The 57,671-nt window shown below is 41.0% G+C and carries 45 protein-coding genes and 4 tRNA genes (1 of these 49 running past the window's edge); 23 read left to right on the top strand and 26 right to left on the bottom strand.

All coding sequences use genetic code 11. The annotated features are described in order from the left end of the window. Window positions 1–526 carry the 3' portion of a ribosome biogenesis GTPase YlqF gene (ylqF, locus tag QL984_RS06275; protein WP_008465001.1) on the top strand. The gene continues 419 nt to the left of window position 1, outside the view, so only the last 526 of its 945 coding nucleotides appear in the window; its start codon lies beyond the left edge, outside the window; its stop codon occupies window positions 524–526. Between the two features lie 425 nt (window positions 527–951). Continuing rightward, window positions 952–4,407 carry a PAS domain-containing hybrid sensor histidine kinase/response regulator gene (locus QL984_RS06270; protein ID WP_096038853.1) on the top strand — a complete coding sequence of 1,152 codons (3,456 nt, stop codon included), beginning with the start codon at window positions 952–954 and terminating at the stop codon, window positions 4,405–4,407. A gap of 104 nt (window positions 4,408–4,511) precedes the next feature. On the opposite strand, the gene QL984_RS06265 is transcribed toward QL984_RS06270, so the two are convergent. From QL984_RS06265 to QL984_RS06250, 4 genes are all read right to left on the bottom strand, one after another. Next, on the bottom strand, window positions 4,512–6,056 hold the full coding sequence (locus QL984_RS06265; RefSeq protein WP_290172099.1) for a tetratricopeptide repeat-containing sulfotransferase family protein: 1,545 nt from the start codon (window positions 6,054–6,056) through the stop codon (window positions 4,512–4,514). Between the two features lie 71 nt (window positions 6,057–6,127). Then, on the bottom strand, window positions 6,128–8,524 hold the full coding sequence (locus tag QL984_RS06260) for a TonB-dependent receptor (protein WP_036957030.1): 2,397 nt from the start codon (window positions 8,522–8,524) through the stop codon (window positions 6,128–6,130). A 370-nt stretch (window positions 8,525–8,894) separates the two neighbouring features. Further along, on the bottom strand, window positions 8,895–9,557 hold the full coding sequence (locus QL984_RS06255; RefSeq protein ID WP_010392247.1) for a response regulator transcription factor: 663 nt from the start codon (window positions 9,555–9,557) through the stop codon (window positions 8,895–8,897). 102 nt (window positions 9,558–9,659) lie between these two features. Beyond that, window positions 9,660–11,948, bottom strand: a complete 2,289-nt coding sequence (locus tag QL984_RS06250; RefSeq protein WP_290172097.1) for a TonB-dependent receptor — start codon at window positions 11,946–11,948, stop codon at window positions 9,660–9,662. 256 nt (window positions 11,949–12,204) lie between these two features. On the opposite strand from QL984_RS06250, the gene QL984_RS06245 reads away from it, so the two are divergent. The 6 genes from QL984_RS06245 to fusA all read left to right on the top strand — a co-directional run bounded on the left by QL984_RS06245 (window position 12,205) and on the right by fusA (window position 19,213). Next, window positions 12,205–13,506 carry a GntP family permease gene (locus QL984_RS06245; RefSeq protein ID WP_013466216.1) on the top strand — a complete coding sequence of 434 codons (1,302 nt, stop codon included), beginning with the start codon at window positions 12,205–12,207 and terminating at the stop codon, window positions 13,504–13,506. 9 nt (window positions 13,507–13,515) lie between these two features. Next, on the top strand, window positions 13,516–14,697 hold the full coding sequence (locus tag QL984_RS06240) for a homoserine O-acetyltransferase (protein WP_138764456.1): 1,182 nt from the start codon (window positions 13,516–13,518) through the stop codon (window positions 14,695–14,697). A gap of 4 nt (window positions 14,698–14,701) precedes the next feature. Next, window positions 14,702–15,463 carry a 3-hydroxybutyrate dehydrogenase gene (locus tag QL984_RS06235; RefSeq protein WP_013466214.1) on the top strand — a complete coding sequence of 254 codons (762 nt, stop codon included), beginning with the start codon at window positions 14,702–14,704 and terminating at the stop codon, window positions 15,461–15,463. 9 nt (window positions 15,464–15,472) lie between these two features. Next, entirely contained in the window at window positions 15,473–16,180 is a 708-nt protein-coding gene (locus QL984_RS06230; RefSeq protein WP_013466213.1) for a CoA transferase subunit A, read from the top strand. 10 nt (window positions 16,181–16,190) lie between these two features. Continuing rightward, on the top strand, window positions 16,191–16,850 hold the full coding sequence (locus QL984_RS06225; RefSeq protein ID WP_013466212.1) for a 3-oxoacid CoA-transferase subunit B: 660 nt from the start codon (window positions 16,191–16,193) through the stop codon (window positions 16,848–16,850). Window positions 16,851–17,128: 278 nt separating this feature from the next. Then, window positions 17,129–19,213: an elongation factor G gene (fusA, locus tag QL984_RS06220; RefSeq protein ID WP_013466210.1), complete on the top strand. Its 2,085-nt coding sequence runs from the start codon at window positions 17,129–17,131 to the stop codon at window positions 19,211–19,213. A 183-nt stretch (window positions 19,214–19,396) separates the two neighbouring features. On the opposite strand, the gene mdoH is transcribed toward fusA, so the two are convergent. From mdoH to QL984_RS06150, 14 genes are all read right to left on the bottom strand, one after another. Beyond that, complete coding sequence (gene mdoH, locus QL984_RS06215; protein WP_036957039.1) at window positions 19,397–21,361, bottom strand: glucans biosynthesis glucosyltransferase MdoH; 1,965 nt, start codon at window positions 21,359–21,361, stop codon at window positions 19,397–19,399. Beyond that, entirely contained in the window at window positions 21,333–22,952 is a 1,620-nt protein-coding gene (locus tag QL984_RS06210; protein ID WP_028834694.1) for a glucan biosynthesis protein G, read from the bottom strand. The genes mdoH and QL984_RS06210 overlap by 29 nt, the downstream gene beginning before the upstream one ends. A 323-nt stretch (window positions 22,953–23,275) precedes the next feature. Beyond that, complete coding sequence (locus tag QL984_RS06205) at window positions 23,276–25,933, bottom strand: ExeM/NucH family extracellular endonuclease (protein ID WP_138764458.1); 2,658 nt, start codon at window positions 25,931–25,933, stop codon at window positions 23,276–23,278. A 274-nt stretch (window positions 25,934–26,207) separates the two neighbouring features. Continuing rightward, window positions 26,208–27,215 carry a porphobilinogen synthase gene (gene hemB, locus QL984_RS06200; RefSeq protein ID WP_008108557.1) on the bottom strand — a complete coding sequence of 336 codons (1,008 nt, stop codon included), beginning with the start codon at window positions 27,213–27,215 and terminating at the stop codon, window positions 26,208–26,210. A 13-nt stretch (window positions 27,216–27,228) separates the two neighbouring features. Then, a complete protein-coding gene (locus QL984_RS06195) occupies window positions 27,229–29,088 on the bottom strand; it encodes a diguanylate cyclase (RefSeq protein WP_128583422.1) in 1,860 nt (619 codons plus the stop codon). Continuing rightward, window positions 29,088–29,873: a TatD family hydrolase gene (locus tag QL984_RS06190; protein WP_128583421.1), complete on the bottom strand. Its 786-nt coding sequence runs from the start codon at window positions 29,871–29,873 to the stop codon at window positions 29,088–29,090. The genes QL984_RS06195 and QL984_RS06190 overlap by 1 nt, the downstream gene beginning before the upstream one ends. Next, complete coding sequence (locus QL984_RS06185) at window positions 29,873–30,382, bottom strand: hypothetical protein (RefSeq protein WP_090495089.1); 510 nt, start codon at window positions 30,380–30,382, stop codon at window positions 29,873–29,875. Before QL984_RS06185 ends, QL984_RS06190 begins: the two co-directional genes overlap by 1 nt. Window position 30,383: 1 nt before the next feature. After that, complete coding sequence (gene tatC / locus QL984_RS06180) at window positions 30,384–31,124, bottom strand: twin-arginine translocase subunit TatC (protein ID WP_013466202.1); 741 nt, start codon at window positions 31,122–31,124, stop codon at window positions 30,384–30,386. 49 nt (window positions 31,125–31,173) lie between these two features. Next, window positions 31,174–31,506 carry a Sec-independent protein translocase protein TatB gene (tatB, locus tag QL984_RS06175; RefSeq protein WP_013466201.1) on the bottom strand — a complete coding sequence of 111 codons (333 nt, stop codon included), beginning with the start codon at window positions 31,504–31,506 and terminating at the stop codon, window positions 31,174–31,176. A 5-nt stretch (window positions 31,507–31,511) separates the two neighbouring features. After that, on the bottom strand, window positions 31,512–31,772 hold the full coding sequence (gene tatA / locus QL984_RS06170; protein WP_013466200.1) for a Sec-independent protein translocase subunit TatA: 261 nt from the start codon (window positions 31,770–31,772) through the stop codon (window positions 31,512–31,514). 79 nt (window positions 31,773–31,851) lie between these two features. Then, complete coding sequence (ubiB, locus tag QL984_RS06165) at window positions 31,852–33,453, bottom strand: ubiquinone biosynthesis regulatory protein kinase UbiB (protein WP_013466199.1); 1,602 nt, start codon at window positions 33,451–33,453, stop codon at window positions 31,852–31,854. 17 nt (window positions 33,454–33,470) lie between these two features. After that, window positions 33,471–34,130 carry an SCP2 sterol-binding domain-containing protein gene (locus QL984_RS06160; protein ID WP_013466198.1) on the bottom strand — a complete coding sequence of 220 codons (660 nt, stop codon included), beginning with the start codon at window positions 34,128–34,130 and terminating at the stop codon, window positions 33,471–33,473. A 12-nt stretch (window positions 34,131–34,142) separates the two neighbouring features. Next, window positions 34,143–34,898, bottom strand: coding sequence for a bifunctional demethylmenaquinone methyltransferase/2-methoxy-6-polyprenyl-1,4-benzoquinol methylase UbiE (gene ubiE / locus QL984_RS06155; RefSeq protein WP_008108541.1), 756 nt, complete (start codon window positions 34,896–34,898; stop codon window positions 34,143–34,145). 108 nt (window positions 34,899–35,006) lie between these two features. Next, window positions 35,007–35,966 (bottom strand): diguanylate cyclase, encoded by a 960-nt coding sequence (locus QL984_RS06150; RefSeq protein ID WP_290172163.1) that lies wholly within the window; start codon window positions 35,964–35,966, stop codon window positions 35,007–35,009. Between the two features lie 342 nt (window positions 35,967–36,308). Here QL984_RS06150 and QL984_RS06145 point away from each other — a divergent pair, with 342 nt between their 5' ends. Next, the gene (locus QL984_RS06145; RefSeq protein WP_013466196.1) at window positions 36,309–38,087 is read left to right on the top strand and encodes a DUF885 domain-containing protein; all 1,779 of its coding nucleotides are present in this window, start codon (window positions 36,309–36,311) and stop codon (window positions 38,085–38,087) included. A gap of 77 nt (window positions 38,088–38,164) precedes the next feature. Next, complete coding sequence (locus QL984_RS06140; RefSeq protein ID WP_016899068.1) at window positions 38,165–39,646, top strand: FMN-binding glutamate synthase family protein; 1,482 nt, start codon at window positions 38,165–38,167, stop codon at window positions 39,644–39,646. Window positions 39,647–39,716: 70 nt separating this feature from the next. Here QL984_RS06140 and mtnK read toward each other — a convergent pair whose 3' ends face one another. Further along, complete coding sequence (gene mtnK / locus QL984_RS06135; protein WP_249365139.1) at window positions 39,717–40,934, bottom strand: S-methyl-5-thioribose kinase; 1,218 nt, start codon at window positions 40,932–40,934, stop codon at window positions 39,717–39,719. A 130-nt stretch (window positions 40,935–41,064) separates the two neighbouring features. Between mtnK and mtnA the strand changes: the two genes are divergently transcribed. Then, a complete protein-coding gene (gene mtnA, locus QL984_RS06130; protein WP_016899069.1) occupies window positions 41,065–42,090 on the top strand; it encodes an S-methyl-5-thioribose-1-phosphate isomerase in 1,026 nt (341 codons plus the stop codon). Window positions 42,091–42,153: 63 nt separating this feature from the next. Here the strand turns inward: mtnA and QL984_RS06125 are convergent, their stop codons facing one another. The 3 genes from QL984_RS06125 to QL984_RS06115 are packed head-to-tail and all read right to left on the bottom strand — an operon-like array spanning window position 42,154 to window position 43,993. Beyond that, window positions 42,154–42,696, bottom strand: a complete 543-nt coding sequence (locus tag QL984_RS06125) for an acireductone dioxygenase (protein WP_128583419.1) — start codon at window positions 42,694–42,696, stop codon at window positions 42,154–42,156. After that, window positions 42,693–43,379, bottom strand: coding sequence for an acireductone synthase (mtnC, locus tag QL984_RS06120; RefSeq protein WP_016899071.1), 687 nt, complete (start codon window positions 43,377–43,379; stop codon window positions 42,693–42,695). Before mtnC ends, QL984_RS06125 begins: the two co-directional genes overlap by 4 nt. Then, entirely contained in the window at window positions 43,376–43,993 is a 618-nt protein-coding gene (locus QL984_RS06115; RefSeq protein ID WP_013466190.1) for a methylthioribulose 1-phosphate dehydratase, read from the bottom strand. Before QL984_RS06115 ends, mtnC begins: the two co-directional genes overlap by 4 nt. Window positions 43,994–44,099: 106 nt before the next feature. Between QL984_RS06115 and QL984_RS06110 the strand changes: the two genes are divergently transcribed. Genes QL984_RS06110 through QL984_RS06100 form a run of 3 tightly spaced genes read left to right on the top strand, consistent with a single transcriptional unit; the run spans window position 44,100 to window position 47,486 of the window. Then, complete coding sequence (locus QL984_RS06110) at window positions 44,100–45,242, top strand: methionine aminotransferase (RefSeq protein WP_013466189.1); 1,143 nt, start codon at window positions 44,100–44,102, stop codon at window positions 45,240–45,242. Then, window positions 45,230–46,003 (top strand): amidohydrolase, encoded by a 774-nt coding sequence (locus QL984_RS06105; protein WP_016899072.1) that lies wholly within the window; start codon window positions 45,230–45,232, stop codon window positions 46,001–46,003. The genes QL984_RS06110 and QL984_RS06105 overlap by 13 nt, the downstream gene beginning before the upstream one ends. A gap of 58 nt (window positions 46,004–46,061) precedes the next feature. Beyond that, window positions 46,062–47,486, top strand: a complete 1,425-nt coding sequence (locus QL984_RS06100) for a mannose-1-phosphate guanylyltransferase/mannose-6-phosphate isomerase (protein WP_016899073.1) — start codon at window positions 46,062–46,064, stop codon at window positions 47,484–47,486. Between the two features lie 131 nt (window positions 47,487–47,617). Here QL984_RS06100 and QL984_RS06095 read toward each other — a convergent pair whose 3' ends face one another. From QL984_RS06095 to QL984_RS06085, 3 genes are all read right to left on the bottom strand, one after another. Then, window positions 47,618–49,774: a response regulator gene (locus tag QL984_RS06095; protein WP_013466186.1), complete on the bottom strand. Its 2,157-nt coding sequence runs from the start codon at window positions 49,772–49,774 to the stop codon at window positions 47,618–47,620. 80 nt (window positions 49,775–49,854) lie between these two features. Beyond that, window positions 49,855–50,511 carry a response regulator transcription factor gene (locus QL984_RS06090; RefSeq protein ID WP_008108518.1) on the bottom strand — a complete coding sequence of 219 codons (657 nt, stop codon included), beginning with the start codon at window positions 50,509–50,511 and terminating at the stop codon, window positions 49,855–49,857. Window positions 50,512–50,724: 213 nt separating this feature from the next. After that, entirely contained in the window at window positions 50,725–51,096 is a 372-nt protein-coding gene (locus QL984_RS06085; protein WP_013466185.1) for a histidine triad nucleotide-binding protein, read from the bottom strand. A gap of 92 nt (window positions 51,097–51,188) precedes the next feature. On the opposite strand from QL984_RS06085, the gene QL984_RS06080 reads away from it, so the two are divergent. Further along, window positions 51,189–51,791, top strand: coding sequence for a DUF2057 domain-containing protein (locus QL984_RS06080; RefSeq protein WP_013466184.1), 603 nt, complete (start codon window positions 51,189–51,191; stop codon window positions 51,789–51,791). Between the two features lie 57 nt (window positions 51,792–51,848). On the opposite strand, the gene QL984_RS06075 is transcribed toward QL984_RS06080, so the two are convergent. Next, window positions 51,849–53,690 (bottom strand): M1 family metallopeptidase, encoded by a 1,842-nt coding sequence (locus QL984_RS06075; protein ID WP_096038836.1) that lies wholly within the window; start codon window positions 53,688–53,690, stop codon window positions 51,849–51,851. A gap of 142 nt (window positions 53,691–53,832) precedes the next feature. Here QL984_RS06075 and murB point away from each other — a divergent pair, with 142 nt between their 5' ends. The 8 genes from murB to QL984_RS06035 all read left to right on the top strand — a co-directional run. Next, window positions 53,833–54,843 carry a UDP-N-acetylmuramate dehydrogenase gene (murB, locus tag QL984_RS06070; protein ID WP_096038835.1) on the top strand — a complete coding sequence of 337 codons (1,011 nt, stop codon included), beginning with the start codon at window positions 53,833–53,835 and terminating at the stop codon, window positions 54,841–54,843. Further along, complete coding sequence (birA, locus tag QL984_RS06065) at window positions 54,840–55,832, top strand: bifunctional biotin--[acetyl-CoA-carboxylase] ligase/biotin operon repressor BirA (protein ID WP_024602235.1); 993 nt, start codon at window positions 54,840–54,842, stop codon at window positions 55,830–55,832. Before murB ends, birA begins: the two co-directional genes overlap by 4 nt. After that, window positions 55,829–56,527 (top strand): type III pantothenate kinase, encoded by a 699-nt coding sequence (locus QL984_RS06060; RefSeq protein WP_024602234.1) that lies wholly within the window; start codon window positions 55,829–55,831, stop codon window positions 56,525–56,527. The genes birA and QL984_RS06060 overlap by 4 nt, the downstream gene beginning before the upstream one ends. 126 nt (window positions 56,528–56,653) lie before the next feature. Next, window positions 56,654–56,729, top strand: a tRNA-Thr gene (locus QL984_RS06055). A 39-nt stretch (window positions 56,730–56,768) separates the two neighbouring features. Beyond that, window positions 56,769–56,853: transfer RNA gene (locus QL984_RS06050), tRNA-Tyr, on the top strand. 46 nt (window positions 56,854–56,899) lie between these two features. Beyond that, window positions 56,900–56,974 (top strand) — tRNA-Gly (locus QL984_RS06045). Window positions 56,975–56,984: 10 nt separating this feature from the next. After that, window positions 56,985–57,060: transfer RNA gene (locus tag QL984_RS06040), tRNA-Thr, on the top strand. A gap of 135 nt (window positions 57,061–57,195) precedes the next feature. Further along, window positions 57,196–57,671: GTP-binding protein (locus QL984_RS06035; RefSeq protein WP_273588146.1), on the top strand; the 476-nt coding region annotated here is incomplete at its 3' end.

Below are 57,671 nucleotides of genomic sequence, written 5' to 3'. Positions count from 1 at the left end.
TAAAACGGGTAACGAGCCTGCAGTTACTAAGGCGCAGCAACGTATTAAACTTGATGATGGCATTATGCTTTACGATACGCCAGGGATGCTGTGGCCAAAAGTAGAGAACGAAAACTCAGGTTATCGTTTAGGCGCAACCGGTGCGATACGTGATACCGCTATTGAGTACGAAGAAGTGGCAAGTTACACCGCTGAGTATTTATTGCATGCTTATCCTGAGCTTTTAAAAGCGCGCTATAAATTAGATGAACTGCCAGAAAGCGATTGGGAGTTTGTTGAAATGGCGGGTAAAAAGCGCGGCTGTATTCGCGGTGGTAACCAAATCGATACGTATAAAATGTCGGAAATTCTAATTAATGAATTACGAGATGGCATTATCGGTCGTATTACCATGGAAACACCTGCCATGCGTGAAGAAGAAGAAATAATGGTGGCTGGATTGCGCGCGGCAGCAGAGGCGAAAAAGCAAGCCAAAGAAGAAGAGAAAAAACAACGCCGAGCACGTGCACGAAAAAACCGTCGTTAATTTATAAAAGCGCAGGTTAAGGCCTTACGCACTAAATTACAGACATAAAAAAAGCCCGTAAGGGCTTTTTTAGTTTCATATCTACCGTCACCGATATGAGCAATGTAGCAAGTAAATGAGTAGGGCGGAAACAGGTCATAAACAGCAAGGGGCGTTGTGGTTTATAACAGGTTTCCATAGCTGTTAACGTGCGCCACACGTTGTTTCAGGGTCGAGAAACAAATGAACTTTTCCGTCACAAGAAGTATGCTTCGTCTTGTTGATAGTGATTATCAATTAGATTTAAATAACTGTCAACACCTAAATGCAAATAATTCTTATTTTACCTTTTTGTTCATTTATAGCACTAAAGTAAGGGCTGCTTTTTGCTACACACCCCCTTATGCTAAGTTAAGTATTATAAAAATAATAACAAGAACAAAAATATGTTTTCAATTTGGTTTATTAGCCTTATTGCTGTGGTGTATCTAGGGATATTATTTGCAGTTGCGGGCTGGGCGGATAGGCGTAAGGTACTTCCTTTCAAAGGTTTAACCTACGGGCTGTCATTGGGTGTTTATTGTACCTCATGGGCTTTTTACGGCACCACAGCACAAGCGGCTAGTAATGGCTGGTGGTTGGCGCCTACCTATGCGGGCACGATTATATTATTTATTTTTGGCTGGCAGCTGTATTGTCGTATTGCGCATATTTGTCGACAGCAAAAGCTTACCTCTATGGCTGACTTTATTGCTACTCGCTATGGGCAGTCGTCGAGTTTGTCAGGGCTTATTTCACTTATTTCAGTGATAGCAATTGTACCGTATATTTCTTTACAACTTAGTGCGACCGCACAAAGTATTAATTTACTCACCGACCGAGCCCCCACTCAAAGTAACCAAGTATGGGCAGATAGTACGTTTTATATTACGTTATTGCTGGCTTTATTTGCTATTTTATTTGGCGCTCGCAGGCTTAAGCCCAGTGAGCATAACCCCGGGTTAATTGCCAGTATTGCCTTTGAATCAATTGTTAAGTTACTTGCCTTTATTGCGGTGGGCTTGTATGTGTGTTTTTCTATATTTGATAGCCCTATTGCTTTGTATGAACAGGCGCAAGCGCTAAACATACCAACACACGTTGCCGCGACTCAAAGCCCCGTTTATGTCTATGTTGCACATACCTTGTTGGGGATACTGGCAACGTTATGTTTGCCGCGTCAGTTTCATATGAGCTTTATTGAAAACAATAACAATAATGAGCTGGCAACCGCTCGCTGGTTATTTCCGTTGTATTTATTACTGATCAACTTATTTATTTTACCTATAGCTTACGCTGGGCTGGTTTATTTTAGTGATAGTAGCGTTGGTCAAGATACCTTCGTATTAGCGTTGCCAATGGCGACAGATAATAGCGGGGTAACCTTACTGGCCTTTTTAGGTGGCTTTTCAGCGGCCACAAGTATGGTGATTGTGTCGGCAATTGTGCTGTCGGTGATGATCACTAATGATTTTATTAATCAGTTTATTTTGCGTCGCTCACAGTTAACGTCAAGCAGCCGAGGATTGGATAAAAACAACTTATTGCATGCGCGTAAAATTGTAATTGTACTTATTTTATTACTCAGCTATTTCACTCATAGAGTGCTGGCAGAAACCACCACACTTGCAACCGTTGGGCTTATGTCGTTTACCTTAGTTGCGCAATTTGCTCCTGCGATGATTATTGGTTTATGGTGGCGCCACGCATCGTGTCGTGGTGCACAGCTCGGTATTTTAAGTGGCTTTGTAATTTGGGGTTACACTTTACTGCTACCTAATTTAGCCAGTGGTTTTGGTAGTCAAAGTAGTTGGTTAATAGAAGGGCCATGGCAAGTTGCTTGGTTAGCGCCCACTAATTTACTTTCATTGAATTTAGAAAGTATTAGCCAATCATTACTGTTGTCGTTAGGGGTTAATACGTTAGTGTATTTGCTTGTACCACTATTTAGTCGTGCAACGCTTGCTGAGCGCCTGCAAAGCAATAAGTTCATATCTCAATTAAACGACTCGCGATTAAACACCACATTGCAGCCACTCAATTATGAAGATTTAGGGGCATTATTACAGCGTTTTGCTGAAAAAGACGCGAGCCATTCTTTAGTGCAGCAGTATTTTCCGCATGACAAAAGCCAATGGAAACGGATTGCTAATGTTGAGCTTGAGTTATTAGTTGAGCGTGAAATGTCAGCGGTTATTGGTGGTGCATCAGCACGGCTAATTTTAGATGTAGCGAAAAATGAGCAGCGTCAGCCTTTAGAGCAAGTTGCTGAGTTTGTCGATGAAGCTAGCCAAGTGCTTAAATTTAATCGTGATTTACTGCAATCTACCATTGAAAATATTCAACAAGGGATTAGCGTAGTAGATAGTGAGTTGCGTTTGGTCGCTTGGAATCAGGGCTATAAGCACATGTTTAATTACCCCGATAGTGCTTTATATATAGGCCGACCCGTTGCCGATATTATTCGCTTTAACGCTGAGCGAGGCTTATTTCGTGGTGAGGATATTAATACAGAAGTCGATAAGCGTTTAGCTTATTTAAAACAAGGCAGTGCGTATAAATATCAACGCGCACATAGTGATGGCCGAGTATTTGAAATGCAAGGAAATCCCTTGCCTGGTGGCGGGTTTGTAACGACTTACACCGACATAAGTGAGTTTGTAAAACAACAAAAAGCACTCACCGAAGCGAATGTTAGTCTTGAAGAAAAAGTGGCTACGCGCACTGCAGCATTAACACAGGCTAACCAAGCGCTTTCTAAAGCTAAGCAAGTAGCAGAGCAGGCAACAGTAAGTAAAACGCGTTTTTTTGCCGCGGCGAGTCACGATTTATTGCAGCCATTTAATGCCGCAAGTTTATTTTGTTCGCTAATGAACGAAAAAGCCCAAGATACTGAGCTTAAAGATCTAGCTATGAATATTAAAAATTCCTTAGCAAGTGCAGAAGAGCTACTTTCGAGTATTTTAGAGTTAACTAAACTCGATTCAGGTTCGTTTAAAGTGCAGTTAACGGAATTTAATGTGAGTAGTTTAATAGAGCCACTGCGTAATGATTATTTAGCACTAGCTCAAGAAAAAGGCCTCGGTTTTATCGTTGAGTCGTGCGATGCGCGAATTTATACCGACAAAGCATTACTTAAGCGTGTACTAAGAAACTTACTTAGTAATGCTATACGCTACACAGAGTATGGTGAAGTACGTTTAAAAGTTTTACTTGATGAACATCATGTATCGTTTGTGATTGAAGATACAGGCATAGGCATTGCTACCAGTGATCAGCAGAGTATTTATCAAGAATTTAAGCAGCTGGGCGATAAACCTAACGCCGAGGGATTAGGATTGGGGCTTTCTATCACCAAACGTATTTGTGATTTATTAAATATTCCTTTGGTAATGGGCTCTCAGCTTAATAAAGGCACTCAATTTACTTTAACCATGCCATGCAAACCTAGTTTAAAAACACCAGCCACTGCGCATGTACCTGCCAATTCAGAAACTGAATTGGGTCGTTTATGTATTTGGCTTGTGGATAACGATCGTAATGTACTTGAAGCGCTAAAACAGTTGCTAGAAAACTGGGGCTGTGAAATTGCCACCGCCACTAACTTAATTGAACTTGAGCAACTCAAAGCAGAAAATACACTACCACAACTACTTATTGTTGATTATCAATTGGATGATGGTGTAACGGGGCTTGAGGTGATTGAACAAGCAGGATTAATGACGTTGCCTGCCATTGTTAATACTGCAAACCATGATGAGCAAATACGCGAGCGCGTACTCGATGCAGGTTATCCTTTATTGTACAAACCACTTAAAGCACCGGCATTAAAAAGAATGATAAAACGACTGACTTTACTTTAAGGCAAGTGGGTTAATAACACACCAGAGCCTTGTTTTTCATGATTTTTAGCTATGTTTAAATCACTAATTGCGGGTGAAAGGCATGACTTGCTAATTATTATCGATTAATTAAACTTATTCGATAACATATCACAGGCTTGCTGATAATGTTGCCAGTAGCCAATACTCTTACTATTGAGTGGTTGGCGAATTTGCACTTTGCTAGCAGTAGCCGAGGCGCTGTTGCTTTTATAAAACGCTAAGCAGCTGGGCTGCCATTGTAAATTACAAAAATTAAATAATGTTTGAGTTTGCAAGGTGGCATCTGTTACTAGCTCTTCATAGTGTTGAATCATTACATTATTAGGATACTTTTTCTGAAAGTGGTTGATAAGTAACTTATAATCTTGATAAAAATGAGCAATATCTTGTAAGTCATAGCTGTAATGATGAAATGCACTGTGCGGGCTATATAGCTGCCTGTAATTTGCAATACAGCTATCCACAGGGTCGCGCAGCATACAGACTATTTTTGCCTCTGGAAACGCAGCTAAAATAAAATCAATAAAGTAAAAATTAAAGGGTTGCTTGTCACAGCTCCTAGGTGAAGTCATCATGCTTTCGCAGCGCGATTGGTAGCCATTTAAGGGGTTATCAAGCTTAAACTTTTGAAATGCCTGCTCAATCATACGGATATCTAAAACATGTTTTGACGCTGCAGTGCTTTGTAGTAACTGTGCAATGTCATTTAGCTCCCCAAGGCCGGTCACCTCGGTACTTTGATTAATAATTTTTTCTACTAATGTGGTGCCTGAGCGAGGCATACCCATGACAAATATGGGTGAGAAGTCAGCGTTTTTTGCTGTTAATTGAATCTTTTCACTTAATGCTATTAATTGTTGGCAAAATATTTGGTGTTTGCTGGCTTCATAGTTTACTTGATGTTTTATAGCCAATTTACTATCACGAAAGTAACTAAAAGCTTGTTCATAATCACCAATATGTTCGTGATTTAGTGCCAAACTGTGATAAATCATTTGCTGTTCTGTTGCAGTTAAGCTACTACTAAGTCGTTTTTTTAGCTCGGTAATATGTGTTTTTGCTTCAGTTGAGGTATTTAGTTCTGCAAGAGAGTAATGTGCTTGTAAGTAACTTGGCTCGCGTTTTATAAGCGCTAATAATAGCGTTTTTGCGTGATCTAATTGGCCATTTATTTTATAGGCAATGGCTAAGTTGTAATTAATTTTGGGGTGTGTAGGTGCGGCTTCATAAGCTATTTTTTGCCATGCTAAAGCATGTTTATAGTCACCAAGTCGAGTCGCTATATTAGCTAAGGTATCCCACTCTAGAGGCCCATAACCTTGATACTTGATAGCTTCCTGATAGTAACTGGTCGCCAATGTTACGTCACCCTTTAGTATCATTAGCTTAGATAAATGCAGCACATATAAGGGATGGTTATTGATTGTTAAGGCTTTTTCTATCAGTTGTATGGCTTTGTAGTTGTCGCCTGCAGCAATATTCACTTCGGCTAGTAGGTAATAGCAAAAATGGTCTGTCGCATCGTACTGTAATTGCTTAACTAGCAGTTGGTGAGCGGCGGATAACTGGTTATTGTTTATTGCTGTAAATACCTGTTTTTTTAACTGATGTTGATGTGCTGTTAGCATAAATAACCTTAACGAGAGGTAATAATAAAGCCTTGCTGATTATCAACAAGGCTTTTAACTATCGCTCAGTTTTATAGTTCAAAGTTATAAGTAAACTTCATACCAATAGTGCGAGGCGTTGTTGTATAGTGAGCGTATACGCGTTGTAATTCAGGTAACGCTTTATTAGCGCCAGAGGTCGACATACCAGCCCATGACTTATCACGGCGTACCGAAGTAAAAGCATACTTATCGAACAGGTTGTCGATATATAATGTAGCTGACCACATATCACCTGTTAACTTAGCTGATAAGTTGCTTAATGAATAGCCAGCTAATGTCTCACCATCGTCTCTTAAGCCCACTTTGGTAATCATATCGCTTTGTGCAGTCATACCGTAGTTAACGCTCAGTAGTTTATCGTCGAGCACATCTTGCTCATAACGAAGGCCGAATGAAAACTGATGCTCAGGGGCGCCGGGTAATCGATCCCCATTCATAGCGCCAATGCCAATACCAAATAAATCTGGTGCATCTTCAGTTAGTTCTGCTTTTGCATAAGCGTAAGTCGCGTAAGCTGTCCAGTGATCGCCAATGATTGCACGAGATGAAATTTCTACGCCTTTTGAGTTTGCTGAGCCTGCATTTGATGTAATAAGCTCTTGGCCATTAACAGTAGAGCTACCCACTTGGGCGTCATTCCAGTCAACATTAAAGAGTGCAGCATTAAAGTGCAATCGATTTCTGAGCCAGGTTGATTTAAAGCCAAGTTCATAGTTTACCGTGGTATCAGCCTTATAGTCTTCTTCACTTGGAAGAGCACAAACAATTTGCTGTTCTGGTAACACATCTGGACACGGCGCAATACCATTACCGCCACCAATTCGAAACCCTTCACTGACAGTAAAGTAAGCGAGTACACCAGAATCAAACGTATAGTTTGCATTAAACTTAAATAGATTACCGTTATCATTGGCGCTAACATTTTCCATCTCAATTTGGTCAAGAGACGAGAAATCGCCAGAATAAAGTGGTGTAGCTGACCCTGCATTGGTGGATATATCATATTCATATAAACGCGCGCCCAAAGTGATATCAAACTGATCAGTAAAGCTATAGCCAGCCTCACCAAATAATGCTTTTTCTGTTATTTCTGAATTACTAAGGGCGATATATTCTAGATCTTTTTGTACGTTCGCAATACCACCGCCCCAAAAGTCAGTTAAGCCTGGGGTATATTCGCGGTCATCTGATAAGTTTTCTTGCTTATTATAGTAGCCGCCTACAATCCAACTTAATGGGCCCTCTGAAGCCGATACTAAACGCAATTCTTGAGTGAAGTTATCTTGATCTGAAGTATCTAAAGTTTGACCAACAAATGCAGGAAAATCAGCGTAACCAGTCCAAATATCATAAAGTAAGTCGGTTTGATCTCGCTGCCCAGACTGCTCATAGCTTGACCAACCAGAGGCTGATACAAGTTCAGCAAAGCCTAAATCAGCTTTGATTTCTAAGCTAAGTAAATCGTTTTCTTGCTCGCCCGGTTCAAGCACGCGAGCTGCGTTTTCATATTTACCTACAGTACCTTGAAGTGCGCTGCTATTTGCTAATGCGCCATATTGTGACGTTGAGTTGCCGCCATTTTCTTGTTTTTGATAAAAGTAATTGAGTGTTGCATCAATTGATGAGTTTGGCTGCCAACGAACAGAAAAGCGTCCCGTAGTGATTTGCTCATCGTTAACGTCATTAACGCGTTGTAAGTTTTCATCAATATCATCTTGGTTTGTAAAATCTGGATTAGGGTTTGAGACCCCTGGGTTTCGTACTACGTATTTATAATCAATATAACCAGGTCTGTCATAATGATTAACGCTGGCACGAACGGCTAACACGTCATCGATAAGCGGGGTATTAAATACCAGGCCAAACTCACCCCCAGTATCATCGCTTTCATTAATTGCGAATAAATCGCCACTCACGCTACCTTCAGTAATGTCTAATTGTGGTTGCTTTAATAAATAGCGTATAGCACCACCTAAAGTACCAGCACCATATAAGGTACCTTGCGGGCCAATTAATACTTCGACTCGATCAATATCAGTCAAGCGAAGATTAATATTAAGCGGTATTTCACCAACATAAGTAGCTACAGTGCCCCCATCAGAGCCGCGATCTGACGAGTTAGTATTTAAACCTCGAACAATAATTGGAGAACCTTCACGACCACCTTGATCTGAAACTGTTAGGCCTGGGACCCAACGAGCTACATCTTCTAAATCACCAATGTTTTGATCCTTTATGACATCACTATTAAGCGCTGTAATATTTAAAGGAGCCTCTTGAATTGAACCTGAGCGACGTGTAGCAGTAACCTCAATCTGTTCAATTTCTTTATCAACTTTAGGCTTTTCTTCTGCTGAGGCATGATAAGAGGTGATTAATTGAGTTGTAATTGCGCAAGCAAGAATTTTTCTTTTAAACTTTTTCATTTTGACCCTGTGAATGTTTGTTTGATTATTGTTTTATATCAAGAAAGCATGTTAATGAGGTGTAATCAAGTGCGGTGGGTGTGGCTTTAAAATCAATATTCATTAATCTAGGGAGGTTATTCATTGAAAAGGTTTTTTTCGGTGTTTTTTAGTTTTTTATTGCATAAAAATATCAACATGAAATTTTTTAAATTTGGTTTGTTTTTTGCAATTTTACATCATTTGTTAACTTTTTGGTTGGCGCGTTTGGTGGGCAGTACAGTCCGCGTATGAGCCAGCTAGTTGTAGGTGCTAATGTATGTATTAACAATTTCAGCTAGACAGCCTTAAAAAAGATTATAAAGAAATACTTAAATTGTATTAATTCATATTAGCTCGCCTCTAACTTACCAACTTGAGATAGCTGATTAAACAAAATGCCTGCTTGGGTACGGTTATACACATTCAGCTTTCGCAAAATGGCCGATACATGTTGTTTTATGGTGGTTTCTTGAATCGACATTTCAAAGGCAATTTGTTTGTTCAAGAGCCCGTCGGCTATCATCGCGAGTACACGGTATTGCTGTGGAGTGAGTTTTTCTAGGTTGCGGGCAAAATTGCTCTGTTCGTCATTAACAACCACATCAGTTAAGTCAATATCTGTTGGCAACCAAGAGTCTCCATTGAGTACATGTTCAATGGCTTCACTGATCACATCAAGGGATGATGACTTTGGAATATAGCCTGCAGCACCTAAGCTCATGGCTTGTTTTATGATAGTGGGGGTTTCGTTAGCCGATACCATAATAATTAATATATCAGGGTATTGATTTCTTAGTTGCGAGAGCGCTTGTAAACCATTGGCGCCAGGAATTGTTAAATCTAAAAATATCAGCTCTATCTCGGGGTGTGATTTTAATAAGCTAAACAAACCGTCGATATCGCTGGTTTCTTTTATATATTGTTCTGGTACTGAAGTCGCTGCTGCTTGACGTAGCGCACTTCTGAATAAAGGGTGGTCATCAGCAATTATGGTATTCACAGCACAAGCCATTTCAAATAGTCTCCAATGCATTAAGTTATATGTGATTTTGCGATGTGAAACAAGGTTTGTCTGTGGGGATATACAGACAAACCTTAACGCTTAAATTAAATTTTAAAAACGATAGCCCACAGTGAGTGATATTGTGCGGGGGTCACCGTAATAACCAATTAAGGTATTATCGCCACCAAGACCGGGTGTGTATTTGCTGGTATCAGTTGGATCTGATGGGTCAGGAGCCACGAACTGATAACCACCAATCATGTATTCTTCATCGGTTAGATTTTTACCATAAATACCCGCAGTCCAATGGCCATCTGCGCTATACCAAGTAACACCAATATTTAATAATCCGTAGGCGTCTTGTGTTAAGAGGCTATCTTCTTCGAATAACGCATAATCACCACGGTGATAGTAATTACCATTTATAACGAAGTCGCCCATTTCTGTGTATAAACGATAGGTAGCACCTAAGTTGAAAGTTAGATCTGGGGTGTTTGAAACACTAAAACGGTCTGATTTATCAAATGTTTCACCGGTATCAGGATTGGTATCAATTACATTTTCAAAACTACTGTCGATGTAACCTATTGACGCGTCGAAAGTTAGTGCATCGTTTGCAACATAGCTAAGTTCTAATTCAACGCCATCAGACTTAGACTCGCCAATATTACCTAAGCGCTGGTTTAAATCGGCGGCGCTGTCACCGGGTAATACCGATATGTACTGACGGTCTTTATGATCAAGTGTGAATACAGTTAAATTTGCGCGTAAATTATCATTCCATTCGCTTTTCATGCCTAACTCAATAGAGTCAACCACTTCGGGCCTTGCTGCAGGTTCTGCTGTTGTAGCTCGTGGATTAAATGTCCCTGACTTAAACCCTTGCGAGTAACTAGCAAAAAACATGATGTCGTTATTATATTGATATTCAACACCCGCACGAGGCGTAAAGCGTGACCAATCTTCGCTGTCATCTAGTACCGTAGGCACGAGTTGTCCTTCTGGGCGAACATAACCTGGGATCCAACCTGATTCAGGGTAAACAATGTCAAAAATAAGACCATTATTTACAATCGCTTCTTTGCTGTCTTTGGTATAGCGCGCGCCAAGTGTCATTGACCATTTTTCATCAAAGTCGTAGCTTCCTTGTATATATGCCGCTTTACTGGTGGAATTGCTGCAACCGCTTACTTCACGCGTAAGCCCTGGGGCACCTAAACTTTGACCAAGCACACCTAATATTGCTTCAAACTGGCCACACGATTCACCATCATAGTAATATAAGCCCGATACTAATTTGTAGTTATCGCCACTGTGATTTAGCTGCAACTCATGCGTGGTTTGTTCATCGTCATAAATGGCTGGAACATCAAAAATAGGTAAAGAGGTATTATCAAAGTCGATATTGGTTGGTGAATAGCTTTCTCTTGTTGCTGCAACGTATTTAATGCTGGTGTTTGCGCTCATATCCCAACGAGCAGTTAAGCTCATACCTTCAAGTTCTACTTTGTTCCATGTTGGTAAACTAGTATAAGAGTCATACACGCTATCGGGTACAGGTGCATTAGTTAATATGCTTGGAAGTAAGCGATACCCGCCTTTCGCGTTAGAGTCATCATCGGTTTTATCCCACGCTAAACGAAAGAATAAGTCATCGGTAGGGGTGTACTCTAACGTAACCCGTGCTGCGGTAACATCTTTGTTATAGTTTTCGCGGTCTTGATTATCAAGCGCTGACGTTAAAAATTCACCATAGCCATCACGGTTCAATGTGGCAAAACCAAAACCAACATAGAGTTTTTCGTCAATAAGCGGGAGCTGCCCAGTGACTTTTAAATCTTTTTGGCTGTAGCTGCCTACGGTGCCTTGAATATTTAGCGTTGCATCTCCGCTCATTTCTTTAGTGACATACTTAACTGCACCACCAATAGTGTTTTTGCCATATAGCGTACCTTGTGGGCCACGTAACACCTCAATTTGTTGTACATCAAGTAAGTCGAGCACGGCACCTTGCGGGCGGGCGATGTATACATCATCAATGTAAATACCTACGCCAGGTTCATAGCCCCAAAGCGGGTCTTGCTGACCTACACCGCGAATAAACGCAGTGATGGTAGAGTTAGTGCCTCGGCTTGATTGTAGCGTAGTGTTGGGTGAAAACTGCTGTACTTCAGTCATTACGCTGATGCCGTTTTCTGCTAATTCTTGTGCGCCAATTGAGGTTACGGCAACCGGAACTTCTTGTAAGTTTTCAACGGTTTTGCGAGCGGTTACTTCTATTCGCTCTAACTCTGCTTTTTTTACTTTAGGCGCTTGTTCAGCTGCCACACTTGTTGCACTTAATAAGGCGAGTGAAACAGCGAGTGTAACGGGTGTGATATTTTGTTTGAGCTTTATCATGGTGTGTTCCTGTTGTTATTAGTTGATTATTTGTTTGCTCATGTCACCTGCACTTAATGTAGAAGATAGTGTTAAAAAATGAATTAGTACCATAGTGCTATAAAAGCTTAACACCTTGACTTATATGATTTTTGTGTAAGTTTTATAACGTATAGTACCTTAGTGCTATGTCTTTATTTGCGCTGAGCGATAAAACTAACAACAGTTACTGCGATGTCACCTCATCTGGGTAATAACAATAATTATAGGAATGTCTATGCTGAGCATGATAGGGCTGTTAGGCGGTTTAATACTGCTGATAATTTTAACGTTGCGCGGGGTCAATTTATTTATTGCCGCGCCAATATGTGCATTGTTGGTGGCACTAACAAGCGGGATGGCTATATTCCCGGTGACTGCCGACAGTAATTTTATTAACGCGTACATGGATGGCTTTGCTGGATTTTTAAGTGCATGGTTTTTTATGTTTTTACTGGGCTCGTTGTTCGGTAAGTTTATGGAAGATACTGGTGCAGCAGATAGTGTAGCCAGTTACATTGTTGGCAAGTTAGGTATGAAGCATGCGGTGCTGGCGGTGGTGATTGCTTGTGCCGTGCTGACTTATGGCGGAGTCAGTGTATTTATTGTGGCGTTTTCGGTTTACCCGATGGCGCTCAGTTTATTTAAAGATGCCGATTTGCCGCGGCGCTTTATACCCGCAACATTAGCGTTTGGCTCAGTGACATTCACTATGACCTCTGCGGGCTCGCCTGAAATTCAAAATTGGATACCCGTAAAGCATTTAGGTACCTCACCCTATGCGGCATGGGAAGTAAGCTTAGTAGTGGCCATTTTTATGGCAACAGTCGGTTACTTTTGGCTAAATAAAATGATTAAAAAGGCGGTTGCCAAAGGTGAGCGTTTTGCTGCTAGAGAAGACGATCCAATTATTTTAGAGCGTGAACGCCCTCATCCAATCACCGGCGTAATTCCTTTGCTGGTGGTGCTACTCTTATCATTTATGTTGCATGATGTTTTACAACAAACCGCACTAATTGTGGCGTTGCTTGGTGGTGTTTTAAGTATTGTGGTCATCAATTATAAGTATTTTCATAACATGGCAAATGCCATCAATATGGGGACCACTGGCGCCTTAGTTGCTATAGGTAACACTGCTGCTGTAGTAGGGTTTGGCGCAGTGGCTAAAGTATCGCCGGCGTTTATTGCTGCTGTTGATGCTATGACTCATATGCCAGGTAATGAGTTGGTGGGGGCTGCTGTTGCCGTGAGCGTAATAGCCGGATTAACGGGTTCAGCATCCGGCGGGCAAGCGATTGCACTACCGCTTGTGGCTCCTGGATATTTGGATATGGGGGTTAATCCAGAGCAATTACACAGAGTGGTTGCTATTAGTTCTGGTGCATTAGACAGCCTGCCACATAATGGTTACGTGGTCACAACTATACGTGCCATTTGTAAAGAAACACATCAACGCGCTTATTGGCCATTAGCCGCATTGACGGTGGTTATCCCATTGGTTGGGGTGGCTCTTGCGCTGAGCTTATTCATCACTTTTTAAGGAATTGCAATGAAAACAATATTAATAATAGGGTTGCTGTTTTTATTTAGTAGTACGGTGTCTGGCGCTGATAAAGCAGAGCCGTTACTAGTAGAAAAGCAACATTTCAGCACAGAAAACTTCACAACGGTTTCGGGTACAACATTGCCACAGGTTGATATTGGTTGGGAAAGTTATGGTGAGCTTAACAAAGCTAAAGATAATGTAATCTTGATCACTCATTATTTTTCAGGAACCTCTCATGCAGCAGGTAAATATTCAGCCGACGACGCCGCAGCAGGATACTGGGATGCGTTAATTGGCCCAGGAAAAGCCATAGATACTAACAAGTATTTTGTGATCAGCTCTGACACCTTAGTCAATGCTAATTGGCATGATCCACACGTAATCACTACGGGTCCTGCATCAATTAACCCTGCGACAGGTAAACCTTATGGCTTGGATTTTCCAGTGGTTACTATTACTGATTTTGTTAACGTACAAAAACGCTTATTAGAGAGTTTGGGCATTACTAAATTACATGCCGTGATGGGCGCATCTATGGGCTCTTTTCAGGCGCTAGAGTGGGCAACGCGTTATCCAGATCAGGTTGAACGCCTAATCCATGTTATTGGTGCAGCAACCATGGATGCATGGACTGTCGCTGCGCTTGAAAAATGGGCACTCCCCATTCGTTTAGATAAAAACTGGCAGCAAGGTAATTACTACGACAAGGAGCGCCCATTAGATGGACTTGCCGCAACCATGCTAAATATTACCCAAGATGCGATGCATCCAATTATTTATAACGCTAGCTTCCCTGACTTTAACGTACTTGATGAAGGCGCGTTAAAAGACATTCGTACCTTGCCTAAGTTAAACCAAGTACTAGCACAGCGTGCAATGGCGCGTGCAAAAACCCAAGATGCAAACCATGTATTGTATTTGGTACGGGCATCACAACTGTTTACTGCCGGTATGGGAGGCAACTTAAGCGCAGCACTTAAAAAAATTAGCGCTAAAACACTGTTATTGCCTGCAACCAATGATTTACTGCTACGCCCTGAAAATATGCGCACTGTATATGAGTCAATGAAGTCGCTTGGGAAAGAGGTTCAGCTTTCTGAAATTGAAGGCGGCTGGGGGCATCTCGATGGAATTTTTTCAATCTCGCCTAAAGCGCAGCTGATCAGTGAATTTTTAGAGGAGTAGCAGTATGAGTAAAAACGTATTAATCACCGGCGCGGCTAGTGGTATAGGGCTACACATTGCTGAGCAGCTAGCCCGAGCTGGGCATAGCATTATTGTGACCGACCTTAATGAACAGGTAGCTCAACAAGCCGCGCAAAAAATAGTTAATCAGGGCGGTAACGCTCAGGGCTATGCATTGAATGTGGCAGATAGCCAAGCGATTGAAGATTTTTTTAGCACTTTTACGCTACCTGTGGATGTATTAATTAATAATGCAGGAATACAGCATGTAGCGAAATTAGAAGACTTTCCTGCAGATAAGTGGCTGCTTTTACAGCAAGTGATGTTGGTAGGTCCCGCAATGATGAGTAAAGCGGTACTGCCACGCATGCGTGAGCAAGATTTTGGCCGCATCATTAATATAGGTTCTATTCACGCCATGGTGGCCTCTAAGTATAAATCTGCTTATATCGCCGCGAAGCATGGCTTAATTGGCTTTGCTAAAACCATGGCATTAGAAACAGGTGATGCCAATATTACTATTAATACAGTGTGCCCAGCGTATGTAAAAACGCCATTAGTGGAGCAGCAAATTGCCGCACAAGCCAAAGAGCATGGTATTTCTGAGCAACAAGTAATTGACACCATTATGCTGGCACCCATGCCGAAAAAGGCATTTATCGGCTTAGACGAAATCTTGCATACCGTGAGTTTTTTAATGGCAGATGCTGCACGCAACATAACCGCTCAAGCAATCGCTATTGATGGCGGTTGGACTGCACAATAGGAGGAGCCAATGGCAGGTTTTGATAAAGTAGTAACAAGCTACAGTGACGCTATGACTGGGCTTGAAGATGGCATGACCGTGATTGCTGGTGGTTTTGGTTTGTGTGGTATTCCTGAAGGCTTGATTGCACAAATTAAACGCCAAGGGACACGTAATTTAACCGTAGTATCTAATAATTGTGGTGTTGATGGTTTTGGGCTTGGATTACTACTTGAAGATAAACAAATTAGTAAAATGGTCGCTTCTTACGTCGGTGAAAACGCACTTTTCGAGCAACAATTACTTAGTGGCGAGTTAGATGTTGAACTAACGCCACAAGGGACGCTAGCCGAAAAAATGCGCGCAGGCGGCGCCGGAATTCCAGCGTTTTATACCGCAACGGGTGTCGGTACGCCTGTGGCTGAAGGTAAAGAAACCCGTTCAATCAAGGGGCGCGAATATTTATTAGAGCCCAGTATAATCGGTGACTTTGCCATTGTGAAAGCATGGAAGGCAGATCGCTATGGTAACTGTATTTATCGTCATACAGCGATGAACTTTAATCCTATGGCAGCCACCGCTGGTAAAATTACCGTATTAGAGGTTGAAGAAATTGTCGAGCCCGGAGAGCTTGAGCCAAGCCAAATTCATACGCCAGGTATTTATATCGATCGCGTTATTAAAGGTGAGTTTGAAAAGCGTATTGAAAAAACCACCACTCGAGCGACAAAGTCCTAAGGAGCACATAATGGCATTAACACGAGAGCAAATAGCAAAACGCGTGGCAATGGAATTACAAGATGGCTACTACGTTAACTTAGGAATAGGGATACCTACATTGGTGGCCAATTATGTGCCTAAGGGCATTGAGGTAATGCTGCAATCAGAAAATGGGTTACTGGGCATGGGGCCCTATCCTAGCGCTAAAAATGTAGATGCCGATATGATCAACGCAGGAAAAGAAACAGTAACCGCAGCTACGGGTGCCGCTATTTTTAATTCTGCTGAAAGCTTTGCCATGATCCGTGGTGGGCATGTTGATTTAACCGTGCTGGGTGCGTTTGAAGTGGACCAAAACGGCAACATTGCCAGTTGGATGATCCCTAATAAATTGGTCAAAGGTATGGGCGGGGCGATGGATTTAGTGGCTGGGGCAAAAAACATTATTTGCACTATGACCCATGCTAATAAACACGGTGAATCAAAGCTACTGAATGAATGCAACCTACCGTTAACCGGTGTTGGTTGTATCAATAAAGTAATTACTGATTTGGCTCTATTAGAAATAAAAGATGGCGCTTTTCATTTATTAGAATGTGCACCCGGTGTGACTATTGATGAAATCAAAGCCAAAACTGCGGGTAATTTAGTTATTAGCGACAAAGTCAAAACTATGAGTTTTGAGTGATTTTACTAACGATTTGCATGGGGTAAAATAATTGTATTTGCTTCATGCCATTACTCAGTTGCGCTTTTGATGTTTAACAATGACGCTGATAAAGACTTAAGTCGTTTAAATACAGTTTATAATATGCCACTTTTAAGCCCATCTCATACCTCAAAATATCTTTAAAGCAAGTTTTTTATAAATTGATTGCATTTTAAGCGACTTCTATGGTGATGTTCGCTTTAAGTAATGCTATACTCCCGCCGAATAATTTATCGACTTTATTAAGAGTAAAATTAATGGCAGATTTATCGAAGTACAGAAACATTGGTATTTTCGCGCACGTTGATGCGGGTAAAACCACAACTACTGAGCGTATCCTAAAGCTTACAGGTACTATCCACAAAACAGGTGAGGTTCATGATGGTGAATCGACTACCGATTTCATGGATCAAGAAGCTGAGCGCGGTATTACTATCCAGTCTGCGGCAGTAAGCTGTTTCTGGAAAGATCACCGTTTTAACGTTATCGATACTCCTGGACACGTTGACTTCACCGTTGAAGTTTACCGTTCACTTAAAGTATTAGATGGCGGTGTGGGTGTATTCTGTGGTTCTGGTGGTGTTGAGCCACAATCAGAAACTAACTGGCGCTACGCGAATGAGTCAGGTGTTGCACGTATCATCTTCGTAAACAAATTAGACCGTATGGGTGCTGATTTTTTCCGTGTAACAGCGCAAGTACAAAAAGTACTTGGTGCTACTCCACTTATCATGACTTTACCAATCGGTATCGAAGATGAGTTCTGTGGTGTTGTTGATGTTTTAAACAAAAAAGCATACATCTGGGATGAGACAGGTCTTCCAGAAAACTACACTATTGAAGACGTTCCTGCAGACATGGTAGAGAAAACTGATGAATACCATGAAATGCTTATCGAAACTGCTGTAGAGCAAGACGATGACCTAATGGAAGCGTACATGGAAGGTGAAATCCCTTCAATCGAAGACATCAAGCGTTGTATCCGTAAAGGTACTCGTGACCTTGCGTTCTTCCCTACATTCTGTGGTTCTGCATTCAAAAACAAAGGTATGCAACTTGTACTTGACGCAGTAGTAGATTACCTACCTGCTCCTACAGAAGTTGATCCTCAACCTCTTATGGATGAAGAAGGTAACGAAAACGGCGAGCATGCAATCGTATCTGCTGACGAACCTTTCAAAGCGTTAGCATTTAAGATCATGGATGACCGTTTCGGTGCATTAACATTCGTACGTATCTACTCTGGTGTGCTTAACAAGGGTGACACTATCCTTAATGCATTTACTGGTAAAACTGAGCGTGTTGGCCGTATGGTTGAGATGCAAGCAGATGAGCGTAAAGAGCTTACTTCAGCGCAAGCGGGCGATATCATCGCTATCGTTGGTATGAAGAACGTGCAAACTGGTCACACTCTTTGTGATCCTAAGCACCCAGTAACACTTGAGCCAATGGTATTCCCAACTCCAGTAATCTCGATTGCTGTACAGCCTAAAGATAAAGGCGGTAATGAGAAAATGGGTGTTGCTATCGGTAAAATGGTTGCAGAAGATCCATCTTTCCAAGTTGAAACTGATGAAGATTCAGGTGAAACTATCCTTAAAGGTATGGGTGAGCTTCACTTAGATATCAAAGTAGATATCCTTAAGCGTACTTACGGTGTAGACCTTATCGTTGGTCAACCACAGGTTGCTTACCGTGAAACTATCACTCGTGAAATCGAAGATAGCTACACGCATAAGAAACAATCTGGTGGTTCTGGTCAATTCGGTAAAATCGATTACCGTATCAAGCCTGGCGAAGTGGGTTCTGGTTTCACGTTCACATCTTCAGTTGTTGGTGGTAACGTACCTAAAGAATTCTGGCCTGCAGTTGAGAAAGGCTTTAAGTCAATGATGAACGAAGGTGTTCTAGCTGGCTTCCCAGTACTTGACGTTGAAGTTGAACTTTTCGACGGTGGCTTCCACGCCGTGGATTCATCAGCAATCGCATTCGAAATCGCAGCTAAAGGCGCTTTCCGTCAGTCTATCCCTAAAGCGGGTGCACAACTTCTTGAGCCAATCATGAAAGTTGACGTGTTCACGCCAGAAGATCACGTAGGTGACGTAATCGGTGACCTTAACCGTCGTCGTGGTATGTTAAGCGACCAAGAAGCTGGTTTAACTGGCGTTCGCATTAAAGCAGACGTACCGTTATCAGAAATGTTCGGTTACATCGGTTCACTACGTACAATGACATCAGGTCGTGGTCAGTTCTCTATGGAGTTCTCACACTACGCACCATGTCCACAAAACGTAGCTGACACAGTAATCGCTGCAGAAAAAGAGAAAAAAGCGGCTAAGTAATTAGCACTTTAACTCTTTAAAAAAAACCCGCACTTGTTGCGGGTTTTTTATTGTCTGAAGGTTATTAAGCTCGAAAATTAAAACGTGCGGTCATAAAAAAGGAACAACAGTTAGTTGCTCCTTTTTTATTTATTATGACTATACCAATCTTCAAAATAGCTGACTTAATTAAGCGAATTGGTATTAATTTAGCTTATTAGCTGTTTTTGTGATGAGTGCTTTAAACTTCTTACGATGTGATTCACTACTAAAGCTCTGAATAGGCATGGTTACTTTATGTTCTTGTGGTAACAGCGGTATTGCTGTTGAATAACGCCCTGCAGGTGGAACGGTTATCTCTTTGAGGTGTACTTTAAGTGCCGCTAATGTTGCATCATTATCGACTTCACTCGGGCAGAGAAAAATCCCCCATTTTCTGAGCTTAACGCCTAGCTTGATACTACTTGAATAGCGCACAATAGGTGCAGCGAGTATGAGCCCTAATAAAATAGGAGATAACCACCAAAAAAAGACTGGCGTAAAGTAATAAGCAACGCTACCCCATACAATGGCAATCAGCGAAGAAAGCAATGTATAACTAAACGCTTCTTTCCATGGCACCATTCTGCCTTCACGCGGTTGAGCGTCCCATTTTACTTTTTTACCTAAAAATACACAGACTACAAAATATGCATGAAAAACCATCATTAATGGTGCCACAATAATGGCAAACACGGTTTCAATTATAGACCCTAAAGTAAGTTTTAATGCACCACCAAAGCGCTGCTTACGGTGTACTAAGGTAACAATCACGCCCATGAGTTTAGGCAATAATAAAATAATGATAGTTAGGTAAAGTAATGAGTCAATGAGTTCTGTTTTGGCTATTTGCCAAGTTGGAAATAGTTGATAGGCGCGATTAAAATAGACATCGCTATTTAAAGCGCGTGTTACCGCATCTATGGTACTTAACGCCAGCATAGATAACCAAATGAGTGATGATATATACGCGGTTGCACCCAGTAAAAAATGCAGCTTACTCATTAGCTTTAATTTTGCTGATGATAATAAGCCAAGGTGTTGAATATTACCTTGAACCCAGCGTCTATCGCGTACAGCATAATCTAATATGTTGCTCGGAACTTCCTCGTAACTGCCTTCAATATCGGCAAGTAATAATACGTCCCAATTCGCGCTATGTAATAAAGAGGCTTCCACAAAATCATGACTTAAAATTTCACCACCAAAAGGCGCTTTACCTTTTAGTGTTGGCAAGCCACAGCAATCAATAAATGCTTTGACGCGAATAATGGCATTATGGCCCCAGTAATTGGCTTTGTCGGTCTGCCAAAAAGCAGAGCCGGTAGCTAACATTGGACTATAAAGAATTGAAGCGAACTGTAAAAAGCGTCCAAAAAAGGTATCTTGGCGCACAGGAATAGGGATAGTCTGAATCAATCCCGTTTGTGGATTATTTAGCATACTGGTAGTGAGCTCTAGCATGCATTGGCCAGTCATTACACTATCGGCATCCAATACAATCATATGCTCGTATTGGCTACCCCAGCGCTCACAAAAGTCGGTTAAGTTACCCACTTTACGATGTTTGTTATCTTCACGGCGACGATAAAATACCTGCTTTGCAGTATCACCTAAGCGCTCACATAACGCATGCCATGCACTTAATTCATTACTAGCAATAGTTGCGTCTTGTGTATCGCTTAGTAAATAAAAATCAAAGTGTTTTAATTGCCCTGTCGCTTTTAATGATTGTAAGCTGACTTCAAAGCCTGCAATCACTCTGTGCGTATCTTCGTTATATATAGGCATAACCACAGCTGTTTTTTGCTGTGATAGTGCTTCACTGTTAATAGAGACCGGCTTTATTTTTTTAAGTGTGAGTGGATCTATCCGAAATAGCTGCAGTATAAAACCAATACAACCACTACAAAATGCGGTGACTATCCACGCAAAAGTAATAGAAAATAAAGCAAGAAGTGCATACTCAAGCAAGGTCATGCCATTTGAGTTTAAAATTTCAAACATAATTGAAATGCCATAGCCTGAAAGACCAATAGCAGCGATAGCAAATAACCACACACGAAGTGTTTTAAAAGGCATCGGCGTGCCTGCGCTTTGTTTACTTGATGTCATTTGGATACCAAACATAGCTCCATACCTCGCTCACTTCTTTATTACGTAGCTTTAGCGATAAACGCATATCTACAGGATCACTACCTTGGGGAGCGACTTTAAAAGCAACACGCCAACCTAATGATTTTGGTAATTTTTGCACTGTAATATCGCGGGCTTCACCGGTAGTCAGCTGAAGATCTGCGCTAAGTGCTAATTTTGCTGATAACTGATTGATATCAGGGCCGGTAAAGTCAACAGTAAATTGACGATGGCTTTTTGGCGGTGGATTATCTTCACCAGGTAATGCGGCACTACCGATACGCGTTCTAGCTACTTTGGCCAAATTATTTTGGCTTAGATAATCATTAAACGTCGTCATCTTATAGCTAAACTTTAATGCCTCTCCAGCTTTGAACGGCTTTTCAGGAACCCAATAACTTACAATATTATCGTTTGTTTCAGTATCTGTTGGAATTTCTACTAGCTCAACACGGCCATTGCCCCATTCACCTTGTGGTTCTATCCAAAGGCTAGGGCGGTCATGGTAATGCGCTTCTATATCAAAGTAGTTATTAAAGTCACGGTCACGCTGCACAAGGCCAAAGCCTTTTGGATTCTCATATGAAAAAGAGGTTACACTGAGTTGGGATGGATTATTAAGCGGACGCCACACCCAATTACTCTCTTGTGACTGCGTGAGCAAACCATCTGAATCATGTACTTCAGGGCGGTAATCATCAAAAAACTTAGTGCTATTTTCACCGTGATAAAACATGCTCGTTAATGGCGCTATACCTAGCTTTTTAACATCTTTACGCGCAAAAATTTGCATGTCGACGTTAACTCGTGTCTGTGTGTTTGGGTCTATTTCAAACTTGTAGGCTCCCGCTACCGATGGGCTATCGAGTAAAGCAAAAATAGTAATATTAGTTTGCTCTGGTGTTGGTTTTACTAACCAAAACTCTTTGAATGAAGGAAACTCTTCACCAGATGTTTGTGCGGTATCAATTGCCAATCCGCGTGCTGATAAGCCATAAACTTGATTAGGTCCAACTAGGCGAAAATAAGAAGCGCCCTGAAACACCATAATTTCATCTTTATAGTCATCGTTATTTAGTGGGTAGTGCAATCTAAAACCAGCATGCCCTAACTGTGTACCTTCAACACTTTTCGCTATTTCATCTTTTAGGTGTGCTGCTGTTCCATCATATTGATAAAAGTCTGTGCTAAATGGGAGACGGCTAAGCTTGGCATCTTGATCAACGATATTGATTTTGACTGGGGTTTTATATAAAAAACCTGGGTGAAATAGTTGCAGCTCATAAAGCCCTTCATCTTTCCATACCGATTGATCGTGTTTGAAGCGGATTGAGCGGTAGTCTTGATAATCAATACTATTAAGCGCCTCTATTTGTATGTTTTTAGGTGCAATGTAATCTTGCTCAGCAAGCTTTTTAGCACGCGCACTTATCACATCAAATAAGCTGCCTTGTGGTATTGCCGCTTCTAATGAGGTTGCTGCAATGGCGTTGTTCGTTCCCCACAGTGAAAAAACTATCAACATCCCTACCAAAGGTTTAAAAGCCCTTTGACAAGTTGATATAAGGTGAATGCGTTCTTTCATTTTGAATCCTTTATAAAAATATATTTACAGCGAGAGTAACGTCTATCTCAATGGTTTTTATATGGGTTAGCAGGACTGGGCAATTATCGTTTTAGCGCAGGTGTAGTAACGCAGCTTCACACTTTGTATTTATTAAACAATAAATGAAAGGTGTGAAATTTGATAAAGGCCATATCAAGGTTTGCATAGATAGTAAGCAATGTTTGCTGAAGCTTGTCTGAATTACATTTGTATAAAAAATAAAAAAGCCGCGAAAGCGGCTTTTGAGTAACTATATAGATATTTTAGGTCACAATACCTAATTGTTAACCGACTAATTAAGCTTAATCAGCATACTTTGTTGCTTTGTACGTTAATTTAACATTACCAAAAGGAATGGCGCCGTTTACACGCACTCGCCACTTACCTTCTTTAGGGTTGGTAAATGAACAGCTTTCGCTATTACCGAAGCTTATTGAGGCGCAATCTTTTCTGAAAAGAGTCGGGTTTCTTTTATGGCGTACAAATAAGTTTGCATCACCCCAGCCACCGTCAAGGCTAACCGTTAGCTCGTCATAACCTTGTGGGATTTCAAAGCTGTAGCTTTTCCACCAAAACCACCCGCCAATATTATTAATTTCGCCAATAATTACTTCAGGTTCTGGCTCAGGTGGCGCGATAATGGTCGAGCGAATATCGACAATAACAGGGTCATGATCTGACGCTCTGTAAGGACCTTGAGCATATAAGGTTGATTGTTGTGCGTCAGATTTAAACTCAACGTTATAATCAAGCGAGATAGGCTCATCGGCATTAATGTGCCAATCGGTTGCACTGACTACTTTATTTAATAAGCTTGGACTGACTAGGGCGTGATCTAAACTACCCGCTCGGCCAGAAAAGCTATAAGAGTAACCTAAAGTGTTGCCATCTAGCTCAGCAACCACATTTTTAAGGCCTTTATCAGCAAATGCACGGATAGGATCTTCCATTGCATAGGCGTTCATGTCGCCAACAAGAATGATATCTTCATCATCAACCCCTGTTGGTTTGCTATTTAACCAATCAGCAAATGCATTGGCGCCAGCAGTTCGAATTTCGTTCCAACATGCTTGGCCGTCATTTTGATCAGCGTTTCCACCAGTTGCACTTCCACAACCACCTTTAGATTTTAAGTGAGCAACGGCAACAGTAAAGACTTCTTCTGTCTCTAAAGACTTAAAGCTTTGCGCAATAGGTGCGCGATTGCTGTAGTCAAAAGGCGCGTCAGTTGTAATCGCTGCTGTTCCTACTTGCTGTACTTTATCAGCACGATAAATAAGCGCGGTAGTAATAGCGTCGGTGCCGATTTTATCAACGCCAAAGTCCACAAATGCATATTGATTTTGACTGTCGGCATCATTAAGTGCATTTACTAAGCTTGCAACTGCGCTAAATTCGCCAAAGCCGTCATTTTCAATTTCCATTAAGCCAATCACATCAGCTTGCATAGCACTGATAGCACTAACTAGTTTGGCCTGTTGACGAATTAATTCTACTTCTGAGTCAGCGCCTCGGCTAGTTGGGAAACCGCTGCCTTGGCCGTCGCCATTAAAGTAGTTAAGTACGTTAAAGCTGGCAACACGTAAATCAGCGTCAGGGTTTAACTCTGGTGCATCGGTACGCGGATTCGTTGCTATAAACTGAGGTGTGACCGTTGGGTGAATACGGTAAGTGCTAAAACTGTACGCTAGGGCGCCAGTAACGGTATTTACTGTATCGCCAGTACGCAGCGTATTCTCTGCTGATAATCCAGGTACAGGGTAAGCAATAGGGTCGCGATTTTGACGAGTTGAGCCATCATCTACGAGTATTTTTTTAGTTAGATTTTGCGCTTCAACCGCATTTGCTGCCGCACCAGGAAGTGCAACTTGTGTCCCTTGATATAAACGTTCGGTGGCAAGCTCTAATTCACCGTAACGACCTAAACCATAGTTATTCGTGACAACTAATGGCTGCTCTAGGGTCACCAACATACCTTCAAATGCTTCTAACTCACTTTGATCGATAACGGGTAAAGTGATTTTAGTCGGATAAGCTGAAAGGCCGGTATCACAAATAGCAACTTGGCTAACATCACCAATTTGGGTGGCATCAAAGTACTCTTCAACAGTACCTTGTACGCGAACATGGTCGCCAACATTAACATCAGTATTGGTAAAGTAAACAAATACACCTTCAGAAGTAAGGGGATTTGCATCTTCATCACTATTAAGTGAATTTACAAAAAAGCCTTTGAGCTGATCATCTGCTTGGAAATCAGCTGTCACAACGCCTTCAAATTCAACCACAGTGTTAACCAGTCGACTGCTTGCGCCTTCACCTTGAATACTGCTAATTAATGTTTTATCAGCGCCACATAGTAAAGGATCTTCAGGTTCTGGCTCAGGATTAGGTGAAGAATTCCCTGCAAAGATACCTAGATCACTAAAATCATCTTGATCAAATTGCAGCCATAGCTCACTTGGATTAAAAGCGCCATCGGCATCAGTGCGTCCGTTTAATTGAGTTTCTTTACGGCGCAGTGTTTTATTTTGTGTTTGTACGCCACCTTCAGACCAAAATGAACCTGGATCTACGCCGCGTTGACCAAAGCTATCAATAACGGTTGAGCCTTGCGTAAGTACCAGTGCGTCATCACCATTAAAGTTAGTGACGGCGCTGAGTTGATCTGCTTTTTCTTTTAATTCAACTGAAGCATTACCATTAACAATGACATACGTGCTATTAGCAGCAAGTTCACCGGTTAAATCGAGCGTATTGTTTGCCTCTGTATTGCCATTTGAATAGAGACTTAGGGTGTAGCCATCCAATGACAGTGGGGTTGTCGAATTATTAAATAGTTCTACTGCTTTATTATAGCTACTGCCCTCTACGTATTCTGATATAACGAGGTTAGCGGTAGCGGGTGCACTGAGGCTTGCTAACACAAGCGCCAATGGCGTTATTTTTGTTTTCAACATTATTATTTTTTCCCGTGTTTTTGTTTCCCCAAATGGGACGCTTAGTGTAATGAAAAATGATTACAAATAGAATACAGAATGTTAACAATATTAAGTTTTGTTATTTTTTGAGGTAGAACGTACAGTTGTGTGTTTGGTTTTAGGTAAGGCAGAGCCTGTGTAGTGTGATTACTATCTATAAAAATAGGGGGTAACGCTGCATAAATGCCAACTATGTGTTGTTCTTAAAAATAAAAAAAGGGCAATAAAGCCCTTTTATATCAATATGCTTTTATTATTTATTTAAATAGCGGGCAGCCTGCTTTGCAAAGTAAGTCAGAATGCCATCAGCACCTGCACGTTTAAATGCTAATAAAGATTCCATAATAGTGGCTTCCTCACTCAGCCAGCCGTTATCAATAGCGGCTTTATGCATCGCGTACTCACCACTTACCTGATAAGCAAATGTTGGTACACCAAATTCATCTTTAACGCGGCGTACAATGTCTAAATAAGGCATACCTGGCTTAACCATTACCATATCGGCGCCTTCTTGCAAATCAAGAGCCACTTCGCGAATAGCTTCATCAGAGTTGGCAGGATCCATTTGGTAAGTTTTTTTATCAGCGCCTTTTAAGTTTCCTGCTGAACCGACAGCATCTCTAAATGGGCCATAGTAGCTTGATGCATACTTTGCTGAATAGGCCATAATGCGAGTGTGAATAAAGCCATCGGCTTCAAGGGCTTCACGAATTGCACCAATACGCCCATCCATCATGTCTGATGGGGCAACAACATCAGCACCTGCATGTGCGTGTGATAGCGCCTGCTTAACTAAAATTTCGGTAGTGACGTCATTAATTACATAACCTGCATCATCAATAATGCCGTCTTGACCATGCACAGTAAATGGGTCAAGTGCAACATCGGTGATCACGCCAAGCTCTGGAAAGGTTTCTTTTAATGCGCGAACAGTTCTTTGTGCTAAGCCATCATCGTTATACGCTTCTTCAGCGAGTAGAGATTTTTTATCTGCAGGGGTAACAGGGAAAATAGCGAGCGCAGGGACGCCTAAATCAACTAATTCTTTAGCTTCTTCTAGCAGTAAATCAATTGATAAACGTTCAATGCCGGGCATCGATTCAATGCTTTCACGACGATTTTTACCTTCAAGCACAAAAACAGGATAAATAAGATCATTAACACTCAGCTGGTTTTCAGCCATAAGGCGACGAGAGAAATCATTACGGCGCATTCTACGCATGCGAGTATATGGGAAAAGGTCTAGTCCAGATTGGGCCATAAGTTATACGCTCCTACTGTGAGATTGGAAAATTAACCACTTGATTGCGGCCATGTTGTTTTGCTAGATAGAGTGCCTTATCGGCACGCTCAGTAAATGTTTCAGGGTTATGAACATCATCGGCAATATGAGTATAAACACCGGCACTAATGGTGTATTTAATCGTAGTACCTGCAACACTGACAGTGTTTTTTTCTATTGCGCACCGTATTTGCTCGGCAATAGCTAACGCACCTTGATTATTAGTATTGGGTAGCAGGACGACAAATTCTTCACCACCATAACGCGCCACTTCATCAAGAGGACGTTTTAATTGTTGTTTAATAACATCACAGACTGCTCGAATTACCTGATCGCCGGTTAAGTGGCCATACGTATCGTTGATTGCTTTAAACTTATCTATATCAAGCATAATGATGCTCAAGGGTGTTTGCTCACGGCGTGAACGGCGAATTTCCATGATTATTTTTTTATCAAAAAAGCGTCTATTTTTTACCCCTGTTAGAGCATCTTCCATATTGAGTTGTTCAAGCTCACGGTTTTTATCTTCAAGTTCCCTAAGCGTGACTTGTAACTCAAAGGTGCGCTCATCAACTTGGTTTTCAAGTTCATGACGAGTGCGCTCTTGTAATTCAATCCGCTCATTTAAGAGCGCATCTTGCGCTGCACTTTTTGCAATCAATGCCTGTTGTGTTGTGACTTGCTCATCGCGTTGTAATATAAATAATTTTATGACGGTGTAGCTTAAACAAAATGAGCAGCTTAAAGAGGCCGCGAAGGTGAGTATTAAGCTGGATCTAGTGACGGTATACAGGCCTGTTAACGCAACGGAAAAATGAATGACTACAATTAAAAAGAACCCAAGTGCCATAAATAGAGATTTATTGGGGCTCGTGGGGTTTTTTCGTAGGTAAAATAATGTTGTGACAACATGATAACTTAAAATGACAGGAATGCTTAAAATAGCAAACAAAGCCACGCTTGGAGTAGGCAGCAACCCTATAAGTACAATAACCAATGCATATAAGGTGGTAATTATTGTTTGCCCTTTAACTAAGTTGGATTTAATGGGTATGCAAACATGGCGCTGTAAAGGAAGAAACAATACCGTGATCAGCATTAGCAAAATAGGCAGCATTAACTGTTGCAAGGCTGCTATGCTTGGGGGGGCATAACGAAACCCAAACCCGCCTAAATATGCTAAAAATAGGCTAAGCATCAGTGTAATCACACCGGCATAGGCAAAATAATGTTTACGTGAAAAAGCAAATAAAACCAAGCTACTGATAGCCAAAGAAAAAATAAATCCAATCAGTAATCCATAGTGCAAGTTAAGCATACTTTTATGGGCTAATAATGTATCTTGTTGCCATAAGGTGAGGGGGACGCGAAGCCCGATTCCCGCATTATTATTAACGTTAAGATAAACGGTGGTTTCGCTGTTAGCGGGAAGTGTTAATTTAACCAGCAAAGACTCACTTTTAATCGCTCTATCAGATAAAGGAAGAGCATCACCAAGATGTTCCGATTTTAGTTGCTTCTCACCCATAAAGTGGTACAGGTATACATTGTTTAGAAGTGGGTTATCTAACGATAAAATTGGCTCTGTTGGCTTATTAAGATAATTATTTAGTTGAAATTTAATCCACACAGGGCGAGTTTCAAGACCTAAATTAAGCGGTTTATTATTAAGTAACTGCCATTGTTGTAAGTTGCTTTGTTGTGCATCTTCTAATGAATTTGGGGTAAATGAATAATGAATAGACTCTATTTTTTTTGAACTAAATTCGCTATTTATATCGATTGCACTTGCAGGGAAACAGGATGTAAAAAACACCATGATGAATGCCAGCAAGGTGCTAAAGATGCGCATTATTTTTTCTCTAATCCAAATAAGCGATTAAAGTTTTCACGAGTATGCTTTGCCACTTCAGATGCCGGAATGCCATAAAGCTGAGCAAGCGTGTCACACACATAATGCAGCAATGCTGGCTCGTTTCGTCTTGATTTTGGCTTTGGTTTAACAGTACGAGGAATTAAAAATGGCGAATCGGTTTCTATTAATAAACGTTCAATAGGAATACTCGGTATAAGTTGCTGTAACTCCTCGCCACGTCGTTCGTCACATACCCAGCCGGTAATACCAATATAAAGTCCTAAGTTTAAGTAACCTAAGAGTGCTTGTGCATTACCTGTAAAGCAGTGCAGGACACCGCGAACAGTAAACTCTTTTAAAATAGTGAGCATATCCTCACTGGCATCACGTTCATGCAAATAAACAGGCAAGTTGAGTTTTTCAGCTAATGCGAGCTGACGACGCAAAACAGCACGTTGTATATCTCTAGGGGAAAAGTCGCGATTGTAATCTAGTCCGCATTCACCTATGGCAATAACCTGCTCATTTTGAGCGAGCTGAGTAAGTTGTTGCTCAAGCTCAGGGGTTGCTGTTTTAGCGTCATGAGGGTGAATACCAGCGGTAGCATATTGATTATAGTGCGCAGCAAGTGCTAATGATTCTTCACTGGAGCTGATATCACAGCCAATAATCAGCATTTGGTTTACGCCCGCATCTTTTGCTCTGGCGAGCACCTCTTGATGCTGACCATCAAATTGATGATTAGTTAAATTTACGCCAGCATCAATTAACGTGTATTGCATTACTGAGTACGTTTTACACGAATTGAACGGTTTTGATCTGCTTTTTTAAGTAAAAAAGAGTTGAATACGCCACGGCTAATAATAACAGTATCGCCTTCGTCTAATCTTAAGCTATCTGAACCAATTTGACGCCATTGCTGGTTATTTTCTAAGGTAATGATTAGCTCACCATAAGGTGCTTTTTTAACAGATGAAATCTTTGACGTAATAGACTCTTCACCATTTTCCGCAATTTCTTTATGCTCTAAACCAAACTCTTTTGCTTTAGTGGCCACAGGCGCTGTTGCAGCGGGAGCCTCAGCTTTTACATTTGTTTGTGCCGATTTGCTTAGCTGGCTTTGTGCTGGTTGTGTTAAAGACTTTCCGGCAATGGTGTTGTCGTAGCAGAGTAAACGATTAAAGTCGTTTTCAATAAAACTACAGGCTTGCAAAGCTTGCTCATTAATAGGAGTAGCGGCTAAAACCGGTACGCTGACTAAAGCGAGTAAAGAAAGTAAATACTTGTTCATATTATTCCTTAGATTCTTGTTGTGGTTTTGCGGTATAAAATTTAGCTAAAATTAAACCAAGCTCAAATAAAAGCAGCATAGGTAGTGCCAATAGGGTTTGTGAAAGCACATCAGGTGGCGTTAAAAACATTGCCACTACAAATACGCCAACCACTATATAGGGACGCTTTTCTTTTAAACTTTGTGTGGTTGTTGCACCGCTCCAGCAGAGCAACATAATTGCAACTGGGATTTCAAATGCGATCCCAAAAGCAAAAAACAGCTTGAGCACAAAGCCTAAATAACTACTTATATCGGGCGCAAGCGTCATCATTTGCGGCCCTACACTGGTGAAAAACCCTAAAATTATAGGCAGCACCACAAAGTAACAAAAAGCAATGCCACTATAAAATAAGATAATACTGGAAGCCAATATGGGCATCAGCATTTTCTTTTCATGTTGATATAAACCCGGGGCTATAAACCCCCAAATTTGATGCAAAATCCAAGGAATGGCAGCAAATAAAGCAACAAATAACGTCAGCTTAAAAGGGGCAAAAAACGGTGCAGTAACATCCGTTGCAATCATAGTGGCTGTACTAGGTAAATGAGCAACTAAAGGAGCGGCTACAAAGGTATAAATATCGTTTGCAAAGTAAATTAAGCCAATAAAAATCACTAAAATACTTAATAACGATTTAATTAGCCGGTCACGTAATTCAATTAAATGAGCGACAAACCCTGATTTTACTTCCTCAGTCATTGTGTTTTATACCGTGTATTAATTGCATGAAAAAAAGAGAGTGCTATGTTCACTTTGAGTCATCTGTTTGTTGGCTATTTGATGCTGGCGTTTGACTTTTTTTATAGCTATGGGTGACTGATTGCGCCGCTTGTTGTAGCTCAGAAACAGAGTTTTGTAGGTCAGGACTTAAATCTTTAAGACCTTGTTGCTCTGCTTTTTTTAGATTTTCGTGTAGTTCATGTACACGAAGCTCCTCGCTCACCTCCGCTTTTACGGAATTGGCCATTGCTTTTGCTGTTTTAACCCAACGGCTCACAGTTCTAATAGCGACAGGTAAGCGCTCAGGACCAAGCACCACCAAACCGACAATAAATACCACAACAAGCTCCCACATTCCCATGCTGGTTAAACCTTGTCGTTGTCTTTAGTTTTGCTAGTTGTACTTGAATCGATAGGTGTTGATTCTGCTGATTTTTCAATGTGTTCTGTTTTATTTTCGCTGGCTTGTTTTTCAGCGCTTTGTTCATCCGACATCGCTTTTTTAAAACCTTTAACTGCGCCGCCTAAATCACCACCGATACCGCGTAGCTTTTTGGTACCAAATAAAAGTACAATGATTGCAAGTACAATTAATAGCTGCCAAATACTAATACCACCAAACCCCATGGTTTTCTCCTGCTTTTAAAGCCGTTAATATTAAGATTAAATGCTGATTATACGCCCACAGCGGTAAATAGCACTTAGTTTATGCGCGGCGCCAAGCCGCTATAAAGCCAACTACAGCACAGCCTAAGACAACGCCAGCAGCCATTAAGTTGTGTTGTAAATAAAATAATGCTGAAACAATCATCGCTGCACTACTAAAAAGTCCTAAAACCAAGGGCTTATGTGAAACCGTTGATGTTGGAGGTTGTGCGTGCGGTGCTCGTTTTAAATTTTGATAAATTAAATCAGGCAACTCAGGCATTTTTTCTGCCCAAAACGGTAAGTTTGCATACATTTGCTTTAGTACAGAAAGCGGGCCAACCTGTTGTTTTACCCAGTCTTCTAAAAACGGTTTTGCGGTTTTCCACAAATCTAGTTGTGGATAAAGCTGGCGACCTAAGCCTTCAACATACAACAAGGTTTTTTGTAATAATACGAGTTGTGGTTGAACCTGCATATTAAAACGACGTGCAGTATTAAATAAATTAACCAGTACATGGCCAAATGATATTTCAGCAAGTGGTTTATTAAAAATGGGCTCGCAAACGGTACGAATGGCAAATTCAAACTCTTCAATGCTGGTATCGGGCGGCACCCATCCTGAATCAACATGTAGCTGAGCTACTTGGCGGTAGTCACGATTAAAAAAGGCAATAAAGTTTTCAGCTAAATAACGTTTATCTTCTTTGTTAAGTGTTCCCACAATGCCGCAATCTATGCCAATATATTTAGGATTGTGCGGGTTTTCGCGCGACACAAAAATATTGCCAGGGTGCATATCTGCATGAAAAAAACTATCGCGGAATACTTGGGTAAAAAACACTTCCACTCCGCGCTCAGCTAGTAATTTCATATTGGTATTTTGTGCCATCAGTGCTTCAGTATCTGACACCGGAATTCCGTAAATTCGCTCCATAACCAGCACATTATTGCGGCTGTAGTCACTGTATACTGTTGGAATATATAGCGATTCTGAGTCTTCAAAATTACGCTTTAATTGAATGCCGTTAGCACCCTCACGCATTAAGTCTAGTTCATCGAGTAATGTTTTTTTATACTCTTTAACCACTTCTACAGGGCGTAAGCGTTTCGCTTCATTAATTAACTTACCAACAACTTTAGCTAATTTTTCCATTAAGGCTAAATCGGCATTAATTTGCTGCTCAATGTTAGGGCGAATAACTTTAATAACAACATCTTGCGATTCGCCCTGCGCGTCAACGAGGGTGGCAGTATGCACTTGAGCAATTGAGGCCGATGCCAAGGGGGTTTGTGAAAACTCGCTAAATAGCTGGCTAATATCATCTATTTCTAATGCTTTTTCGATGATCTTTTGCGCTAATTCACCTTCAAAAGGTTCTACCTGATCTTGTAAAAATGCTAACTCTAGCGCGATATCGTGGGGTAACAAGTCACGACGGGTTGAGAGCATTTGGCCAAATTTTATCCACACCGGGCCAAGTTGTTGCAGCGCTAAACGAAGTCTTAAGCCCGGGGGTTTATTTTTGTGTTGGTTGCGCAACCAAAACAAACTTCCTCGTGCAAGTTTAGCAAACCAAGGTACTTTGTGTTTTGGAATAAGCTCATCGAGTCCGTAGCTAAGCAGGGTTTTAGTTATGTAATACAGTCGGGCAGTTGACACAAAAAATCCTTAGCGCGTTAAAGTGCTTTAATTAGGGCGTTAATGCGTTGCTCAATGGCAGCAACTTGGCTTTTTAGTGCTCTATTTTGTTGTTTAAATTGCGCAAGCTCTAATGGGTGAATTGTAATTGCCAATTCATCTTGGAACAGGCTGATCAAGGTGCTATCGAGCTGTGATTTTGCTTTTTTACCTTGCTGCTTAAACGACTGAAAGTGCAAATAAAGTTGTTGTGCAGGTGCATCCCCAACATACTTTGCTAGTTGCTCTGGCCAATCAATGTCTAAACTTGAAAAGGCGGAACTATAATTTTGAGCTATGTTTAAATCCCCTTGCAAATCAAGTTTGTCTTGACGTATAAGCTGGGTAAGCATGGCTGGATTTTTAAGAGCTAACAAGGTGTTTATATTGGCACTGATCATACAGTCAGCGTCAGCATGTGCTAATGCAGTGTAAAGATGTAGCTGCTGATTGGCATAAGTAATGGCTATTTTTTGCTGCCAATCTCTAACTTCAACTAATAAACGCTGATGTTCTACCGCTTTTAGCTTATCGACTAAGCTCGGGTCGAGTTTAAGCGCTTGATTTAATACTTGTTCAATAAGCGAAAGCACAAAGCTCGGTAGCATAAAAAAACTGCTTTCAGCCGATTGTTCTTTATTGTTTTCTTCAAGCGCCATAAATTACTAACCTTAGTATTTAAACCCACGGTGAAGTGCAACAATGCCGCCTGTAAGGTTTTGATAAGTTGCTTGTTCAAATCCTGCTTCGACCATCATCGCTTTTAGCGTTTCTTGATCTGGATGCATACGAATTGACTCAGCTAAATATTGGTATGATTCACTGTCGTTAGCAACCAACTTACCCATAGTAGGTAAAATGTTGAAAGAGTAAAAATCATATGCTTTGCTCAACAATTCTTGCTCTGGTTTTGAAAACTCAAGAATGAGTAAACGACCACCTGGCTTTAAAATACGATACATAGAGCGCAGCGCTTTATTTTGATCCGTCACATTACGTAAACCAAAAGCAATCGTAATTAAATCAAAGCTATTATCAGGGAAAGGCAAGGCTTCGGCATTCATTTGTACGTAATCAATGTTGCCTACAAGGCCTAAGTTATGCAGCTTTTCGCGGCCTACTTTTAACATTGAAGAGTTTATATCACCTAAAACAACCTGACCGGTTTCGCCAACAAGCTGGCTAAACTTTGCAGTTAAATCGCCAGTACCACCGGCTAAATCTAATACATGATGACCTTTACGAATACCTGAGCTGGCAATTGTTTGACGTTTCCATAAACGATGAATACCAAAAGACATGAGATCATTCATAACATCGTACTTTGTCGCAACAGAATGAAATACATCAGCAACCATAGAAGCTTTTTCGGTTTCGGCAACAGTTTTATAGCCAAAATGCGTGGTCTTTTCAGGGTTCTCGTTCATGATTAATCTCTATCGTGGTAATAAAGACTAGTGTACTTGATTGTGCACCAAGGGTGCAATTTGAATATGATTTATCAGTTAATTTTATTGTTTGAACAGTGTACTGGGTTATTGAGAAGAGCGTGACTTAAAAGCGGCGTTTGAGGCACTTTTAACTAGCTGGTTAAAGTCGCCTTGTTGTTGCTCAGTGATCCCTAGTGAGAGAGAAATGGGGGGTAGTTTTAGATCGCTTTTTGAACTAATAAAACGTAGCTTTTCAACTCCGCTTATCACTTTTTGTGCAATAAGGTTAGCGGTTTCGGGCTCTATGTTAGCAAGTAAAACGATGAATTGATCTTTTGCAGAGCGCCCAGCTAAGCCACTTTGCGAAACATATTTTTGCACTTGCTTAGCCACTTTATTTAAAATCACTTCGCCAATGGCATCGCCAAAATTATTAATAAAATGCTCTAAATTATCAATTTGAATTGCAATAGCTGAGATTGATTTGTCTTGTTTTAACCATAACTGTGTTTGTTTGGTTAAATAATGGCGTTTATATAAGCCAGTTTGTGGGTCAATCACATGTTGTTTGCGTAAGGTATTAAGTTGTTTTTTAGTTGCTTCGTGTAGTTTTTTGGCCTGACTTAGTTGGTGTTTAAATTGTGCTTGTTGCGTTAATAAAAGCTGAGTTTGTTCATTAAGCCTTTCTAAAGCAATACGGATGTTGGCAATATTATTTTCATCTAGAGAGTGCATACAGTCATTAACATGACCTGCAAAGTCATTTAGCTTTTTTTCGGTCTGTTGAGCATTTTGCGATAGTGAATTGATCACGCCATTGACGTTTTCAATTATTGCTACTTCGGTTTTATGCCCTTGATTTAAATATTCAAAATAGAGTTGTTCAATAAACAGCTCATCAATATTTTGATGGGCATCTATGGCATCATCAATGGCATTATTAAGCGCAAAATGGATTTTACTAATGTATGTATACACAACTTGAAAATTTAAGGGGGTAGGAGGCAAAACATGATGCTCTAAAAACATACATACTTTTGTCATTTTTTCTTGTGCTAAAGCCATGGAATCATGGAACATCATTTGCAATTACCAACCAAATACGCATAAATGCTGATTTATAAAACTCGTCCAATGAGGCAATTTGCTTCCAAGCAACGATACAATAATCATTATATCCGTTATTTAAAAGTAAAATGAGTCGGAGTTGGCTAAAATAGCACTATAATTTCAATAACCGTTGTTTTTCTGAGCAATTACTCTAAGTTATTTATAGTTTTGTATTAACTTAAGTTAATACAATGTCTCACGGGCGTATATTTTGCGCAGTTGGTCGTATATCTATTTGCTATTTATCTAGGCTACGATAGGTTTATCACATCTGTAATATTACTAAGATCACTCACTATGAATTTATCTCTTTCAAAACAAATGCGTCTTTCCTTATTAAGTGTCACTTTAGTGTGCTCACTAAGCGCGTGTCAGCTCACCGCAATTAATGCGGATCAACAATTTACGCAAGCGGCTGAAAATATCGTACAGCATCGCCAAAATGTTAGCCCGTATAGTAACCCCGAAGGAGTTGATGGCTACTTATTACCTAATTTGTCAGCTGAATTTTTAGCGCAGCAATATCAAAAAAACACCCAGTTATTAGCAGATTTAGATGCCATAGATGTAAGTAAGCTCAGTGATGAAAACCAAATTAACTACAGTATTATTCGAGCGCAAGTGCAAAATAGTGTTGATGAATATGTATTTAATACGCACTACATGCCTTTAACGTCAGAATATGGATTCCATTCAAGCCTATCGTTTATTGTTAATAGCTCTGATTATAAAACCGCACAAGATTATCAACACTATTTAAAGCGATTACAGCAAGTTCCGCGCTTTTTTGAGCAAAATATGGCATGGATGCGCAAAGGATTAGAGGTTGGTTTAACTCAACCCAAAGCGGTGTTAATTGGTTATCAAGACTCGATTACTGCTTACATTGTTGATGACGTCACACAATCTGAATTTTATAAGCCATTTTTAAACAATACCGCGGGTTTAAGTGATAGTGAATTTGCAGATTTGCAACAACAAGCTAAAGCAATTATCAGTAGCCAAGTTATTAATGCCTACAAAGACTACTTAACTTTTTTTAATAACGAATACTTACCAGGCGCACGTAGTGATATTGGTATTTCGTCAACACCAAATGGTGAGGCCTTTTATGCAAATCGTGCTAAATATTACACCACCACACAAATGACCCCAAAAGAAATACATGAGCTGGGTTTAGCGGAGGTTGCGCGCATTCGTAGTGAAATGGAAGCGGTTATTAAAGAAGTAGGTTTTAAAGGCACGTTTGCAGAATTTATCCACTTTTTACGAACAGATCCGCAGTTTTACGCCACAACGCCTGAGCAATTATTAAAAGAGGCCGCGTATATTGCCAAAAAAATGGATGCGCAGTTGCCTAAATTATTTCATACCTTACCGCGCAAACCTTATGGCGTAGCGCCGGTGCCTGCCAATATTGCTCCTAAGTACACTACTGGGCGCTATTCGGGTTCGAGCCGTGATGATCAAGCCGGCTTTTATTGGGTGAATACCTACGCTTTAGATAAACGACCACTCTACGCTTTAGAAGCATTAACTTTGCACGAAGCTGTTCCGGGTCATCATTTACAAATATCACTCAATGCAGAACTTGAAAGCTTACCTAGCTATCGCCGTGATGCGTATTTATCAGCGTTTGGTGAGGGCTGGGGACTGTATTCAGAGTACTTAGGTGTTGAAGCGGGTTTTTATCAAGACCCGTACAGCAACTTTGGTCGTTTAACCTACGAAATGTGGCGTGCTGCACGTTTAGTGGTTGATACGGGTATGCACATGTACGGCTGGAGTCGTGAGCGTGCAATGAATTTTATGGCCGATAATACGGCGCTTTCATTACACAATGTAAAAACAGAAACCGATCGTTATATTTCATGGCCTGCACAAGCGTTGTCATACAAAATTGGTGAGTTAACAATTAAACGTCTGCGTGCAGAGGCCGAGCAAGCATTAGGTCAGCAGTTTGATATTCGTGAGTTTCATCATCAAATATTACGCCATGGTTCAGTGCCTTTGTCGGTGCTTGAGCAGCAAATACGTTTGTATATACAAGCAGAATTAGCAAAAACAGATAGCTAAAAGCGCATTATTTTGAAACTATAAAAGTGTGGTGTTATTTAATGACATCACGCTTTTTTAGCATTTAAGGATAAGTAATGAGTCAATTTATAATGTTCAGTATCGATGTGTTTGCCAGCTTATTTATTGTTGTATTTGGATTGCTGGTTATATTAATTGCTATTTTTTATGTTCGAGATGTTACCCAAACAAAGCATGCTATTAGGCGTAATTATCCAGTAATTGGACGTTTTCGCTACTTTTTTGAACGCCAAGGTGAGTTTTTTCGTCAGTATTTTTTTGCTCTCGACCGTGAAGAAATGCCCTTTAATCGCGCCGAACGCAGTTGGGTATATCGGGCTGCTAAAGATGTTGATCATACGGCTGCTTTTGGTTCAACCCAAAGCTTAGAAACGACAGGCACCGTAATGTTTATGAACTGCGCATTTCCTACCTTAGATGAAGAAGCCCTAGCGCCTAGCAACGTAACGCTTGGGCCTTATTGTAAATTTCCTTACACCACAAATTCGTTATTTAATATATCGGGCATGAGCTTTGGCGCGTTATCTAGTCCTGCTGTTCGTGCACTCTCAAAGGGGGCAAAATTAGCCGGTTGTTGGATGAACACGGGGGAAGGCGGACTTAGTCCGTATCACTTAGAAGGTGGTGCCGATATCGTGTTTCAAATTGGTACGGCTAAATATGGTGTACGCGACGAGCAGGGAAATTTAAGCACAGAAAAACTAAAAGCCGTTGCTGCACACCCAGCAGTTAAAATGTTTGAGCTGAAAATGAGCCAAGGTGCCAAGCCAGGTAAAGGCGGTATGTTACCTGGGCGAAAAGTGAATGCTGAAATTGCTAAAATAAGAGGCATACCTGAGGGGCAGGATTCAATTAGCCCAAATGGGCACCCAGAAATAAAAAATCCAAACGATATTTTAGACATGCTCACCACGATAAGAAGTACAACCGGTAAACCGACAGGCTTTAAAGCGGTAATTGGTGAACATGCTTGGTTAGAAAGTTTATTTGCCGAGATAAATCATCGTGGTATTGAGTCTGCACCCGACTTCATTACCATAGATAGTGCTGATGGTGGTACCGGCGCTGCGCCTCAGTCTTTACTCGATTCGGTGGGGTTACCGCTAAAAGAAAGTCTTCCTTTAGTTATTCAGTTACTAAAAAAGCATGGCCTTAGAGAGCGAGTTAAAATTATTGTCTCTGGCAAATTAATTGTGCCCTCAAAAGTTGCGTGGGCATTAGCACTAGGTGCCGACTTTGTTGTGTCTGCACGTGGACATATGTTTGCACTAGGCTGCATTCAGGCTATGCAATGTAATAAAGATACCTGCCCCACAGGAATTACTACGCATAATGAACGTTTACAGCGTGGTTTAAATGTTGAGGATAAAGCGCAGCGGGTCGCAAATTATAATAAATACATTCATTACGGTGCGGGGCTTATTGCACATTCTTGTGGCGTTACCAGTGCTCGCGAATTAAAACGCAAACATGTGCGTATAGTGCAAGAGAGCGGTCTTTCTGAGCCACTAGATAAAATGTACGAGCACTATCATTAAATATAGCTTAAAAGGCGCTTAAAGCGCCTTTTTTAATAAAATAAAGACTTAGTTTAGGGTCAAACAGACCCTAATTTAAATGGCTTATTAGCAAGCTGAAAAACGCGTCTTTAGTATCGCAAGTGTGGGCATTTAAAATCAATTGCTCACCCAGTGCTAATGTTTGTTTTTGTACGTTTAACCGTGCGGCCTCATCGGTAATGCCTTCTATATCAATTACATTAGCAAGGCCTATAGTGCGTCTAATTAGCTCTATGCCACAGTAGCCAATAGCATCTTGTAAAACATGTTTCATAAAATACTCTGCGTAGCCTGAAGCTTTAAGTGTCTCATCAGTTGTTTGCTTATTTATGAGCTCAAACCACTGTTGTTCAAATGTGGCGTAGCATTCAACCAATGTACTTAATAAATGGGTTTGATAATTACGACGTGCTACAAAGTCGTCAATGCGACCGTGCTGAGCACAGTAATTTAGTAGTAAGTTACCGATAAAAGATCCAATATCAAAGCCAATAGGGCCAAAAAAGCCAAACTCAGGGTCGATCATTTTAGTGGTAGTTTGATTAACAAAAATACTTCCGCTGTGCATATCGCCATGCAACAAGGTTTGTGGGTTCGATAAAAAGTTAGCTTTTAGCTTTGCTACTTCAAGTTTTAATGCCCCGTTTTTACGAATAGCCTCAACTTCAGTTTGTAATTGTGCCGGATAGTTGTTGCGTTCATGCTCTGTGTACGGATCGCTAAAAAATAAATCTTCAGTAATTTGGCACAGTTCAGGGTTGGTAAATTGGTTAATACGTGCTTTTTTATCTTGCGCTAATAAATAAAAATCAGAGTTATAAAAGCCCGTTTGGCTTAAATATACAGCTACGTGGTGAGCAAGGTTTGGAAATTGTTCAGCATTATTGTGCGCTGTACGCAAAATTTGCATATCACCTAAATCTTCTAAAATGGTCAGGGCTAAGTCTTTATTGTAATGTAAAACAGTAACCGTATGCGCAGGGCAAATAGCCCCATGATTAAGTAAAACTTCTGCCTCTATGCGTGCTCTATCAAGTGTTAATGGCCACGACTCACCTACACAACGCGCATACGGTAAAGCTTGCTTTAATATAATACTGTTGTTTTGCTCATCCGTAATTCTAAATACTAAGTTGAGATTACCGTCACCAAACTCATAAGCGGCAAGCGCTTGCCCCGGCTTAAAAAAGTCGTATTGATTAGATTCAATTAACGAATTGATGTAATTAATAGCGTGCTGTGCATTAAAAGCAACATAGTTAGTCATGGTTTTATTCTCAATAAAGATGCATTTAAGCATTCTATACCTTTAAATGTTTAGATGTCTACAAGTCTAACTTGAGAGTTCTTCAAAGTGGTGTAAAATAACCCTACGCACTTCTAATCTTTTGAGCCTTATGCAAAATTTAATCGCAAGCAGTTTAAAATATGAAAATAGTACGCTGAGCGTACTTGATCAATATTTGCTTCCTCATCAACAAGTGTGGCATGAATGCCACACTGTAGAGACCATGAAAGAGCTGATCATCAGCTTAAAAGTGCGTGGTGCGCCACTTATAGGCTTAGGGGCCAGTTTATTAATTGCTTATTTAGCTGAGCAAGGTATGACTAGAGACGCGCTTGCAACCGCCATAAATGAGCTAGAAGCCACTCGCCCAACAGCGGTTAACTTAATGCATTGTATGGCGGCGTTGCGCCAAGCGCTTAAACAAACTGATTATGTTGCCAGTATTGTTGCAACGGCTGAGCAGTTATTTATTGAAGACATTGAGCTATGTGAGCGTATGGCAACACGTGGTGCCGAGCTAATAAATAGCGGCGACAATATATTAACTCACTGTAATACCGGCGCTTTAGCCACTGCGGGCATAGGTACTGCATTGGGTGTTATTTATAAAGCACAACAAGTCCATGGCAATGTCCATGTGTGGGTGGATGAAACGCGCCCCTTACTGCAAGGTGGGCGTTTAACTGCGTTTGAATTGGAGCGTTGGCAAATACCTTACACGCTAATTTGCGATAACATGGCGGCCAGTTTAATGGCTGCAGGTAAGGTAGATAAAATTGTTGTAGGGGCTGATCGTATTGCTGCTAATGGCGACTTTGCCAATAAAGTCGGTACTTATAATTTAGCGGTGCTTGCGCATTTTCATAATATTCCATTTTATGTGGTGGCACCGGTTACTACGCTTGATGTAAAGACTGCCCAAGGTAGCGATATAGAAATAGAGCAACGTAATCCACAAGAAGTGCGTGGTGTTAGTGGTAGTTTTGGCGAGGCATTGTGGGCTCCCACTAATGCTAATGTATATAACCCCGCATTTGACGTAACACCCGCAAAGTTGGTTACTGGGTGGGTGTTAGATACCGGTGTTTATAACCAGAGTCAGGTAGAAAATGGCGTGCTCTTAAAGCTGAAGTAATTTTGCGATGCGTTTGGTCCACGTTATGTTTATTAGTGTGGACCAGGGTTTTGAATGATTAACTTACGGTAATAATGGAAAGTGCTCTGCAATCGGTGATTCCGTGCTTTGTGCTACCCAACCTTGTGTATTGTTAAATAGACGAATAGCGGTAAATTCTGGGACGCTACCCATATCAAACCAATGAGGTGTCAGTTCAGGTACTGAGATCAAATCGCCTTGTTGGCAAAGTACTTGGTACACTTTACTGCCAATGTGTAAGCAAAATAACCCTTGGCCTTTTACAAAAAAGCGCACTTCGTCTTCGCTGTGAGTGTGTTCAAATAAAAACTTTTTGCGTAATTCTGAAGCATCAGGGTTGCCTTTAGCTAGTGATATAACGTCAACAGTTTGATAGCCGCCTTGCTGTTTTAAGCGTTCAATATCGCCGCTGTAGGCAGTTAAAATATCATTATTACTGGTGCTTTCAGTGATCTCGGTATTTGCCTGCCATTGCTCAAAACGCACATTAACCTTAGCAAGTTCAGCGGCAATATTTTGAACGTCACTACTGGTCAGCAGTGCATTAGTGGCGTCAGAATCTGCAAAAATAGTGAGTTGGCTCATGCTAAATGCTCCGCTTTAAATTGGCTAAAATCGTTAATGTAGCTGTGCTTTGATGAGCTTTCTTGCCCATCGCGAATTAAATGTAAAGTTTTAAGCCCAGCGGTTTTTGCAGCATCAAGCTCTGCAACTACATCACTTAAAAACAATACTTCGTCTGGGTTAAAAGGCAATTGCGTTATTATGTTTTCATAGGCGCTTGGCGCTTGTTTGGCGCCTACTTTGGTATCAAAGTAATCACTAAATAGTGGGCGAATATCGCCAAAGTCAGAATACTGAAAAATTAAATGCTGTGCTTTCACAGAGCCCGACGAATAAACGTATAACTGTTGGCCAGCTTGCTTTTGTTGTTGTAAAAATTGATAAGCATCTGGGTATAAGTGACCAGTAAAATCACCGTTTTCATAGCCTGTTTGCCAAATTAAACCTTGTAATTGCTTAAGTGGCGTTATTTTTTTATCTTCTTCAATCCAAGTAAGTAAAGTGCTAATAACGGTGTCGATATCGGCATTAGGCTCGTTAATTTCAGCTTTTACAGCGCTAATTTGTTCTGCTACTTCAGGCTGTTCTGTGTGACCGCGCACAAATGCAGGCAGTTGTTGTGCGGCATAAGGAAATAGCACATCTTTTACAAACGAAATACGCGTAATAGTGCCTTCAATATCAGTTAGCAATGCTTTGATCATAGTGCGGTTCCTGTTATTTTTAAGCGTTCTAGCTCGCAACTAAATAAAAACTCTAATGCCTCTAAATGGCGGCGAACTTCATCAATGTTACGGCCAACAGCATATAAACCATGACCTCTGATCAATACGGCATGCTTAATTGGTGAGTGTAAGTGATGGTCGCTCACAAGTAGGCTTAAACGGTCTATATCTTGATCGTTATCGAAAATAGGGATGGCCAGTGATTCTAAGTGCGATGTAATACCGCTGAGCGCTTTTTGCATCTCGTAGCCGGTTAGTTCAAGCTGATGGCGTTGAATAATATTTGAAAGTACAGTTGCCGCTACCGAGTGAGTATGTAAAACATATTGCGCGTCAGGAATAAGTTGATACAAGCTCAAATGCAGTTGTGTTTCGGCTGAGGGTTTTATTGCCCCAGCAACACGCTCACCTAAATGATTTAATTGTAGAAAATGCTCAGGCATTAACGCGCCTTTGTCGTGGCCACTGGCTGTGACTACAAAGCCCGTGCTGGTGCGGGCTGAAAAGTTTCCACCTGTTGCGGGTACCCAACCTTTTTGACTGACCCATTTTCCGGCTTCAATAAGTTCTGAAATAGCGGTATTGTTTTGCATACATTCCTCACTAATGAGCATAAAGCTATTTTTTTAGACGGCTATACTTCTGTTTTAAGCAATGATAGCATCGCTTTGGGCGTAAAACCATCATTAAGGGTAACCAGTGTTTGAAAGTAAATTGCCAAATTTAGGCACCAGTATTTTTAGTCAAATGACTGCTTTAGCAAATCAATTCGAAGCGATTAATTTATCGCAGGGTTTTCCTGAGTTTGATGCTCCTGAGCTACTTAAAAAACAGCTTAATCATTATGTGCTTGAAGGAGTTAATCAATATTCACCTTCATCTGGTGTACCGCGCCTGCAGCAACAAATTGCCCAGTTAGCAAAACGAAAATATGCGGTTGAAATAGATGCCGCGCAGCAAGTAACGGTAACCTCAGGGGCAACCGAGGCGCTGTTTGTTGCCATTCAAGCGCTAGTGCGCGAAGGTGATGAAGTCATTGTATTTGACCCTGCTTATGACTCTTACCAGCCAGCGATTGAATTGGCCGGTGGTAAGTCAGTTAATATTGCTCTGCATGCTCCGAGTTATGTAATTGACTGGCAAACGGTGGCTGCGGCTATTAATAGCAAAACGCGGGCTATTATTATCAACACTCCACATAACCCAAGTGGTAAAACGTTAAAACAGCACGATATTAATGCCCTAAAAGCCTTAGTCATCGAGCATGATTTATACCTGATAAGTGATGAAGTATACGAGCATATTACTTTTGATAAGCAACCACATTTAAGTGTGTTACGAGATGAGGAATTGTTTGCTCGCAGCTTTGTGATCTCAAGCTTTGGCAAGACTTTTCATAGCACTGGTTGGAAAATGGGTTACTGCATCGCACCCGCTACACTTGCGGTCGAGTTTCGTAAAATTCACCAATATGTGACTTTTTCAAGCTTCACGCCTGCGCAACATGCACTCGCCGATATGTTAGAACAGCAAGGTGAGCATGTGGATGCGCTAAGTGAGTTTTATCAACAAAAACGCGATGTGCTCAGTAATGCTCTACAAGATAGCCGCTTTAGCATTTTACCAAGTGAAGGCACTTACTTTTTACTGCTTGATTACAGTGATGTATCGGATTTAAATGACGTAGAATTTTGCCAATGGTTAGCAGAACAAGCAGGCGTTGCAGCCATTCCACTGAGCGTGTTTTATCAGCAACCAAGCAATGATAAAGTTATTCGTTTATGTTTTGCTAAAAATGATCAAACCTTAATAGAGGCGGCACATATTTTATGTCAACTTTAACCTTCGCATTATTACAAAGCTCGCTGCATTGGCTCGATAAAAAAGCCAATTTAGCTATGTTTGAAAAACAGCTTGCTAATATCACCAATCAACCTGATTTAATTGTACTTCCTGAAACCTTTGCCACTGGATTTGCGGTTAACCTTGACTGTGGCGAAGCTGAAAATGGCTCAGTACTGAGTTGGCTCAAGGCACAGGCGAAGCACTATAATGCGGTAATTGCAGGCTCGGTATTGGTAACCCAAGGAAGTAAAAAAGCGAATCGGTTTTACTGGGTACAACCAAATGGAGAAGTGAGCTATTACGATAAACGGCACTTATTTTGTTTAGGTAACGAAGGCGAGTTTGTAGTGGCAGGACAAACGCGTGAAGTGTTTGAACTCAATGGGTTTAAAATATTGCCACAAGTATGCTACGACTTACGGTTTCCGGTGTTTCAGCGCAATAACAATGACTACGACGTGATGATAAATATTGCCAATTGGCCAGCAGCAAGGCGCAATGTATGGGACACTTTATTAATGGCACGAGCAATGGAAAACCTATGCTACGTGGTTGGCGTAAACCGGGTTGGTGAAGATGGCAATGGTATTGCTCACAGTGGTGGAACTGCAGTGTATGACTTTAAAGGTGAGCCACTGATTAAAGCGAATGACGACCAGCAAGCACTACTAACAATCATGTTAAATAAAGCGCCGCTTGATGAGTTTAGAGCTAAATTTCCGGCACATTTAGATGCTGATGCTTTTACATTGGTATAAATTAGCGCCCAGCCGATAAAGTGCTAAAATAGCCGCTGATATTTTTATTGGCGGCTTTATGAATACAACCCTTATTACACCGGTAATTTTAGCTGGCGGCATTGGCACACGGCTTTGGCCGCTGTCGCGCCAAGCAATGCCAAAGCAGTTTTTATCTTTGCTTGATAATAAAAACCAGCAGTCGTTATTGCAAAGCACGTTAGTGCGTGTTGCAACTGAGGACTTTAATCCCGCTATTTTGGTCTGTAATGAGCAGCATCGATTTATTGCCGCGCAGCAGGCAGCATTTGCAAAGCCCCATGCCATAGTACTTGAGCCAGAAGGCAAAAATACCGCACCAGCCATTGCCCTTGCCGCGCACTATGCATTAAAAAATAATATTACAGGTCCTTTGTTGGTGATGCCTGCCGATCATTATATTGAAGATTTTATGCCATTAACTGCTCAGTTATCTGATGCGGTGACACTGGCTGAGCAAGGTAAATTAGTTACATTTTCAATTACGCCAACAGAGCCGCATACCGGTTATGGCTATATCAAACAGGGCACAGCAATTATAGGTACTGCTTGCTTTGAGGTAGACCAGTTTAAAGAAAAACCTGATTTAGCAACTGCATCAACCTATTTAACTGAGGGCGGTTATAGTTGGAACAGTGGAATGTTTTTATTTACTCCCGCTGCATATCTAAAAGAGCTGGAACGCTTTGCGCCAAAAATAGCTAAAAGTGTTGCTAGTGCCACTGATTTTAAACAAGACTTAGCGTTTACAAGAGCAAATACTCATGCACTTGAATCTTGCCCAAGTGACTCGATTGATTATGCTATTTTAGAGCGTAGTAATAATGTGGTGGTAATGCCCGTTGCATTAAATTGGAGCGATGTGGGTAGTTTTTCTGCACTCGCAGCGTTGAGTAAAAAAGATCCACAGGGTAATAGCCCACACCAAGAACATATCGCCCAAAACAGTAGTAACAACTTAGTTATTAGCGAAGATGGACACACAATAGCGACGTTAGGGGTAAGCGATTTAGCGGTTATTCATACCCACGACGCCACTTTAATTGCTGATCAAAATGCGCTTGATGCCCTCCCGTTATTACTCAAGCAATTGACAACAACACATAATAACAAACTGACACACCATCAGGTGGTTTACCGCCCTTGGGGAAATTATCGTACGCTGGTAGAAAGTATCGGTTTTAAAGTAAAAAAAATAACCGTTAATAGTGGGGCTAGGCTCTCAACGCAGCGTCATCAGCATCGCGCTGAGCATTGGGTTGTGGTGTCGGGCACTGCAGATATATGTATTGACCAGCAAAGCTTAACGCTGACCCATGACCAGTCTTGTTATATTGCTGCAAAACAGCTGCACAGTTTAGCGAATAATCAGCCCGAGCCCTTAGTTGTTATTGAAGTGCAAACGGGTGCCATTTTAGATGAAAGCGATATAGAGCGATTTGACGATATATACGGCAGAAAATAACAGTATAAATAGTGAAAATGCTTGATTATTTGTCACTGCAGTAAAACTTGGTAGCCCGTAGCCCGTAGCCCGTAGCCCGTAGCCCGTAGCCCGTAGCCCGTAGCCCGTAGCCCGTAGCCCGTAGCCCGTTTTTACCCTAGTCCTTGCCGTACATACTTTAAATACGCCTCTAAACTGTGTTGCCACAGTGTGCTGGCTTCATTTAACGAGTTATTTAATGGTTTTTTATCTAGTAAGCGTCGCTCAATTTTTTTTAGAGCTAGTCCATAGCTATTAAAACCAAGTTGCATAGCGGTGCTAGCTTGGCGATGTAATAACTTAATGCATTGCTCGGTGTCTTGCTCTAATAAAGCTTGGCAACGGCTCAGCTTATTACGAGCAGAAAGAATAAATTCATTATAGATAGAAGATACTTCATCAATACTAAAAGAGCTTGTCAGGGTGTCTGTTGCGGTTTCATCGTATAACGTATCAATCAGCTCGACAGCAATATTAGCTGTTTGTGTTGACTGTGAATCACTCAATGCTTGGCGTAGTTTCTCTTGCTTTAATGGCTTGCCAACAATGTCTTTAATACCCAGTGCTAAGTATTCTTTTATTTCATCAGGGCTCAAACTGGCAGTAAAGGCCAGCACCGGCGTTCGCTGATTTTTATGCTCCACCCGTTTGAGAGTTTTTAGTACCTGTTGCCCTGTTAAATCGGGTAAGTTCATATCAAGTAGCACCACATCAAAGTGGTATTTTTTCATCAACTCAATCGCACTTTTGCCATCTTTAGCGAGCTTAATTTTATGCTCGTCGTCAGCCATAAATTCAACGGCAATTTTTTGGTTCAGATCTAAATCTTCAACAAGTAATACATCGAGTCCGGTTAAATAGTCCTTACTTTGATGGCGTTGCTCTACGAGACTAAGCTCACCAATAGCTAACGTCATGTTAAAGCTAAATACACTGCCTACTCCCAGCTCACTGGTAATTTCTAGCTGGCTATTAATTTTATCGAGAAGGCGACTGGTTATAGCTAGTCCTAGACCTGTTCCGCCTTTTTCTTTACCGGCACTGCTTTGAATGTAGGGCTCAGTTAAATAATCAATTTCATCTTTTTCAATACCAGGGCCTGAATCGAGTACGCTTACTTTAAGGGTATGATCTAGCTGGGTTTCATTAATTAAGTCTATTTGTACTTTTACCATCCCCGTATCGGTAAATTTAATCGCATTACCGACAAGGTTAATAATAATTTGTCTGAGTTTTTGTTGGTCGCAGTAGTAACAGGCTTTGTCGGGGATATTACAGGCGAGCTCAAATTTAAGTTGTTTTTGTTCGGCCAGAGGGCTTAACAGCAAACATAAGTTTTGCAGCCACGTTTTAAACTCTATGTCTTCTTCGTACAGGGCTTCGTCGTGCTGATCTAAGCTTGCATATTCCAGCACTTTATCTACCAGTAAGTTGAGTGACTCAGCTGAGTTGATAATGGCCTCACAATAGGCTTTGTTACGGCTGTCGCTGGTTTGATTTAATACCAGTTGTGCACTGCCTAATATGCCGTTTAGTGGTGTGCGTATTTCATGGCTGATGGTGGATAAAAACAGTCCGCGAATTTCTAAATCTTTATGAGCTTTTTCGGTGAGTTTATTAAGTCGTAATTCCCTGCGCTCATTACATAACAACGCCATACCTGCAGCATAGAACATGGGGGCAATAACACTATTTAAAAATAACAGTGAGTTAAACCATGAATTTAAAATGGCATCCTGTTGTGCAATGTCATCCATAAATAGGCTTCGGGTAATAAAACTTGCTGCAACTAAAGTTAAAATAATTATGTAAACAATACTGGCGTTAGGGTAGGGTTTTCGCGCATATTTTATAAATATAAATAATAAAAAAGTGGCCTCTACAATATGCTGCAAATCAGAAATATATACCCGTGAGCGCATTGAGGGCTGTAAAAATGTGAAATAAACAAGCAGCAAAGCGCTGAGCGCTGTAAATAGGCAAACAAACTTAAGGCCACGACCATGATAATTTAAAAATTGACTCAGTGACAAACAATGCACAATAGAGGCTAAAAACATCATGTTATTAGCAAGGGTAATGGCAATCTGATCAGGAATTTTGCCTATTAGCGCAAAACTAACAATGGCAGCTAATAGCAGTAAAGGATAGAAAATATAAAGTAACGTGCCGGGAACATGCTTATTGGTACGCCAGGTTAAAAAGTTCAGTAGCGTCATCACTGTCATAACGGCGATACTGGCAAAATAAAGCGTAAATGAGTCGAGCATTAAGACCCCAACAGCGTTTTTTAAAGAAGATATAAAAACAGGCACTTAAAGTGCCTGTATGGTATTTATTCAAACAAACGTTAACGAATTTCGTCAGGAATGTTTTGTTGTGCCCAAGAAAGTAATTCAATACGGTTACGACATTTAGTTTTTCTAAATGCACTGTATAAATGAGTTTTAACCGTATGCGGGCTAATACTTAACTCTTCAGCAATTTCTTTATTTTTAGAACCATTACTCATTAACGAGATAATTGCTTTTTCACGCTTCGTTAGCTTTATTGGTTCAATATCACCATCAGTTAGCTTATGCAGGGCATCTTTATTAAATTGCAGCATGCGGTTAAGCGCATTACACATAATGTCACGACGATACCAAAGCTGATCTTCGAGTAATAAACGAATCCCTTTCATGAGTACATCGGCATTATCTGTGGTGTAAAATACACCACGAATACCGCTAAGTAATGCGCGATTAGCAAGCTCTGGGTTTTCATCTAAATTGAACAACACAATATCGCACTTGATGCGTAAATTAACGAGTTGCTCTTTTAGCTTTGTCCATGCGTCTTTACTTGATGTTTCAATGAACAATAAGCGAGTACCTACCGGAACATCTAAAATATTTGTACCCGTAGTTACGTCAAGGCCTTGCGTTTTTAACAATGGCTCTAAAACGTTAATACCAATAGTGTTAATTGGTTCTTCATCTAACAACAAAAAGGCTGAACTGCTCATGTTTTTTTACTCTTTTATAAAGCTGGCTAATTAATTTTACCACAATCCCTACACACCTTTTGTATTAGAAAATCATTATTTCACTGGAGAAAAGGTGCGATTTCCGATTATTTAAACATAAAATGTTGCAAATAAGTAATTGTTTTTTTTCGTGTAGTAAGAAAAACGCCGTATTTTTGATTTTTTTAAACTAATCTAAGATTTAACTAAGCACTATAGCGCCGTTTTTTTAGTTTCTTGGTATGGAGGCCAGCCCATTTCTTTACCTGCGAGCATATGTAAATGTATGTGATACACAGTTTGGCCACCATGTTCATTACAGTTCATCACAACGCGGTAGCCGTCATCGCTAAAGTTGTGTTGCTTGGCCAGTTTTGCGGCGACCGTGTATAAATTACCAACTAAATGTGAGTTTTCATTATTTATATCATTTATAGTGGCAATTGGTTGCTTGGGAATAATTAATACATGAAATGGCGCTTGAGGATTAATGTCTTTAAACGCTAGCGTGTCATCGTCTTCGTAAATAATATCTGCTGGAATTTCGCGATTAATAATTTTAGTAAAAATAGTCTCTTGGCTCATAATGATGACTCTAATTTATTTGATTAATATATGTGTCACTAATGACAAATTTTGCTAGCAGTGTCAAACTGAAATCAACTAAAGGAGTAATTATGCGTAAATCAATATTATTAGGCAGTGTAGCGGCGCTCTTAGTGAGTGCATCGAGTTTGGCAGAAAATATTCACTTTCCTGAGGAATTTGTTCCTTTGCAAGTGGGTGAACGAATAATTGAAAGTTCGCTTTTTAGTCGTGTTGATGATGTTGAATTAGCACCGGGTACTTATCAGCTAAAACTTAAATACACAGATTTATATGACTTAGGTTATGACGATCATGAAGTGATTGAGTCAGAACCTTTTTGGGTGAATGTAACCATTGAAGCGGGTAAAGATTACACCTTAGTATTTAATCGTGCTGAAAATGCGGTAGCGGCAAAAGTATTTGCTGAGGCACCGCAAGTGAGTTTAAAAGCAAAAGGCAGCACCTTAGCTAAGCCATTAAATATTATTGCCGAACGACAAGTTCAAAGCGCACAGTTTAACCAGCAAACAACAGCAACCCCAGCGGGCCCGCAAAAACCGAGTCGTCCCATTAAACCGATTACGCCAATTAATGGAAAAGGCATGCCAAGTGCGGCAAATATGCTCGACTTTTGGTGGCAACAAGCAACGCTCGCTGAAAGGCAGGCTTTTTTAGATAAAGTAACAAAATAATTAAGCATTAAAAAAGGGCCAAATTGGCCCTTTTTAGTTTATTGGTAACGCTATTATTTATTCAAATAACGCGTCAATGGTACCTTGTGCAAGTGGGTGATAACCCGGACGTGCTTTTAAGTACACGCTTTGTGCCCAGCCTTTTTTACCATGTGTAATAAGTGCTTTGTAAAGTGGCACTATTAGCTTACGACGACCAATACCCGATAAGTGTTTATCAAGCGCAGGGTAAATCGGTTGGTAACCGTTACCCACTGCTAGCATGTACCATGCAAATGCGCGTTCTGCGTTAGTTGATTGGGTTAAGTTAAACTCGCCGTCTAATTCAGTCATTTTTTCAATGCTTAAATCGCGCGGTAGGTTATTTAAAAAGTGCAGCCACTCATGCACTGTCCAATTTGCAGTAGGTAATTGTGCGGCAGTTGTATCCCCCTTTAACCATGCTTGTGTTGCAGCATCTACTTTATCGAACGCATCAGAGGTAGGGTTAGGTGCATCACTTGGTAAACCTGGCTCAAAAATCCACTCGTTCACTTTATCCATGCTCACTACACCAGGGTACTTTTCAATTAAGTTAGCTTTGATGTAAGTCACAAATTGCGCAGTGGTTAGCGATTTAAACGCAAATTCATTAAAGTAAGTTTTAACAAAGTCATCAAACTTATCACGGCCATATTTTTCTTCTAGGTAGATTAAAAATAGCTGACCCTTTGTGTAAGGCACTGAGCTAAACGCATCATCCGGATCGCGGCCATTAAGTTTTAAATTAAGGCGAGTGTCTGGTGCATCAATGGTTTTAAGTTGCGCACGCAGACCAGCAGCATCAAGCGCTTGCTCCATTACTGCACGGTCGCGACCAAATACTTCTTCCATAATGCGGTTTTCAACGTAAGAGGTAAATCCTTCGTTTAACCATAAGTCTTCCCATGTGGCATTGGTTACTAAGTTACCAGACCAAGAGTGAGCAAGCTCATGTGCAATCAGGTTAACTAGGCTTTTATCGCCAGCAACAACGGTTGGGGTAATAAATGATAGACGCGGGTTTTCCATGCCACCAAATGGGAAGCTAGGCGGTAGCATAAGTAAGTCATAGCGACCCCAAGCATATTCACCATACATCGCATTGGTTTTGTCGATCATCGCTTGGGTGTCATTAAACTCAGCAACTGAGGCATCCAAAATAGTCGGTTCAGCAAAAATACCGGTTTGTTTAGACATCGCTTTAAATTCTAAGTTACCAGCACCAATCGCAATTAGGTAAGGCGAAATTGCTTGTGGCATATTGAAGTGGTAATCACCGTCTTTATAAAGGGCATCTTTATTATCGGCACTCATTACCGCACGCACATCTTCAGGGGTATGAATACGTGCAGAATAAGTCACACGCATTGCTGGGGTATCTTGCACAGGGATCCAACTACGTGCATGTATCGCTTGCGATTGACTATACATAAACGGGTGCGTTTTACTGGCTGTTTGCTCTGGCGTTAACCACTGTAAGCCCGACGCTTCTGGGCGACTGTTGTAGTAAATACGGACTTTTTCAGCTTGGCTTTTAAATGTAATGGTTAGTTTTGAGCCTTTAACATCGTCGCGATTAGCAAGGTTAAAACTGGCTTTATGCCAATTGCCATTGGCTGTTTGATACATCACTTTATCAATATCAAGATCGCGGGTATCAAGTACTAGCTTTGTGCTTTTCGCGTTTTGCCATTGTAGCGTATGCTCAACAAAACCTTCTAATTGCTTATCGGCAAAGTCGATGTCTAAATCAAGGTTTAAATGCGTGGTGATAACATCATCAAGGTTGGCGTAGGAATTTTGATCAATAGCGCTAGCCATTACTTGCGAGCACATACCGGCCATAGCGAGGCTTAAAAAAAGAGGTTTGATTTTCATAATTACCTTGAGTACAAATAAAAAAGTACCCGTTTTATAACATGATTGCCACAGTGGGTTGAACAATTTTTACAAGCTGATGCGCAATTTGCGACGATGAGTTAAACTAGAGCGATTAATTACTGGTACCTTTAGGACCCTTGTGGCGCACTCATTACAACCCCTACATACATTTGCATTAAGTAGCCAATGCCAAAATTTTATTGAGATCACCGACTCAGCGCAGCTTCAAACTCAGAGCTTTAACGCGCCTTTTTGTCTGTTAGGGGAGGGCAGTAATACCATTTTTTTAAATGATTATGCTGGCACGGTTATTAAAATGGCGACCCAAGGAATTAATATTACTGAACGGGAAAATGATTTTTTAGTCAGTGCGGCTGCCGGTGAAAATTGGCATCAATTAGTGACTTACTTGCTTGAGCAAAGCATAGCAGGGTTTGAAAATTTAGCACTCATACCTGGCACAGTCGGTGCTGCGCCAGTGCAAAATATTGGTGCCTACGGTTTAGAAATAGCACAATTTATAGAAGCTGTTGACTATTTTGATATTAATAGCAACTGCTTCAAATCTTTAACTAATCAGCAATGCCACTTTGCTTATCGTGAATCGGTTTTTAAACACGCGTTAAAAAATAAAGCGGTGATCACCCAAGTGCACTTTAAACTGCCAAAAATATGGCAACCAGTACTCAGTTATGGACCGCTACAACAACTAAAAAACCCGACGCCACAGCAAGTATGTGAGCAGGTGATACAAACACGCAATAGCAAACTCCCAGACCCTTATAAACTAGCTAATGCTGGGAGTTTTTTTAAAAACCCCATTATTACGAATGCTGCGTTAGTGCCGTTACTTGCGCAGTTTCCTGAGTTACCTCATTACCCACACGGAGCCGGTCATCATAAAGTTGCAGCGGGGTGGTTAATAGAGCAAGCGGGATTAAAGGGATATAAGATTGCCGGTATTGAAGTGCATCAGCAGCAAGCTTTGGTGCTCGTTAACCATGGTCACAGTACAGGGGATGATTTGATCAGCATGATCACCCATATTCAAAACACTGTTTTAGCGCGCTATAACATAAACTTAGAACACGAAGTGCGGTTAATTGATCAACACAATGAATGCCATATCTCTTTGGAGCAATCAGCATGAAAGCACCTGATGGAAACAAGCTGGCTATTTTAAATGCGCTTAATAAAGGCGGGTTTGTCTCTGGGCAAGCTTTAGGAGAGGAATTAGGAATTAGTCGTGCCGCTGTTAGTAAACACATTCAAAGCCTACAAGCTATGGGCTTAGATGTATTTAAAGTTACAGGTAAAGGCTATTGCTTAAATAACCAAGTAGGATTACTTAATCAGGAAAAAATACAACAGCTTTATGCTGAGTTAGGGCAAAATACCGCTAATATTGAAGTGCAGCCGCTCATTGATTCAACCAACAGCGAACTAATGCGCCGCATTCAGGCTAAAACACCACTTCAGTCGGGCACGGTAATCGTTGCCGAAATGCAGCAAGCAGGTCGGGGGCGTCGAGGGCGTGTATGGCAATCGCCATTTGGTGCCAACTTATACTACAGCTATTTTTGGCGATTAGATGATGGTTTACAAGCCGCTATGGGTGTATCGATTGCGGTTGGTTTAGCGGTGTATGATGCGATAAAAGCACTTTATGGTATTGATGTAGAGTTAAAGTGGCCAAACGACATTTACATAAACAAACAAAAGCTCGCTGGCGTATTAGTTGAATTAGACGGGCAACCACAAGGGCCCTGTCAGTTGGTGATAGGAATTGGTATTAATTTAAATATGCCACAAAGTGCAAGTCAGCACATTGACCAAGCATGGACAGATTTAAGTCAGCACACCCAGCAGCTAGATAAAAATCAATTAGTAGCTTCATTAACTTATTGGTTAGAGCAGCGCTTAGCGCAATATCGCGAGAACGGCTTACAAACTATGTATCAACAATGGAATGCATTAAATGCGTTTGCAGGCGAGCAGGTAGAGCTTAATACTGGGCATCGTAGTTGGCGTGGCATTTGTGAAGGTATAGATGCGCACGGTGGTGTACGTATTCGCCAAGACGGCGAAGTAAAAAGTTATTATGGCGGCGAGATTTCATTAAGAAAGGCGCAAGCATGAGATTGTTAATTGATGTAGGTAATACTTCACTCAAAGCCGTATTGTGGGAAAACGGGCAAATACAGCCATGTGATATTAATAATATTTCATGGCAGCAAATTACGGTTGTTATTTACGCTTGTGTTGGTCGTAGCGAGTTACTTAAACAATTATTAGCGCAAGCCAAAACGCATAATATTGATTGTTTTGAGGCTACGGTTAGTAGTGAGCTTGGTGGGTTGCGCTGCGCGTATCAGCAAGTAGGTAATTTGGGTATAGATAGATGGTTGGCGCTTATTAGCGGTTATACGCTTTACCCTAATACGGCTGCTATTGTTGTTGATGCTGGCACGGCTACTACTATAGACGTTCTCAATAATGATGGGCAGCATCTAGGAGGCTGGATATTACCTGGGCTTGATTTAATGACCTCATCACTCACTCAAAATACTCAGCGGGTATTTGATGATGCAAACACGCCATTTGCTAATGAGCTTGGAAAAAACACCCCTAATGGGTTAAAAAACGGAGCCTTAGTGGCAACTATGGGTGCCATTGAGCAAGCAAGATTGCATTTAAAGACAAAAAATAGCCTCTTAATTTTTGCGGGTGGTTATGGTCAGCTGTTACAAGGGCATTTTTCACAGAGTATTTTCGACCCAATGCTAGTAATGAAAGGCTTAAATTACTGGTATGAGTTAGCTAAAAAGAGTTAAAAACAACAAAAAAACAGCTTTTTGCGCGAATAGTGAGCATTTGAAGCATTAAATCACATTTTTTTTAATTTTTTGGTTGCATCCCAATAAACCTTACTCTAGAATCTCGCCCCGTACTAAAGCAGTGCCGACTTAGCTCAGCTGGTAGAGCAACTGACTTGTAATCAGTAGGTCAACCGTTCGACTCGGTTAGTCGGCACCACTTTCCTTTTACCGGAAGTGCTTAGTAAAGAATTATCGTGGAGGGGTTCCCGAGCGGCCAAAGGGATCAGACTGTAAATCTGACGGCTCAGCCTTCGCTGGTTCGAATCCAGCTCCCTCCACCACTTTATTCTAGACGGTTAGAGGTAGTTTAAGAACAGGTTCCTTAAAGCGGGCATCGTATAATGGCTATTACCTCAGCCTTCCAAGCTGATGATGCGGGTTCGATTCCCGCTGCCCGCTCCAATTTGATGATGCTGATATAGCTCAGTTGGTAGAGCGCACCCTTGGTAAGGGTGAGGTCGGCAGTTCAAATCTGCCTATCAGCACCAGTCAATCGAATCGCCTTAAACACTTCCTTTATCTGTCAGAAAAAACTATTTGAAATTTGAAAAAATTAACTTAATCTACCTATGGTGGATTATTTTCATATGTAATCTAGATACACAAAACTGATAGGTTCCGTCATGGCAAAAGAAAAGTTTGAACGCGTAAAACCGCACGTAAACGTTGGTACAATCGGCCACGTTGACCACGGTAAAACTACACTAACTGCAGCAATCACTAACGTACTTGCAAAAGTATACGGCGGTGTTGCTAAAGATTTCGCATCAATCGATAACGCTCCAGAAGAGCGCGAGCGTGGTATCACAATCTCAACTTCACACGTTGAGTACGATACTCCTACTCGTCACTACGCACACGTAGATTGTCCTGGTCACGCCGATTATGTTAAAAACATGATCACTGGTGCTGCTCAAATGGACGGCGCTATCTTAGTAGTTGCTGCGACTGACGGTCCTATGCCACAAACTCGTGAGCACATCCTACTTTCTCGCCAAGTTGGCGTTCCTTACATCGTTGTATTCATGAACAAATGTGACATGGTTGATGATGAAGAGCTACTTGAGCTAGTAGAAATGGAAGTTCGTGAACTTCTTTC

It is taken from the genome of Pseudoalteromonas sp. APC 3495, assembly GCF_030407645.1.
Lineage (GTDB): Bacteria > Pseudomonadota > Gammaproteobacteria > Enterobacterales > Alteromonadaceae > Pseudoalteromonas > Pseudoalteromonas tetraodonis.
The sequence above is the reverse complement of the archived record's forward strand: the minus strand, read 5'-3'. Positions and strand labels throughout refer to the sequence as shown.

Excerpts from the sequence above, each read along its gene's own strand:
- QL984_RS06270 (WP_096038853.1), top strand. The coding sequence starts at position 952 with ATGTTTTCAATTTGGTTTATTAGCCTTATTGCTGTGGTGTATCTAGGG.
- QL984_RS06265 (WP_290172099.1), bottom strand. The coding sequence starts at position 6,056 with ATGCTAACAGCACATCAACATCAGTTAAAAAAACAGGTATTTACAGCA.
- QL984_RS06260 (WP_036957030.1), bottom strand. The coding sequence starts at position 8,524 with ATGAAAAAGTTTAAAAGAAAAATTCTTGCTTGCGCAATTACAACTCAA.
- QL984_RS06255 (WP_010392247.1), bottom strand. The coding sequence starts at position 9,557 with ATGGCTTGTGCTGTGAATACCATAATTGCTGATGACCACCCTTTATTC.
- QL984_RS06250 (WP_290172097.1), bottom strand. The coding sequence starts at position 11,948 with ATGATAAAGCTCAAACAAAATATCACACCCGTTACACTCGCTGTTTCA.
- QL984_RS06245 (WP_013466216.1), top strand. The coding sequence starts at position 12,205 with ATGCTGAGCATGATAGGGCTGTTAGGCGGTTTAATACTGCTGATAATT.
- QL984_RS06240 (WP_138764456.1), top strand. The coding sequence starts at position 13,516 with ATGAAAACAATATTAATAATAGGGTTGCTGTTTTTATTTAGTAGTACG.
- QL984_RS06235 (WP_013466214.1), top strand. The coding sequence starts at position 14,702 with ATGAGTAAAAACGTATTAATCACCGGCGCGGCTAGTGGTATAGGGCTA.
- QL984_RS06230 (WP_013466213.1), top strand. The coding sequence starts at position 15,473 with ATGGCAGGTTTTGATAAAGTAGTAACAAGCTACAGTGACGCTATGACT.
- QL984_RS06225 (WP_013466212.1), top strand. The coding sequence starts at position 16,191 with ATGGCATTAACACGAGAGCAAATAGCAAAACGCGTGGCAATGGAATTA.
- fusA (WP_013466210.1), top strand. The coding sequence starts at position 17,129 with ATGGCAGATTTATCGAAGTACAGAAACATTGGTATTTTCGCGCACGTT.
- mdoH (WP_036957039.1), bottom strand. The coding sequence starts at position 21,361 with ATGTTTGGTATCCAAATGACATCAAGTAAACAAAGCGCAGGCACGCCG.
- QL984_RS06210 (WP_028834694.1), bottom strand. The coding sequence starts at position 22,952 with ATGAAAGAACGCATTCACCTTATATCAACTTGTCAAAGGGCTTTTAAA.
- QL984_RS06205 (WP_138764458.1), bottom strand. The coding sequence starts at position 25,933 with ATGTTGAAAACAAAAATAACGCCATTGGCGCTTGTGTTAGCAAGCCTC.
- hemB (WP_008108557.1), bottom strand. The coding sequence starts at position 27,215 with ATGGCCCAATCTGGACTAGACCTTTTCCCATATACTCGCATGCGTAGA.
- QL984_RS06195 (WP_128583422.1), bottom strand. The coding sequence starts at position 29,088 with ATGCGCATCTTTAGCACCTTGCTGGCATTCATCATGGTGTTTTTTACA.
- QL984_RS06190 (WP_128583421.1), bottom strand. The coding sequence starts at position 29,873 with ATGCAATACACGTTAATTGATGCTGGCGTAAATTTAACTAATCATCAA.
- QL984_RS06185 (WP_090495089.1), bottom strand. The coding sequence starts at position 30,382 with ATGAACAAGTATTTACTTTCTTTACTCGCTTTAGTCAGCGTACCGGTT.
- tatC (WP_013466202.1), bottom strand. The coding sequence starts at position 31,124 with ATGACTGAGGAAGTAAAATCAGGGTTTGTCGCTCATTTAATTGAATTA.
- tatB (WP_013466201.1), bottom strand. The coding sequence starts at position 31,506 with ATGGGAATGTGGGAGCTTGTTGTGGTATTTATTGTCGGTTTGGTGGTG.
- tatA (WP_013466200.1), bottom strand. The coding sequence starts at position 31,772 with ATGGGGTTTGGTGGTATTAGTATTTGGCAGCTATTAATTGTACTTGCA.
- QL984_RS06160 (WP_013466198.1), bottom strand. The coding sequence starts at position 34,130 with ATGGCGCTTGAAGAAAACAATAAAGAACAATCGGCTGAAAGCAGTTTT.
- ubiE (WP_008108541.1), bottom strand. The coding sequence starts at position 34,898 with ATGAACGAGAACCCTGAAAAGACCACGCATTTTGGCTATAAAACTGTT.
- QL984_RS06150 (WP_290172163.1), bottom strand. The coding sequence starts at position 35,966 with ATGGCTTTAGCACAAGAAAAAATGACAAAAGTATGTATGTTTTTAGAG.
- QL984_RS06145 (WP_013466196.1), top strand. The coding sequence starts at position 36,309 with ATGAATTTATCTCTTTCAAAACAAATGCGTCTTTCCTTATTAAGTGTC.
- QL984_RS06140 (WP_016899068.1), top strand. The coding sequence starts at position 38,165 with ATGAGTCAATTTATAATGTTCAGTATCGATGTGTTTGCCAGCTTATTT.
- mtnK (WP_249365139.1), bottom strand. The coding sequence starts at position 40,934 with ATGACTAACTATGTTGCTTTTAATGCACAGCACGCTATTAATTACATC.
- mtnA (WP_016899069.1), top strand. The coding sequence starts at position 41,065 with ATGCAAAATTTAATCGCAAGCAGTTTAAAATATGAAAATAGTACGCTG.
- QL984_RS06125 (WP_128583419.1), bottom strand. The coding sequence starts at position 42,696 with ATGAGCCAACTCACTATTTTTGCAGATTCTGACGCCACTAATGCACTG.
- mtnC (WP_016899071.1), bottom strand. The coding sequence starts at position 43,379 with ATGATCAAAGCATTGCTAACTGATATTGAAGGCACTATTACGCGTATT.
- QL984_RS06115 (WP_013466190.1), bottom strand. The coding sequence starts at position 43,993 with ATGCAAAACAATACCGCTATTTCAGAACTTATTGAAGCCGGAAAATGG.
- QL984_RS06105 (WP_016899072.1), top strand. The coding sequence starts at position 45,230 with ATGTCAACTTTAACCTTCGCATTATTACAAAGCTCGCTGCATTGGCTC.
- QL984_RS06100 (WP_016899073.1), top strand. The coding sequence starts at position 46,062 with ATGAATACAACCCTTATTACACCGGTAATTTTAGCTGGCGGCATTGGC.
- QL984_RS06095 (WP_013466186.1), bottom strand. The coding sequence starts at position 49,774 with ATGCTCGACTCATTTACGCTTTATTTTGCCAGTATCGCCGTTATGACA.
- QL984_RS06090 (WP_008108518.1), bottom strand. The coding sequence starts at position 50,511 with ATGAGCAGTTCAGCCTTTTTGTTGTTAGATGAAGAACCAATTAACACT.
- QL984_RS06085 (WP_013466185.1), bottom strand. The coding sequence starts at position 51,096 with ATGAGCCAAGAGACTATTTTTACTAAAATTATTAATCGCGAAATTCCA.
- QL984_RS06080 (WP_013466184.1), top strand. The coding sequence starts at position 51,189 with ATGCGTAAATCAATATTATTAGGCAGTGTAGCGGCGCTCTTAGTGAGT.
- QL984_RS06075 (WP_096038836.1), bottom strand. The coding sequence starts at position 53,690 with ATGAAAATCAAACCTCTTTTTTTAAGCCTCGCTATGGCCGGTATGTGC.
- birA (WP_024602235.1), top strand. The coding sequence starts at position 54,840 with ATGAAAGCACCTGATGGAAACAAGCTGGCTATTTTAAATGCGCTTAAT.
- QL984_RS06060 (WP_024602234.1), top strand. The coding sequence starts at position 55,829 with ATGAGATTGTTAATTGATGTAGGTAATACTTCACTCAAAGCCGTATTG.